This window comes from Burkholderia sp. Se-20373 (genome assembly GCF_017104705.1).
Lineage (GTDB): Bacteria > Pseudomonadota > Gammaproteobacteria > Burkholderiales > Burkholderiaceae > Burkholderia.
In genome coordinates this window covers 55,457-111,438 of the sequence record NZ_JAAGPH010000003.1, presented here as the reverse complement: position 1 = coordinate 111,438, position 55,982 = coordinate 55,457, and the positions used below count along the sequence as shown (strand labels likewise).

Below are 55,982 nucleotides of genomic sequence, written 5' to 3'. Positions count from 1 at the left end.
ACGAACGCGACGAGGCCGAACAGCGCGACGACCAGGAACGTCGCGCGCCAGCCGAAGTGCTGGCCGATGAAGGTGCCGAGCGGAATGCCGGCGACGAACGCGACGGTCATCCCGCTGAACATCGTCGCGATCGCGCTGGCGGCCTTCTCCTTCGGTACGAGCGTGGTCGCGATGATCGAGCCGACCGAGAAGAACACGCCGTGCGCGAGGCCGGTGAGGATGCGCGCGACGATCAGCGATTCGTAGCCGGGCGCCTGCCACGCGACGAGGTTGCCGACGGTGAACAGCGCCATCAGCGCGGCGAGCAGGGTCTTGCGCGGCACGCGGCCGGTGAGCGCGGTGAGGAGCGGCGCGCCGATCGCGACGCTCAGCGCGTAAAGGCTGACGAGCAGGCCGGCGGACGGCAGGCTGACGCCGAGGTCGGCGCCGATCGTCGGGATCAGCCCGACGATCACGAATTCGGTGGTACCGATGGCAAATGCGCTGATGGTCAGCGCAAGCAGGGCGAGTGGCATGACGGGTGCTCCAGGGTCCGGTAAGGATGGAGCGCAGTGTGCCGCCTTTACTTTTGCTGAAAAACAGGTCTATAAACCAAATTGTTTTGATTTGAAATCAAGAATGCGGCGATGAAGATTACGCTCGACGAACTCCAGGCCTTTGCCGCCGTGGTCGACTCCGGTTCGATCACGGCAGCCGCGCAGCAGCTCGACCTCACGGTGTCGGCGACGAGCCGCACGCTCGGGCGGCTCGAGGAGAAGCTGAAGACCACGCTGCTGCGCCGGACCACGCGCCGGCTCGAATTGACCGAGGAAGGGCGCGCGTTCCTGCAGGATGCGCGCGCGATCATCGAATCGGTCGAGACGGCGGAAGAGCAGATGCTCGCGCGGCGTGAGATGCCGTCGGGGCGGCTGCGCGTGGATGCGGCGACGCCGTTCATGCTGCACGTGATCGTGCCGCTCGTGCGTGGCTACCGCGAACGCTTCCCGAAAGTCGAGCTGGAGCTGAACAGCAACGAGGGCATCATCGACCTGCTGGAGCGGCGCACCGACGTCGCGTTCCGGATCGGCCGGCTGAAGGATTCGACGCTGCACAGCCGCCGCATCGGCACCAGCCGGATCCGCATGCTCGCGAGCCCCGCGTACGTGGCGGCGCACGGCCAGCCGCGCAAGGTGGAGGATCTCGACAAGCACACGCTGCTCGGCTTCACGCAGCCCGAATCGCTGAACGTGTGGCCGATCCTCGGCACCGACGGCGAGCCGTGCCGGATCGAGCCGGGCATCCGCTCGTCGAGCGGCGAGACGCTGCGGCAGCTTGCGCTCGACGGCGCGGGCGTCGTCTGCCTGTCGGATTTCATGACCGCGCAGGATCGCGAGGCGGGCCGGCTCGTGCAGGTGCTCGCGCGCCAGACGCTCGAGGTCGAGCAGCCGATCCACGCGGTGTACTACCGCAATACCGCGATCTCGTCGCGGATCGCGTCGTTCGTCGATTACCTGATCGAAGCGCTGGGCGGCAGCGGTAACGATGCGCCGGGGCGGCGCAAGGCGGCGTCGTGGATTGAGCCGCGGTAGGCGGCGGCAGGGACGAAGGGGCGGGTTACGCCCCGTGTGGTTTGACGTGCGATCCGGCGTGCCGTACTCCGGCACGCCGTCGCGCGGCGGTTACGCCTCTTCGGACCACGACATCCCGTCGCGCGCGAGCAGCGCCGACGAAGCCGCGGGCCCGAACGTGCCGGCCGTGTACAGGCGCGGCCGGTCGCCGAGCTGCTTCCAGCCGTCGAGGATCGGCTCGACCCACGACCACGCGGCTTCGAGCTCGTCGCGGCGCATGAAGTGCGTGAGGCGGCCGCGGATCACGTCGATCAGCAGACGCTCGTACGCTTCCGCGCGCCGCTCCGGAATCGCCTGCTGCAGATCGAGGTTCAGGCTCACGGGCACCATGTTCATCCCGCTGCCCGGTTCCTTCGCGAGCATCTGCAGCTGGATCGACTCTTCCGGCTGGAGCTGGATCACGAGACGGTTGCTGTAGTGGCGCGGGCCGGTCGGGATGATCGAGAACGGCATGTCCGCGAACTCGATCACGATTTCCGACTGGCGGCGCTGCAGCCGCTTGCCGGTGCGCAGGAAGAACGGCACGTTGGCCCAGCGCCAGTTGTTGATGTGCGCGCGCAGCGCGACGAAGGTTTCCGCGCGGCTGTCCGCCGGCACGTTGTCTTCCTCGAGATAGCCCTTCACCGGCTGGCCGTCGACCGCACCGGCCGTGTACTGGCCGCGCACCGTGTCGCGCGCGACGTCGGCCACCGCCATCGGCCGCAGCGAGCGCAGCACCTTCAGCTTCTCGTCGCGCACCGCGTCCGGGTCGAGCGACACCGGCGGCTCCATCGCGACGATGCACAGCAGCTGCAGCAGGTGGTTCTGCACCATGTCGCGCAGCGCGCCGGTATGGTCGTAGAAGCCCGCGCGGCTGCCGACACCGACCGTCTCCGCCACCGTGATCTGCACGCTGCGGATGCTCGGCGCCTGCCACAGCGGCCCGAAGATCGGGTTGCCGAAGCGCAGCACCATCAGGTTCTGCACGGTTTCCTTGCCGAGATAGTGGTCGATCCGATAGATCTGCGATTCCTCGAAGTGCCTGCCGACCGCATCGTTGATCGCCTTCGCGGATGCGAGATCGTGGCCGAGCGGTTTTTCGAGGACGACGCGCGAGTGCTTGTCGACGAGATGCGCGGCCGACAGGTTGTCGCAGATGGTGGTGAACAGCTCCGGCGACGTCGACAGGTAGAACACGCGGATCGCGTCGCCGCGCGCCGCTTCCGCGAGCCGCAGGTAGTCGTCCGGCGCGTTCACGTCGATCAGCACGTACTTGAACAGGTCGAGGAAACGGCTCCAGGCCGCGGGATCGAACGCCTTTTCGTCGATGAACGGGCGCGACTGCTCGTCCATGAACTTGCGATAGCCGTCGATGCCCCAGTCGCGGCGGCCGACCGCGATGATGCGCGTCTCGGGCGGAAGGTTGCAGTGCAGGTGCGCCATGTACAGCGCGGGCAACAGCTTGCGGGCGGCCAGGTCGCCGCCGCCGCCGAAGATGATCATGTCGACGGGCCGTTCGGCTCCGGTCTGGGTAGGCTGATTCGTCATGGGAGGTTCGCGGTGTGAAACGGGGAACGTGAAACGAACGTCGGAGGCGTCGGGCGCCGGTACGGCAAAACCCTAATAGTGCACGCTTTTGATGGATTGCGTGTGTGTCCGTTGACTGTCGCGAAGCGGCCGGGCGGCGTATTGCGGTCGAAGGGACAGGAGTGAGCGCTGACATCGGGTTGGCTCGCCGGGGAGAGGCGAGCGGCCCGTCGGCCCCAGCGCGTGAGGGCGGGCGTCGGCCGGCGCCGCCCCACGTGCTGCGACCGACGGGCGCGGCCGTTGTTTCAACCGGCCTGTTCCACCAGCGCCTGTACGTTCTGTCCGGCCTTCGCGATGGCCGCTTGCACTGCCTCGGCACCCAATACGGTGCCTTCCACACGCACTTCGCGGATGTCGGTGATCCCGATGAACCCGAGCAGATGCTTCAGATAGCCGGACTGGTAGTCGAACGGCGCATACGGGCCTTCCGAAAAGATGCCGCCGCTGGCGGTGACCAGATAGACCTGCTTGCCTTCCAGCGTGCCGGCGACGCCGCCTTCGACGTAGCGGAACGTGACCTGCGGCCAGATCACGCGGTCGAACCACGCGCGCAGCTGCGTGGACGGCCCGAAGTTGGTCATCGCGGAGCCGATCACGACGATGTCGGCGGCACGCAGTTCGTCGACCAGCGCTTGCGCCAGCTCGACGGCCTGCGCCTGTTCCGCGTTGCGCGCCTCCGGCGGCAGCATGCGGCCGATGATGTAAGCATCGTCGATATGCGGCAGCGGATCGGTGGAGAGATCGCGCAAGGTCACGGTGCTGTTTGCGTTGCGCGCCGCGAGTTGCCGCGCGAGGTCGTGCGCGAAGCGCGTGGACAGGCTGTCGGTGCTGCGGGGGCTGGAGGTGATCAGCAGGATGCGGCTCATGAGCGTTCCTTTCGGGATAAGATGAGAACCCGGTAACTTTTAATGACTGAGTTACCGAAATGCATGTGGAATGCTAGGGTTCGCGCCCGGGCCCCACAAGAACGCACAGGCTTGTGCCCCAGTCACATCGATGTTCCTGCCACCATGCCCCGACCCAGCGAAGACGGCTGCCAGGCGACCCGCCAGATCCTCGATCGCATCGGCGACAAGTGGAGCCTCTACATCATCGCGACGCTGAACGACGGTTCGCGGCGCTTCAACGAGCTGAAACGCGAGATCGAAGGGATTTCGCAGCGCATGCTGACGCTGTCATTGCGCGGGCTGGAGCGCGACGGGCTGGTCACGCGGACGGTGTTCCCGACGATTCCGCCGCGCGTCGACTATGCGCTCACGCCCCTCGGCGCAACGCTGCTGGAGCCCGTGATGACGCTCGTCAGGTGGGCGGAGCAAAACAAGCAGCCGATCGCGCAAGCGCGCGAGCGTTTCGATGAGGTGGCCGATGCGGCGCCGACGCCGGGCGAGGGCGTCGTTTACCGCAGTCGATAGGGGCGCGGCCGCCGCGTCCCCGAGGGTGGGTGGTATGTGTTCAGCGCCCCAGCGCGTAGAACTCCGCATTCGGCCGCATGTTCGTCACGTTCGCGATGCGGTTGGACATGCCGAAGAACGCCGAGATCGCCATGATGTCCCACACGTCTTCTTCGATGAAACCATGCGACTTGAGCGTGTCGAAGTCCGTTTCTCCAACCAGATGCGCGGCCTGCGACACCTTCATCGCGAAGTCGAGCATCGCCTTCTGCCGGGCGGTGATATCGGCCTTGCGGTAATTGGCGGCGACCTGGTCGGCAATCAGCGGGTCCTTCGCGCGAATCCGCAGGATCGCCCCGTGCGCGATCACGCAGTACTGACACTGGTTCACGGCGCTGGTGGCCACGACGATCATTTCACGTTCGGCCTTGCTGAGATTGCCCGGCTTGTCCATCAGCGCGTCGTGGTACGCCATGAACGCGCGAAACTCGTCCGGGCGATGCGCCAGCGTCAGGAATACGTTCGGGATGAAGCCCGACTTTTCCTGGACGGCCGCGATGCGTTCGCGAATGTCCTCGGGCAAGTCTTCGAGCGCGGGCACGGGAAAGCGGCTGATGGGGGCGGTGTTTGAGGCGGTCATGTGGTCTCCTGGATAACGTGGAACGGGCGCACTCGATGCGCGAGCCGCCGTCCGAATTAAGAAGCGCGGGTGGTCGTCGGCGGCGTCACGCGTTGACGTCGACCACGATACGCCCGCGAACCTTGCCGTTGATCAATTCCCCCGCAAGCGGGATGGCGTCGCCCAGGCCGACCTGATGGCTGATCGCGCCCAGCTTCTCGACGTCGAGGTCGGCCGCGAGCCGGCGCCATGCTTCCAGCCGATCGGCGCGCGGGCACATGACGCTGTCGATCCCGACGAGCGTGACGCCACGCAGGATGAACGGCATGACGGTCGCGGGGAAATCCATGCCGGCAGCGAGGCCGCAGGCCGTCACGACGCCGCGGTACCGCGTGGTCGCACACACGTTGGCGAGCACGTGGCTGCCCGCCACGTCGACCGCGCCGGCCCAGCGTTCCTTGCCCAGCGGCTTGCCGGGCTCGCTGAATTGCGATCGCTCCAGGATCTCCGCCGCGCCGAGCTGCCGCAGGTAGTCGGCATCGGCGGGGCGGCCCGTCACTGCGACCACGCGATATCCCAGCTTGGAGAGGATGGCGGTGGCGACGCTGCCCACCCCGCCTGCCGCGCCGGTCACCACGATCTCGCCGTCGTCCGGGCGCACGCCGTGTCGCTCCAGCGCCATCACGCACAGCATCGCGGTGTAGCCCGCCGTGCCGACGGCCATCGCCTGTTGCGGAGAAAAGGCGGACGGCAGCGGCACCAGCCAGTCGCCGTCGACGCGAGCCTTCTGCGCGAGGCCGCCCCAATGCGTTTCGCCGACGCCCCAGCCGTTGAGCACGACCTGATCGCCGGGGCGGTAATCCGGGTGCGTGCTCGCTTCGACTTCGCCGACCAGATCGATGCCCGGCACCATCGGGAACTTGCGCACGACCGGGCTCTTGCCGGTGATCGCCAGCCCGTCCTTGTAGTTCAGCGTCGAATAGCCCACGCGGATCGTCACGTTGCCGGCGGGCAACTGCGCGTCGTCCAGCGTCTGGAGCCGGGCCTGCTGGCCGGTTTCATGCCTGTCGATCACGATGCCTTGAAACATGTGTCCTCCTTTCTAGACCGATCGTCTAGTTAATGGCAAAAAAATTCAGCGGCGCGGCAGTCCATTGAAGAAAAACTGCGCGAACAGCACGAGCGGCCCGTCGCTGCGCTCCAGCTTCGCGCGCAGCACGGCGCCTTCCCAGCCGATCCAGAAGAATGCGGCCAGCTCGGCGGGATCGGCCGAATCGGCCAGTTCGCCGGCTTGCTGCGCGGCGGTCAGGCATTCGGCGAGGCGGCGTTGCCAGTCTTCGAACGTGGTGCGCAGGCGGGCGCGGAAACTTTCGGGCAGTGCGCCCATTTCCTGCCCGAGGTTGCCGATCAGGCAGCCGCGGCTGTAGGCGTAGCGGGCCATGCCGTCCCGGGCGTCGTCGACGAATGCGCGCACGCGCTGCAGCGGCGAGCGCGCCGGGTCGCTGAAATGACGGTCCAGCTTGCGCGCGAAGAAGTCGGCATAGCGGTCGATCAGTTCGAGGCCGAACGCCTCCTTGCTGTCGAAGTAGTGATAGAAGGAGCCCTTGGGCACGCCGGCGCGCCCGAGGATCTCGTCGAGCCCGGTCGCCGAAAAGCCCTTCTCGGTGAGCACTTCCAGCCCGGAGCGCAGCAGCATGTCCCGCGTGGCGACGAGGTCCTCGTGCTGCTTCGGTGGCCTGCCGCGGCGGCGAGGCGGATCAGTTCGAACGTCCATGTGCGAATAATAGACCGTTCGTCTCAAAAATCAACGGGCCGCGTGGCGATCACGTTCGATGAGGTGGATCCGGCGGGCCATGCCCGTACTAACCCTGATTAAATAATCTTATCACGGTGAAAAATTCCGCATCTTATTGAACCGATATCGGCTCGCTATAGTGGCTCGCTTTCCCGCACGCACCCGTTGCGGGCGTAGACCAAACAGCCGGAGCCCCTTGATGTCCACCGATACCCGATTCACCGAAGTCGAGGATCTGATGCCCGCCGCTGGCGGGTTGCGCGAGATCCGTCACCACATCCATCACCACCCCGAACTCGCGTACGAGGAGCACGACACGGCCGCGCTCGTCGCCGAGAAGCTCGAACAGTGGGGCTGGCAGGTAACGCGCGGGGTCGGCAAGACGGGCGTGGTCGGTACGCTGCGCGTGGGCGACGGCACGCGCAGCATCGGCATTCGCGCCGACATGGATGCGTTGCCGATCATCGAGGCGACGGGGCTGCCCTACGCGAGCGGCACGCACGGCAAGATGCACGCGTGCGGCCACGACGGCCACACGACGATGCTGCTCGGCGCCGCACAGCATCTCGCGAAGACCCGCAATTTCTCCGGCACCGTGCACCTGTATTTCCAGCCGGCGGAAGAGCACGGCGTCGACAGCGGCGCGAAGAAGATGATCGACGATGGCCTGTTCGAGCGCTTCCCGTGCGACGCGGTGTTCGGCATGCACAACCATCCGGGCGCGGCGCCCGGCGTGTTCCTGACGCGGCGCGGCCCGTTCATGTCGGCCGGCGACAAGGCGATCATCACGATCGAAGGCGTCGGCGGCCACGCGGCCCGGCCGCACCTGACGGTCGACCCGGTGGTCGTGGCGGCGAGCATCGTGATGGCGCTGCAGACGATCGTCGCGCGCAACGTCGACCCCGCGCAGCCGGCGGTCGTCACGGTCGGCTCGATGCATGCGGGCACCGCGAACAACGTGATCCCGAACGGCGCGCGTCTCGAACTCAGCGTGCGCTCATTCAGCCCCGACGTGCGCGCGCTGCTCAAGCGCCGCATCACGGAGCTGGCCGAAACGCAGGCCGCGAGCTACGGCGCGAGCGCGAACGTCGAGTACATCGAAGGCTATCCGGTCGTCGTCAATACGGATGCCGAAACGGATTTCGCCGCGCAGGTGGCGCGCGAACTCGTGGGCGACGCGCACGTGGTCGAGCAGACCGACCTGCTGATGGGCAGCGAGGATTTCGCGTTCATGCTGCAGCAGCGGCCGGGTTCGTTCGTGCGGCTCGGCAACGGCGAAGGCGAGGACGGTTGCATGGTGCACAACCCGAAATACGACTTCAACGATCGCAACCTGCCGATCGGTGCGGCGTACTGGACGCGTCTCGTGGAGCGTTACCTGGGGCAGTAATGCCGACGGTGGGGCGAGCGGCCGGCGCTTCCGGCCGCATTCAGAGTAGAGGATAGCGATGCAGAAAGACCATCTCGCGCTGCACCCTGGCCCGGCCGAAGCCACCGTCACCGACACGCGCAGCACGCCTGCCGTCACGCGGCGCGGTGCGATTGCCGCGGCCGTGATCGGCAACTGGCTCGAATTCTTCGATTTCACCGTGTACGGCTTCTTCGCGGTGCTGATCGGCAAGCTGTTCTTCCCGTCGAGCGACCCGACCACGTCGCTGCTGCTGTCGGTCGCGACGTTCGCCGCCGGCTTCTTCACGCGGCCGCTCGGCAGCGTCGTGCTCGGCGTCTATGCGGACCGCAAGGGGCGCAAGGCCGCACTGAACCTGACCATCATGCTGATGGCGCTCGGCACGGGCCTGATCGCGATCGCGCCGACGTATGCGCAGGTCGGCGTGGCCGCGCCGCTGCTGGTCGTGTTCGCGCGGCTGATGCAGGGCTTCTCGCAGGGCGGCGAATTCGGCGCGGCGACATCGACGCTGCTCGAACAGGGCGGCACGTCGCGCCGCGCGTTCCGCGCGAGTTGGCAGCTCGCGACGCAGGGCGGCGCCGCGCTGATGGGCTCGGGCTTCGCGGCGCTGCTGTCGAACACGATGACGAAGGATGCGCTGGAAGGCTGGGGCTGGCGCTTGCCGTTTCTCGTCGGCGTGCTGATCGCGCCGGTCGGGATGTTCTTGCGCCGCCGGCTCGCCGACGATGCGCCCGGCGACAGCCATCACGGCATCGAACGCGGCGTGCTGCACGAGCTGTTCTCGAAGCACACGCGCACGGTGCTGCTGCTGATGCTCACGGTGATGGGCGGTACGGTGTCGACCTACATCCTGACGTTCTACATGCCGACCTACGCGATCCACACGCTCGGCCTGCCGATGAAGCTGTCGATGTTCGTCGGCGTCGCGTCGGGCTGCGTGATGCTGGTCACGTGCCCGCTGTTCGGCTGGCTGTCGGACAGGCTCGGCAGCCGGCGCCTGCCGATCTTCGTCGGCCGCGGCGTGCTGGTCGCCTTGCTGTTCCCCGCGTTCTGGCTGATGAACCATCACCCGACGCTGTCGGTGATCCTGCCGCTGACCGCGCTGATGCTGCTGTTCTATTCGCTCGGCTCGGCGTCGGAAATGGCGCTGATGTGCGAGTCGCTGCCGCGTCACGTGCGCGCGACCGGCATCTCGATCGCGTATGCGCTCGCGGTGACGATCTTCGGCGGCACCGCGCAGCTGATCGCGACCTGGCTCGTGAAGACGACCGGCAGCAAGCTCGCGCCGGCCGGCTACGTGGCCGCCTGCGTGGTGCTGTCGCTGATCGCGGTGGCGATGCTGCGCGAAACGGCGGGGGATTCGATCGACTGACACGCGTCGTAGCACAGCACGACTGGCGGCGAGCGGCAAGCCGCAATCCGCGCTTACCGCCCGCGCACCACCCTCAGGTACGACGCGAGCATCGTCGCGAGTTCCTGCGCGGCGGGCGTCAGCGGCACGGCCGCGCGCTGCAGCAGGCAGATGTCCTGCGATTCGGCCTGCTCGCGCACGGGCACTTTCGCGAGCGCGCCGGCAAACGGCCCGTGCCGCGTCACGGCTTCGGTTTCGAGCGACAGGCAATCGGTCTGCGTGACGAGCTGCAGCGTCTCGAACATCCCTTCGACGGTGGCGAGGATCTTGGGCGGCGGCAGGCCGTGCGCGTCGAAGTACGCGAGCAGCCGGTTGACGACGGGATCCGCGCTCAGGTTCGGCGAGCGTGTCGACACCCATGCGTAATCGGCCAGTTCGGCGAGCGATTGCGCATGCATGGCCGGATGCCCGTTGCGGCACACGACCACCGGCGCGGAAGCACGCAGCGGCGTGACCGCGAGATCGGTCGTGTCGGTCTGCTTCGCGACCAGCGCGATCGCGAAATCGACCGCGCTTTCCCGCAGCCAGCCGATCATCATCCGCGACGTGCCGGTGCGCAGATGCACGTCGACCTTGTCGAAACGCGCACGGAACGCGCTCAGCACCGGCGCGAACGCATCGATCAGCGGCTCGGCCACGAGGCCGAGCGTGACGGTGCCTTCGTACGCGCCACTCAATTGCCGGATTTCCCGCTCGACCTGCTCGCATTCGCCGAGGATCGACCCGGAGCGCGCGAGCAGCCGCTGGCCGACGGCCGTCGGCACGATCCCGCGATTGGTGCGCGTGAACAGCGTCGCGCCGAGCGTCGCCTCGAGGCTCTGCAGCTGCTGCGTGACGCCGCTCTGCGCGAGATCGAGCGCGCGTGCGGCGGCGCGCAGGCTGCCATGCTCGACGACGGCCTGGAAGATGCGGAGCTGGGAGAGCGTGAACGCCATGGGCAAGCGCGGGGCCGGTGATCGGGAAAAGTGATCATGATAAGGCAGCGGGCGATTCCGGCGGCGGCGCGTGCGCACTACGATCGCAGGCAGTCCGGCTCGTGCCGCTTGCCCATCGTCCCGCCCTTCGTCGACCATGAAACGTACTCTCCTTCTGCTCGTTTCCTTGTGCCTTGCGTTCGCGGCCGGCGCCGCGCACGCACTCGATGCGCGCCCCGTGCGCCTCGGTATCGATCCGACCTATCCGCCGATGGATTCGAAGGCGCCTGACGGCAGCCTGAAGGGCTTCGACGTCGATCTCGGCAACGAGATCTGCCGTCGCGCGCAGTTGCGTTGCCAGTGGGTCGAGCTCGAATTCTCCGGGATGATTCCCGCGCTGCAGGCGCGCAAGATCGACGCGATCCTGTCGTCGATGGCGATCACCGAGAAGCGCGAGAAGCAGATCCTGTTCTCGTCGAAGCTGTTCCGCTTCAAGTCGCGGCTCGTCGCGCGGCCCGGCAGCGGCGTCGACAATACGACCGCATCGCTTGCGGGCAAACGCATCGGCGTGCAGTCGGGCACGCAGTTCGAATCGTGGGCGCTCGCGCACTGGGCGCCGGCCGGTGTCGGCGTGATGCCGTACAAGAGCCAGGACGACGTGTTCGCCGATCTCGTCAACGGCCGCCTCGACGCGGCGTTGCTCGGCACCGTGGAAGCCGACTACGGCTTCCTGCGCACGCCGAAGGGCAAGGGCTTCGCGTTCGTCGGCGCACCGCTCGACCTGGGCGATCGCGGCGTCGGCATCGGCCTGCGGCAGTCGGATAAGGCGCTCAAGGCGTCGATCGACGGCGCGATCGCGTCGATGCTGAAGGACGGCACGTACGACCGGATCGCGAAGAAGTATTTCGACTTCAACCCGTACGGCGACTGAGCGCCGCGCCACCTCGACGTTTCACCGGCTTCTTCGTTTTCATTTCGTTCGAGACCATCGATGCAGATTCGCACCACGCCGCTCCTGTCGCCGTCGATCGGCACGCAGCGCACGCTGACGAGCTTTCATTTCGGGCCGGCCGACACCGGCCGCAAGATCTACCTGCAGGCCGCGCTGCACGCGGACGAGACGCCCGCGATGCTTGCGGCGTTCGTGCTGAAGCAGCGTCTCGCGCAGCTCGATGCCGACGGCCGGCTCGCGGCCGAGATCGTGCTCGTGCCGGTCGCGAACCCGGTCGGCCTCAATCATCATCTGCTCGGGCAATTCATCGGCCGCTTCGATCTCGCGAGCGGGCGCAACTTCAATCGCGGCTTCCTGCCGCTCGCGGAAATCGCCGCGCATGCGCGCGACCGGCTCGGTGACGACGGGGAACGCAATCGTGCGATCGTGCGCGAGTGCGTCGGTGCGGCGCTCGACGAGATCGTGCCGCGCACGGAGTTCGATGCGCTGCAGCTCGCGCTGCTGAAGCTGTCGCTCGACGCTGATGTGGTGATCGACCTGCATTGCTCGCTCGAAGCGGTGATGCACGTGTACACGAGCGATACCGCCTGGCCGGAAGTCGAGCCGCTCGCGCGCTATCTCGGCGCGGAGGTGTCGCTGCTTGCCGAGGATTCGGGCGGGCATGCGTTCGACGATGCGCATCACCTGCTGTGGTCGCAATTGCGGCAGCACTTGCCGGCGGGCACGCCGATGGCGGCCGGCACCGTGGCCGTGACGGTCGAGTGCCGCGGCCAGCGCGACGTGACGTACGACTATGCGGAACGCGATGCCGATGCGCTCGTCGACTACCTCGTCTGGCGCGGCGCGGTGCAGGGCGACCGCAAGCCGCTACCGCCGCTCGCCGCGCCGGCCACGCCGCTGGCCGGCAGCGAGCAGTTCCATGCGCCGGTGAGCGGGATACTCGTGCACCGCGCGGCGGTCGGCGCGACGATCCGCGCCGGCGATCCGCTGTTCGACATCGTCGATCCGCTGACGGATGCAGTCACGACGATCTCGAGCGGCACCGACGGCGTGTTCTACATGCGCCGCGCGATTCGGTTCGTCACGGCGGGTGCGCCGCTCGGCCGCGTGACGGGCACGGTGCCGGTGCGCAAGGGTATGTTGCTCGGCGCGTGAGCGGCGCGGTGTCCTACCCGTGTGCGACGCGGTTTCGTTCTTGTCAAATTGACCGCGTGTCGGTGCGTCACTAAATTGTGCGGCGCGGAGTTCGCTCCGTGTTCCGTGAGAAGAACGTTGTAATCAAGTGGAGTTGATACGGGCAGCCCTGGGCTGCCCGTTTTTTTTGCTCGATTGTCGTATCGCTGATACGACAATCGAGCCGGATGCGTCGTTGCCCCGGTTATTCGGGAAGCCGCACGTCATGCCGGCCCGTTGTTCACCCCCGCCGTGCCACCAGCTCCGACACCGTCTGCGCGGCCTGCTGCAGCGGCCCGAGAAACTCCTTCACCATCTGCTTCGCGGTATGCCGCTGCGCGTTGCCGCTGATGTTCATCGCCGCGATGATCTGCCCGCGACGGTTGCGGATCGGCGCGGACAGCGACATCAGGCCCACCTCGAGTTCCTGGTCGACCACGGCCCAGCCCTGCTGGCGCACCTGTGCAATCGCCGCCTTCAGTTCGCCGAGGTCGGTGATCGTGCGCGGCGTATGCGCGCGGATGCCGCTTTGCGCGAGCGTCTCGTCGAGCTCGGCGTCGTCGAGCGCGGACAGCAGCACGCGGCCCATCGACGTGCAGTACGCGGGCAGCCGGCTGCCGATCGACAGGTTGATCGTCATGATCTTGCGGGTCGGCACGCGCAGCACGTAGACGATCTCGGTGCGGTCGAGCACGGCCGCCGAGCAGCTTTCGTGAATCTGCGCGGACAGCTGCTCCATCACGGGATCGGCGAGATTCCAGAACGGCATCGACGTGAGGTACGCGAAGCCGAGCTCGAGGATCTTCGGCGTGAGCCGGAACAGCCGGCCGTCGGCCTCGACGTAGCCGAGCGTCTGCAGCGTGAGCAGGATCCGGCGCGCGCCCGCGCGCGTGAGCCCGGTGGCCGAGGCGACCTCGGTGAGCGTCTGCTCCGGGCGCGCCGCGTCGAATGCGCGGATCACCGCGAGGCCGCGCGCGAACGACTGGACATAAGAGTCGCCGGGTTTCGTCTGAGTGTCTTCGGTTGTCATGAGCGCCTGGAATATCGTGCAGCCGAGAAGATAGCGCATGGGGCCTGACACGCCAACCGCGCGGCGGACCGCGCGCTTGACAGGTCGTCCCCGCACTCCCTATGATGTGTTGAACGTTCGATACACGATCTTATGTTCGTATATAGAACATTTAAGCGCATCCCGACGGGTAATGCAAGGGGCGCGCCCTGTTCATTCCCCCAGCCTGTCCTGGGACCGGAGACACTGATGACCGAAGCTTTTCTGTGTGATGCGATCCGTACGCCGATCGGGCGTTACGGCGGTGCACTGTCCGGCGTGCGCGCCGACGATCTGGGCGCGGTGCCGCTCAAGGCGCTCGTCGAGCGCAACCGCGACGTCGACTGGACGGCGATCGACGACGTGATCTACGGCTGCGCGAACCAGGCCGGCGAGGACAACCGCAACGTCGCGCGCATGTCGGCGCTGCTCGCAGGGCTGCCGCAGGGCGTGCCCGGTTCGACGATCAACCGCCTGTGTGGTTCCGGGATGGATGCGGTCGGCGTGGCCGCCCGTGCGATCAAGTCTGGCGAGGCCGCGCTGATGGTTGCGGGCGGCGTCGAGAGCATGACGCGCGCGCCGTTCGTGATGGGCAAGGCCGCGAGCGCGTTCGCGCGCCAGGCCGATATCTACGATACGACGATCGGCTGGCGCTTCGTCAATCCGCTGATGAAACAGCTGCACGGCGTCGATTCGATGCCCGAGACGGCCGAAAACGTCGCGGTCGACTACGACATCAGCCGTGCCGACCAGGACCTGTTCGCGCTGCGCAGCCAGCAGAAGGCCGCGCGCGCGCAGCAGGACGGCACGCTCGCCGAGGAAATCGTCGCGGTCACGATTGCCCAGAAGAAGGGCGATCCGCTGGTCGTGTCGCGCGACGAGCATCCGCGCGAGACGTCGCTCGAAACGCTGGCGAAGCTGAAGGGCGTCGTGCGCCCCGACGGCTCGGTGACGGCCGGCAATGCGTCGGGCGTCAACGACGGCGCCGCCGCGCTGCTGCTCGCGAACGAGGAAACCGCGAAGCGCTTCGGCCTGACGCCGCGCGCACGCGTGCTCGGGATCGCGACGGCCGGCGTCGCGCCGCGCGTGATGGGCATCGGCCCCGCGCCGGCCACGCAGAAGCTGCTCGCCCGGCTCGGGATGACGATCGACCAGTTCGACGTGATCGAGCTGAACGAGGCATTCGCGTCGCAAGGTCTCGCGGTGCTGCGCATGCTCGGTGTTGCCGACGACGATCCTCGCGTGAACCCGAACGGCGGCGCGATCGCACTGGGCCATCCGCTCGGCGCGTCGGGCGCGCGTCTCGTGACGACCGCGATGTATCAGCTGCATCGCACGAACGGCCGCTTCGCGCTGTGCACGATGTGCATCGGCGTCGGCCAGGGCATCGCGATCGCGATCGAGCGCGTCTGACCTGAGTTACACATGGCGAAGCGGCAGCGCATGCGCCGCTTCGCCCGATCCGAATCGATGCGCGGCACGAGGGTTCTCGTACCGCGCATCGTCGTTAACCGGCCTGCGACAACTGCTTGAGGCGCGCATCGAGCGCGTCGATCTCGGTGTCCGCGAACACTTCGATGCCGTGCTCGCGCAGCAACGCCGCCGTGACACCGGCGCCCGCATGGCGCCGGTTCTCGAAACTCCCGTCATAAATGAACGTGCTGCCGCACGACGGACTGCCGTCCGCGAGGATCGCGAAGCGGCAATCGTGCGCGCGTGCGAGGGCCAGCGCGGTGTGCGCGCCGGACACGAAAGGCGCCGTCACGTCGGTGCCGTTCAAATCGACGATGCGCGCGGCGCCTGCCAGCACCCGCTGCCCCGATTCGCCGCCGGCGATTTCGGCGGGCGGGCGCGGCACGCTGAAGCCGCCGGCCAGTTCGGGGCAGACGGGCACGAGACGCCCTTCGCGCTGCCACCGTTCGAGCGCCTCGTGCGCGGCGGTCCTGGCCGAGCCGTTGTAGCGGACCGGATGACCGACCACGCACAGGCTGACGAGGATCTTCGGCATGGCTTGCGGCTGCGCTTCGTTCTGCAATTTCGCTCTCCGTGATGCGGCGATGGCCGATAGCGGCCGCGGCAAAGCGGGAAATTCCACGCTTCACCCGCGCGCCGGTGCGTCAGGCCGTCGGTCCTTCCAGATGAATGTCTTCCGGCTCGAGCGCGTACAGCGCCGGGTCGGGCGACGTGCTGACCGTGAAGCCGAGCCGCAGGTAGAAGTCGATCGTGTTCTGCGACGGCGTCGCGGACACATACAGGCGCGCAGCGCCCATCGCGCGCGCCTGCTCGCGGGCCGCGCGGTAGAGTTGCTCGCCGAGCCCGCAGCCGCGCCAGTCGTGGCTCACGTGCAGGAACTTCAACTGCAGCATGTCGCCGTGCGGGCCGAGCGGCTGGCTGTCGACGAAGACCGCCGCGACGAGCCGCGCGCCGTCGAACATGCCGACGCACCAGCCGCCGCGATCGTGGCAGTCGAGCAGGATCGGCGTGTAGTGGTCGGCTTCGCCGTCGGGCCAGCCCGCGACGTCATAAAAATCGGGAACCAGATGCAGCGCGCCGTCGCGCAGCACGTACAGGTGTTCGATGATCTCGCGCCGGTCGATGGTCCACACGAGCGGCACGTCGTCGCGCGTGAGCAGGCGGGCGGACAGTGCGTCGCGTTCGGCGGCGGTGCGGCGCGTCATGCGGCCTCCCGATGCGCTGCGATCGCATACATCAGCGGCAGGCGCGGCATGTGATCGGGCGGCACCATCCGGTGGCCGTCCAGTTCGCGCATGCCGTCGAAGCCCTTCCAGCCGTTCGCGTACGGATATTCGGTCAGGCGATCGAGCGCGAGCCCGGCCGATACGAGCGCGTTCACGACTTCGCCGATGCCCCACATGAACTCGTAGCTCGGATGCGGGTTCGCGAAATCGACGACGCCCGGATGGTCGTGCTGCGCGCCGAGCCCCGTGCCGGAGGCGGCCACGTAATCGCCGACGCCTGCCGGCTCCTCGGTCGCATCGCCTTTGAAATAGTCGTAGTGCGGCTTCCAGTGTTCGTCGAAATACAGCGCGAACGGATGGAACTCGACCATCGCGAAACGGCCGCCGGGCGCGAGCAGCGCGGCGATCCCGCGGGCCCACGCGTGCAGGTCGGACAGCCAGCAGATCGCGCCGTACGACGTGAACACGCGATCGAAGCGCTCGCCGCGCGCGGCGGCCTCGGGCATCCAGTCGAGCACGTCGGCGCGCTCGAAGCGTGCGGGCAGGCCCGCATCGGCCGACAGTTGCCGTGCGAAGGCGATCGCTTCGTCGGAGATGTCGACACCCGTCGCGTCCGCGCCGTCGCGCACGAGGCTCAGCGTGTCCTGTCCCGCGTTGCACTGCAGGTGCAGGAGCCGCAGCCCGCTGACGTCGCCGAGCAGTTCGCGTTCTTCCGGAAAGAGCGTCGAGCCGCCCGCGCGGAAAAACGCGGCCTGATCGCCTTTATGACTGTTATGCGCGACTGTCGCCGTATTCCAGGACAGCCGATTCAGTTCGTGCAATGCCTTTTTCATCGAATTCGAATGCCAAGTGAATGGAGCAGGATAGACGGAATCGTTTCGCCGCGTGCAACGGCCGATGGCGTTGGCGTGCCATGCGGCGTGGCTGGGCGGTGCGGCGTGACATGGGGATGAACACGCGCAGCGAATATTGCCGGATTATTTGATCGAAATCATGGCGGCCGCCGAATTGAATATTTTATGCGATCAGAGGGTAAGGTTTTTCCCCAATATGCCGACAGTAAGATGAAGACCGTCGTAAAGCGATAAACCGTTTTTCGGCTACTGAGCGTGAAGTCAGCGCGACGCGGACGTCAGATCCGCTTTTCGGAGCCTTGCATGCGCAATAACCAGCCCGTTACCCAACAGGAATTCGATTTTCCCGACGACGTCACGCTGATGTCGACGACCGACGCAGACAGCATCATCACCTACGCGAACACGACGTTCGCGCAGGTGAGCGGCTTCACGAACGAGGAACTCGTCGGCCAGCCGCACAACGCGGTGCGCCACCCGGACATGCCGCGCGAAGCGTTTGCCGACATGTGGGCGACGCTCAGGCGCGGCGAGCCCTGGACCGCGCTGGTGAAGAACCGCCGCAAGAACGGCGACCACTACTGGGTGCGTGCGAACGCGATTCCGGTGATGCGAAACGGCGAGCCGCAAGGCTACATGTCGGTGCGGACGAAGGCGCCGCACGACGAGTCCGAGGCAGCCGACGCTTTGTATCGCGCGTTCCGCGAAGGCAAGGCCGGCCAGCGCCGGTTCCACAAGGGGCTGGTGATCCGTACGGGGCTGCTGCGCATCGCGTCGCTGTCGCAGACGATGTCGGTGCGCGCGCGCGTGCACTCGGCGCTGTGCGTGCTCGCGCCGGCGGTCGTTGGCGCGGGCTGGGCATGCGGGCTGGCGGGCGGCGGGCTCGCGGCGTTTGCCGGCGTGACGGTCGGCGCGGCGGCGGCGGCCGGCCTGTGGCTCGATGCGCAGATCGTGCGTCCGCTGAAGCGGCTGCACGACCAGGCGCTGAACGTCGCGACCGGCGAAAGCCGGCGCGGCGTCCGGATGAACCGTGTCGACGAGATCGGCATGACGCTGCGCACGATCAACCAGCTCGGGCTGATGTTCCGCTGGCTCGTCGACGACGTCAGCGAGCAGGTGCACAACGTGCAGCGCGCGAGCAACGAGATCGCGCAGGGCAACAACGACCTGAGCGCGCGCACCGAGCAGGCGGCATCGAGCGTGCAGGAGACGGCCGCGTCGATGGCCGAGATGACGGCGACCGTCGACAGCAACGCGGAGACCGCGCTGCAGGCGAACCGGCTCGCGATGTCGGCGAGCGAGGCAGCGGGGCGCGGCGGGCAGGCGGTGGGCGAGGTCGTCACGACGATGAGCGACATCACGGCCAGCTCGCGCAAGATCGCCGACATCATCGGCGTGATCGACGGCATCGCGTTCCAGACCAACATCCTTGCGCTGAACGCGGCCGTGGAAGCGGCACGCGCGGGCGAACAGGGGCGCGGTTTCGCGGTGGTCGCCGGTGAGGTGCGGGCGCTCGCGCAGCGCAGCGCGAATGCGGCGAAGGAGATCAAGACGCTGATCGGCGCGAGCGTCGAGCGCGTCGAATCGGGCGCGCGCCGTGTGGACGAGGCGGGCAAGACGATGGAGGACATCGTCGCACAGGTGAAGCGCGTGTCGGACCTGATCGCGGAGATCAGCTCGTCGACGGCCGAGCAGAGCACGGGCGTGTCGCAGGTGGACCAGGCAGTCGTGCACCTGGACAACATCACGCAGCAGAACGCGGCGCTGGTCGAGCAGAGCGCGGCGGCGTCGGAGAGCCTGAAGCAGCAAGCGACGCGGCTGGTGGATGCGGTGAACGTGTTCCGGTGATCGTCGGGGCGCGCACGTGATGTGCGCGCCCAATCAAACCATCCGGATTGACGCGCGCAATGCGCGTTCAGGTTTTTCGATTCATTGAAAACACGACGAACGAGAAATATTCGTATTCAGGATTTCACGTTTTTGATTTTAATCAATTCGGGCGAATTAGGTTAACTCATCAGACGAATATCAACCAAACCGTTGCCTGTATTGGTGTTTAGTTTCACCCGTAAACAATGTTTTCAGTAAAAACAAGATAATTCATTTCTAATGCATATTTTCCCGAATACACCATAATGTTTTCGTGGAATTTGCCGAAAGCGCAGGGGTAAGACCAACGTGCATGCGGACAGACCGCCATGCGCGGCGTCTCGAATCAATCGACAAGCGGACGCAAGATCCGTTACCCGGAGCTCCACACCATGCGCAACAACCAGCCCGTCACGCAACGCGAATTCGATTTTCCCGATGACGCGACGCTGATGTCGACCACCGACGCGAACAGCTACATCACCTACGCGAACGCGGCGTTCATCCAGGTCAGCGGATTTTCTCCCGAAGAGATCGAAGGCCAGCCGCACAACGTCGTGCGGCATCCGAACATGCCGAAGGAGGCGTTCGCCGACATGTGGGCGACGCTCAAGGGCGGCGAGCCGTGGACCGCGCTCGTGAAGAACCGCCGCAAGAACGGCGATCACTATTGGGTGCGTGCGAATGCGATTCCGGTGATGCGCAACGGCGAGCCGAAGGGCTACATGTCGGTGCGCACGAAGGCGACGCGCGACGAGATCGCGGCTGCGGAGGCGCTCTACAAGGAATTCCGTGAAGGGCACGCCGGCAACCGGCATTTTCACAAGGGGCTGATCGTCCGCAAGGGCGTGGCCGGATTCACGTCGCTGTTCCAGACGATGTCGGTGCGCGCGCGGCTCCACGCGTCGCTGTGCGTGCTCGCGCCGGTCGTGGTGGCCGGCGGCTGGGCGTGCGGGCTGGCCGGCGGCGGGCTCGCGGCATTTGCCGGCGTGACGGCCGGCGCGGCTGCTGCCGCGGGGCTGTGGCTCGATGCACAGATTGCGCGCCCGCTGATGCAGTTGCGCGACGAGGCGCTGCGCGTGGCGACCGGCGAAAGCCGCAGCGGCGTGCGGATGAACCGCGTCGACGAAATCGGGATGACGCTGCGCACGATCAACCAGCTCGGGCTGATGTTCCGCTGGCTCGTCGACGATGTCAGCGAGCAGGTGCTGAACGTGCAGCGCGCGAGCAACGAGATCGCGCAGGGCAACAACGACCTGAGCGCGCGCACCGAGCAGGCGGCATCGAGCGTGCAGCAGACGGCCGCGTCGATGGCCGAGATGACGGCGACCGTGTCGAGCAATGCGGAGACGGCGCTGCAGGCGAACCAGTTGTCGGTATCGGCGAGCGACGCGGCCGGGCGCGGCGGGCAGGCGGTGAGCGAGGTGGTCGCGACGATGAACGACATTACCGCGAGCTCGCGGAAGATCTCGGACATCATCGGCGTGATCGACGGCATCGCGTTCCAGACCAACATCCTTGCGTTGAACGCGGCGGTGGAGGCGGCGCGGGCCGGCGATCAAGGGCGCGGTTTCGCGGTGGTCGCGGGTGAAGTGCGGGCGCTTGCGCAGCGCAGCGCGAATGCGGCGAAGGAGATCAAGACGCTGATCGGCGCGAGTGTCGAGCGGGTCGAATCGGGCGCACGGATCGTCGATGGCGCGGGCAAGACGATGGAGGACATCGTCACGCAGGTGAAGCGCGTGTCGGATTTGATCGCGGAGATCAGCTCGTCGACGGCCGAGCAGAGCACGGGGGTTGCGCAGGTGGACCAGGCGGTCGTGCATCTGGACAACATCACGCAGCAGAACGCGGCGCTGGTCGAGCAGAGCACGGCGGCGTCGGAGAGCCTGAAGCAGCAGGCGACGCGGCTGGTGGAGGCGGTGAACGTGTTTCGGTGAGCGTGGCTTGCCTCGTTGGCCTTCACGCATGTCGACCGGCCTCATGCGTGGATCGCGCCGTTCAGTGGCGAACTGAACGGCGCGATCGGCCAGGCTGGAGTTTTCCTGCCTTTCGGATTAACCGATGCTCACACCGTGGGCTTCTGCGAGCGGCTTCAGGCCACCCGTGAAACCTTGTCCGATTGCCTTGAACTTGAATTCGTCGTTGTGGCGATACAGCTCGCCGAAGATCATGGCGGTTTCGGTCGATGCGTCTTCGGACAGGTCGTAGCGGGCGATTTCCTTGCTGTCGGCCTTGTTGACGACGCGGATATAGGCGTTGCTGACCTGGCCGAATGACTGCTTGCGGGCCTCGGCATCGTGAATCGTGACGGCGAAGACCAGCTTCTTCACGTCGGCCGCCAGACCCGTGAGCTTCACGTTGACCTGCTCGTCGTCGCCATCGCCCTGGCCGGAACGGTTGTCGCCCAGGTGCTCGATGGAACCGTCGGCGGACTTCTTGTTGTTGTAGAAGATGAAGCTGGCGTCGTTCAGCACTTTGCCGTTTTCACCGGTGACGAAGATCGAGGCGTCGAGGTCGAACTCGGTGCCGTCGGTGACGCGCGGGTCCCAGCCCAGGCCGACGACGATATCGCTCAGGCCCGGGGCCTCTTTCGACAGGGAGACGTTACCGCCTTTGGACAGATTGACAGCCATGATGTGATTCCTTGTTCAGGTGAGGAGACCGTTCAGAAGTTCATGCCGTAGCCGTTGGCGAGGGCACGCAGGCCGCCGGCGTAGCCTTGGCCAACGGCGCGGAATTTCCACTCGCTGCTGCTGCGGTACAACTCCGCGAAGATCATCGCGGTTTCGGTGGAGGCGTCTTCCGCCAGGTCGTAGCGAACCACCTCGGCGCCGGAGGTCTCGTTCACGACGCGGATGAACGAATTGCTGACCTGGCCGAAGTTCTGCTTGCGCGCTTCCGCGTCGTGGATGGTGACCGTGAAGGCGATCTTGTCGATGTCGGCCGGAACGCGGCTCAGGTCGACCTTGACGACTTCGTCGTCGCCGTCGCCCGCGCCGGTACGGTTGTCGCCGGTATGCTCGACGGAGCCGTCCTGGCTGCGCAATTGGTTGTAGAAGATGAAGTCGGCTTCACCGCGGACTTTGCCGTTGGCCCCCAGCAGGAACGCGCTGGCGTCCAGATCGAACTCGGCGCCATCGGTCGCGCGCGGGTCCCAGCCGAGGCCAACCAGGATTCGGGTCAGGCTCGGGTCGGCTTTGGACAGGGAGAGGTTGCCGCCTTTTTGAAGAGTCAGTGCCATGAAAACAGCTCCTTTGGGTTGTGACGGGTTACTGATTTTCGGCTCGCGCCTCTTCCTTGTTCGGGAAGACCACGCTGGCCAGGATTCCGATTGCCAGGACCACCATGACGATGAGCAGGCTGGTGTTCGGGGAGATGCTGATGCCGTGGTGGAACAGATGGTCGGTCGCGTTCAAGCCCAGCTTCGCCGCGATGAAGAACAGCAAGACGACCACGGCCTTTTCCAGATGCACCACGTAGCGCTTCAGCGCTTCCAGAACGAAATACAGCGTGCGAAGGCCAAGAATGGCGAACAGCATCGCCGAGTAGACGATCAGCGGTTCGCGGCTGACTGCGATGACCGCCGGGACCGAATCGAACGCGAACAGGACGTCGGACACTTCGATCACGACCAGGCAGAGGAACAGCGGCGTAGCGAACAGGCCGCCCTTGGCCGCCAGGCTCATGTCCCGCTCGGCCGTCCGTGCTTCCGCCTCGAGCTGCTTGCGGCTCACGAAAAATTTGTGGCCGTGCAGCCTGGGCCATACGGGGAAGAGCTTTTTCGCGAAGCGGCAAGCAAGATGCTGCGAGTAATCCTTCGCCTCGTCATCGTCGTCACCGCCCTTGAGCATCATGACGGCGGTCCACGCCACGATCAGCGCGAAGACGATCTCGACCCACGGGCCGAATGCCAGCAGGCCGGTACCGATGACGACGAAGACACCACGGAAGACGATGGCCCCGATAATGCCCCAGTGCAGGATGCGGTGACGCATGCCGTCCGGGACCTTGAACCACGCGAAGATCGCCATGAAGACGAACAGGTTGTCGACCGAGAGAACCTTCTCCAGCGCATAACCGGTCAGGAACAGGCTGGCCACTTCCGCGCCGTGCTGCACGTACAGGAAGCCGGCGAATGCAACGGAGATGGCCACCCAGAATACCGACCAGATGGACGCCCGGGCGAGGGTGATCGGCTTGTCGTCGCGGTGGGTCACCATGTCCAGCACCAGGGCGGCCAGCGCCAGGCCGATGAATACCGCCATGGTCAACGGCGGGAAGCCAATGTGTGTCGTTTCCACGTTTCGGTTTCCTACAGTTCGAAGTCGACCGGGTTCAAGCCGAGTTCCAGGCAAATCAGGCGGCAAGCGGCTTTTTCCTTGTCGTCGAAATGGCCGTCGGATGCGCCAATGGCACAGGCCACGCGCACCAGCAAGCGTGCTTCGCCGTCCTTGCCCTTGATCTTGCCGATCGCCTTCAGCGCCTCGGCCTGGCCGATCTGGAAATCGAATTCGAACTTGCCGCAGGCGTCGTTGAACACCGCGATCACGTCGCTCAGGTTGAAGACCTTCAATTCCGGGGAATTGTTGATGAAGCCGACCATCTTCAGCTTCTCTTCGGACTTGATCTCGCCATCCGCGGCGGCGATCAGCGCGCAAGCATTGGCGGTTGCCTCCATGAACGTCCGGTTCTTGAATTTGGCGACTTCGATGGTCAAGGTTTCGCGGGCTTTGGCCGCGTTGGTTTTCAGCCAGTCGAGCATGTGTTTCCTCTCAGTGAGCGGGGCCGGACGGCCCCGCCGGTCAATGGTTACTTGGAGCCTGCTTTCCAGCGCATTCCCCAGCCGTAGGCACGATCCATTTCCTCGTGTCCGGGATGGAAGTCGACTCGACGAGAGACCTTGACGGCCCCGTTCACGTTTTCAAGCAGGGCAATCGCGCACATGCCGTGGCGGCCTCCCTCCTCGTTCATGCGAACTTCGATGTCGGACTGGCCGGGCACGAAAATGGTTACCACGCCGTCAGTGGCCTTCCAGTTCGGCGCGCCGTCGTAGATGAACGCGAAAATCAGGATGCGTTCGATCTTGTTCCACTGTTGCCCATTGATGCGAAGCCACTCGCCATCGGCCACCGAGCCGGTACGGTCATCTCCCATCAGCTGGATGTACGGTTCCTCCCGCAGATCGCCGAAACGCTTGCCGAGCGCCTGCACGGCCCCTTTGAATCCATCCTGCATTTCGAACAGGCAACCCAGGTCGAGGTCGATGGCGCCGCGTTTTCCCAGGAAGCCGCCGAGCAGGCCGCTCGTACCCTGGTTCCAGTTCAGGTTCACCTTGATTTCACCGAAGCCGGCAGCGGTCTTCTCCAGACTGATGCTGGGGCGTGATTTGTCGAGCGTGACTTTGCTGAGCCGGATCGTGGACGTCGGTGCGCCGGGCGGTACCGGTGCGAGCGCGGGCGTCGGTACGGGCGCCGGGGGCGGCGCGGGAGGGCTCTGCGTCGGGCTACCGGAAGGCGCGGCAACGTCGACGCCGAAGTGCCTGGCCAGCGGCTCCAGGCCGCCGGCAAAGCCTTGTGCGACACAGCGGAACTTCCACGCGTCCTGACGGCGGTAAAACTCCCCGAGGATCAGCGCAGTCTCCTTCATCCCGGCAGTCGGGATCTGCGCCTCGATCCCTCCCGTCACGGCGAGTGCCAGCATCGAAACGCGATCGAAGGTCGCCTTGTTCTCATCGATGGTCGCGGTGAGCGCGACTTTCTCGACGGCAGGGTCGATCCGAGCGAGATCCACGGTGAACGTGGCCCGGCCGGCCGTCGTGGCGGTCAACTGAACCGCGCCGCCCAGGACACTGGTTTGGCCGTAGAAGCACATGTCGCCATCGCCTCGGACTTTCGCGGCAGCGGTGAGCGCGAATGCGGAGATATCGATCTCTGCGCCGGGAATCGGCGCGTAGTGGATGTCCACGCGCAATTGGCCGGTGGCCACCGGCGCATTGCCGCCAGGTACCAGTGTCGTCATGCTCGCACCGCCTGAATCGCCAGATTGACGAGATCGTCCGCGGTGCGGCCGTGGGTGGACTGGCCGATCGCCTTGAATTCCCAGCCGCCGCCGCCGCCGCCGCCGCCACGGCTGAGGCTGGCCATGACGACACCGGTGTGGCGACCTTTCTCCGCCAGGTTGAAGCGCGCCAGTTCCTTGTCTTGGGCGTCGTCGACGATGCGGCAGTAGGCGTTTTCGACTTGGTCGAACGTCTGACCGCGGAAGCTGTTCACGGTGAACACCAGGTGCCGGATGGTGCCCGGCAGGCGCTGCAGGTCGACGTGGATGGTTTCATCGTCGCCATCGCCTTCACCCGTCAGGTTGTCGCCGGAGTGCTCGATGGCGCCGTCCCTGGATGCCAGTTGTCGGAACCAGACCAGGTCGACGGATTTCATGTCGCCGTCCAGCAGGATGCAGGACGCATCGAGGTCGATGTCGTTGCTGCCGCCGCCCAGCATCTTGGAGAAGAAGCCGCCGGGCTTTACCGGGTCCCAACCCAGGCCCAGACTGATCGAGGTCAAGCCACGGCCCGCGGTTTTTTCCAGCGAGATGCTCTGATTCTTGCTCAGGGTGAGTGCCATCTTTACGCTCCTTGTTGATCTTGAATGTTCAGTGTTCGTGCGAGGGATCGGACGGCGCCACGTGCCCGAGTCCCGGCTTGGCCAAACCGAGAGCGGGATGGCCGCCCCACGGGGGACGAGTGGCCACGACTCGTCTTGCGCGGCAGCCGCTCGCTCACGGTCCGGATGCAAGTCGCCGCTGCTGCTCGGCCGACATCGCGTCTGCCGACGGTAGACCGTGCGCCTTTGGAGGCAGCCTCATGCATTTCCGCGTGCATCAGCCGGCCTCCGCCAGTCGGACGCCATGCTCGCCATGACTCGGGGCGGTGGGCTTCACCCCGTGCCACTTGGCGCGTTCGAGGATGTTGACCGCCCACTTGTAGTGGGTTGCCGGCTCGCACATCGCGTCGTTGTGCTTGAAGACGGCAGGGGCCGCATCGTTGACGATCAGCTTGGCGCAGTTGAAGTCATCGAGGCTCACGCGCAGCGCCTCCTGAATGATGCGGATCTGGCTCGGATGAATGGCCGTCTTCCCTACCAGGCCATGAGCGATGTCCAGTTCCAGTTCCTCGTTCAGGAGATGGGGCGTGGCGAGTTGTTCGAAGACGGGCGCGGTCAGGGCGAATCCCTGCGCCCCCATGATTCCGGCAAGCATGGGAATCACGTAGCTGAGGGGCGTGCTGTAGAGCGTGGTGGCCGGATTGCGCCGCAGACCAAGGCAACCCATCAGGTCGTTGCCGCCGATGCGCAGCGCGATGATGCGTCGGTTCAGCTTCGCCTTCAGGGCCGAGCCAAGCTCCACCATTGCGCCCGGGTCGTAAACGTCGGCCGTCTCCAGTGTCGGCATGAGGTACAGGTCAGGACGACTGACCGCGTTCTCCCACGACGAAAGCGACTGCAGCGTCAACTTGGGCACGACGAACCCATCGACGTGCTTCATCAGCGGCCAGTCGTTCAGCACCGCCGCCATCGCGGCATCACGTGGCCGAACGAACAGCAAGGGACCGGATTCGACGCGCCCGCCCCGGGCATCGATATTCGTGAGGAGCGCCCGCAGGTTCGCCAGCGCGCTGTCGACGTCGATTGTCGCCACCGCGTCTTCCAGACAGACCACCAGCGAGCGCAGCTCAGGGAGTCGGGTGCCGGAAACCACGTCCAGAATGTCGCAGCGGGTGGCCGGCATGTACAGCGTCGCGCCGAGGGCGAACGGAGAGAGGGATTTAATCAATTCGCGCTCTGAATGATGGTGACCGCGCAGTACGGCCCCAGAGCGGCGCCAGCTTCCTCTACGGTCACGCCCGCGCGCTCGGTGAGGTGCAGCAGCAGCTGAACGTCGCTGTCATGGCGGTCACGTACCAGCACGCGATCCGGCACACGGCGCAGGACCGCTCGGGTCGCCTCGGCAATACCCGGTTTCACGCGGTTCAGGTTGCCGATGTCGAAGCGGGTTGCCAGCGCGGACACCACGTCGTCCGCGGACGCCTGGAGCGTCCGTCGCTGATCGTTGGTCCATGGAGCGGCAGGTCGGGCGCCTGCCAGCGCCCGACGTTCGGCGTCGATCCTGTCGATGAACTCGCGCGTGACATCGTGCTCGCGCAGGTGTTCGTAGACCACGCAACCATGCAGGCCGCCTCGAGTCGGCCAGATGGAGCGGGACACCAGCCCGGAAACGGTCGCACCGAGAATGCCGGACGGAATCGTCCAGTCTTGCGCGGAGGCAGCCAGCCACGCGCGGCCGCAAGGATCCGCCAGAACCACGAGGCGCGGACCTGCGGGGAAGCGCGGGTCGTCCGCGAGGGTCCGTGCGAGCTCGCCTGAAATGGCACCTTTGCCGGTCCAGCCGTCGACGAAGACGATGTTTTCGGCGCCATGCAGCCGGATGATGGCTTCCAGCGCAACCGTGTCGATCCCGCGATCGCGAATGATGCTGATCCCGTAGTGGCGGGCGTCGCGCCCCATCTCCACGAGTGCCCGGCGCAGCAGCACGCCAAGCGGGAGGCCCGCACGCACAAATGAGACCAGCGCGATGCCCGGCCCGGTGCAAGCGGCATTCAGCGCCAGCGCCAGGGACTGCACCTCCGAAGCCATGCGGGCGCCGTTCTGCACCAGCGCGCGGGCGTAAAGGTGCTGGTGCACGTCGCTGGGCGCCTGCTCGAGGCCGATCATTTCCGAGTAGTGTTTTTGATTCGTCTGGATCAGACGCTCCTTCTCCTCGACGTCGGTGACGCTCATCCGCACGTGTTGCAGAAGGACGTGCACATCGTCGGGCGCATAGCTGCCGCTGCCGACGGTGTTCAGGCCCGCGAGGCGATTACCCATGGATCGTCCCCGTCACCCAATTCGCAAGCTGGCTGCGCGCCGGTGTCGCCCACATGTGGCAGAGGTCCATGTACCCCAGATCGGTGATGCTGTCGCCGAAGCCCAGGACCGGTCGCTCGCCGTGGATCTCGCGGTCGCGGCGCAACCATTCCTGAACGGCTGCACGCTTGGCCAGCCCCGTTGGCAGGAAGGCGAGGTTGTTGCCGTTGGCGTGAACGTGCATGCCGTCCACCATGCGCCGGGACCGCACTCCGGCCAGCACCTCGGCGAGCACCGCGTCGTCGGACGCGTTGTGCTTGACCACCACGTAGTGGCGCAAGCCTTCTTCTTCCACGACCCAGCCGCGGAGTGAATAGCCGAGCTCCGTGCCGATCGCCAGCGTGGCCTCGCACAGTGCCGGCAGTCGCTCCTGAGCGCTCTGGAGAACCTCGACCATTCGCCCGTGCCAGCTTCGGTCGCGTAACCCGTCGGGCTGGAGCATGACGCCGCCATGCGAGCAGATTGCGCCTTCGGTGAAGGGAAGCATGACGCGGCGGTATGCCTCCACGCTGCGCGCGGTGACCGGAACGACGTCGGCGGTGGCGAGCAGCCACGTGATGAACGCGTGCTGGACCGGATCCATGAAGCCGTTTGGCTGACCGTGCACGTCCAGCGTGGCCGCCGTGCGCGGGACGCCTTCCGCCATCTTGCGGGCGGTCTGGAACAGGGTGTCGTCGAGGTCGACGAATGCCAGGGGGCGGTTACCGCTCATCGACAATCACCTCTGCGTTCAGTGCGTCGACGAGTTCCACGGGGAGTGCCTGAGCGGGGGTTTCCGTGCAGATCAGGACCCGGTCGAACTGGCCGGGCCTCACGTTGTAGAGGAAGTTCGGAATACCGAGGCCGTAGTTGTCGGGGAACGACAGTGCGTGCTCGATCGCGTGGCCCAGGGCGATGGGAGACCGCGTGGTCGAGCTGAAGTGGACATCCGCGCCAGATCGCTCCAGGCGTTCCGCCAGCAGAAAAGGACGCCAGACGAACTCGCCGGTACCGACGACAATGACTTGCTCGCCGGGCCGGACCTGAACGTCCGGCGCAAGCGTGTCGTCCACCTCCCGGACGCCCAGACGTCCCCAGTCGTTGCGGGGCGAGAGAGGCCAATCGCCCATGGCGACGGTGCCGACGTTCGGCATATCCGGGAGGGGCGCGGACTGATCCTCGTGGAACAGGTAGGAGCCGGTCAGCAGCGATACCGCGGTGGCCGGTTCCCCGATCGCGTGACGCGCGGCACCGGCAGTCCAGTCCGTCAGGACGCAGGTGACCACTCGCTCGACGTTGCTCAGGCCTGCTGCGACCAGTGCGCGGTGCAGGTTCAGGAAGGTCTTGCCGGTGGAGGCTTCGTCATCCACCAGGATCAGCGATCGCGCCTTCAGCATCAGGTCACGCATCTCGGGATCGACCGGCCAGTGGATCAGATGAGCGCTCGCATGGCTGTGTTCTTCCTCGAATCGAGCAAAGACGCGGGTACCCAGCGGATGGCGGGTACTGGTGAGGTACACGCTGTCAGGGCGGCCCGCACGATAGGCGCGGTGCACGCCGGCACCGAGGCCGACCGCGGTTTCGGCCATGCCGATCACCAGTACCGGCCCGGGCAGGTCCGCCGGAATGCCGGCCGCCAGGCGCTCGAAGCTGGCCGCCATGATCGACGGGCGCACCGGGATGTGACGGCCCAGGACCTTGGACACGAAGAGGAAGGCTCGCTTGGGATTCCGGCGCTCCGCGAAACCGAACAGGTTCGCAGGGGGCAGCGCGGCGGCGTCGACTCGGATCTCGAGCAGCCCCCGCTTGAGTTGGGCGCGCAGGCACGTTGGTCCTACGTGGCTTTCCATGAACAGCATCCTCGTTGAGCGTGGCTCGAAGACTGACGACGACCGCTTGCGCCGGGTGCGCAGTCGGTCGAACCGCGTTTGCGCCGGGCGCCGGCACCGTCGGTCCGGCATCCCGAAACCTTTCAAAATGAAATTGAATCGTATCAAATTTGAAAGGTTGGTGGGTGGAGGCGTGTGCCGATGTCGCGAGGGCTTCTGTTTTTCGGTTTTGTTCGAGAGGACGGGCTTGGCGGGCGTGGCGCGGCCTGATGACGATGGTAAGCCGTTCGACCAAAGCCGATGCGGTGATCGCGGTCCGGTGAAAGCGGCGAGGAGGGGGGGAGGGTGAGGCAGGAGAACGGCGGCCCGCATTGCGCGGGCCGGTGCGGGGTGTCCTGCAAAGTCATTGCGCCTTCGGTATCGGGTTCAAGTTCGGGCAACAATGGTTGGGGCATCCTGGACCGAATGTGATTTCGACACGCCGCCCCGTATCGTCAAACTCGCTCGCGGGAAACGGCAACTTGTAGATTCGGGCGATCATGGAATTTCGTTCGCCTCGAATCGAAAATTGATCTAGTGCGGCTTTAACGGTCGTAGCACGTCGATGCGCGAGAACTGCCGGTTTTCTCTCCGTTGGCTCCGCTAGTCCAACGATCGACACCACGTCGACAGTGGGGAAGCGATTGCGCATATCGTTCGACCATACGGAAAGCTTCGCCAGTTCGGTGGTAGAAATATCGTTTGAATTTTGGCGAATCGAACATCAAAACCCCAACCGGGCATGTTCGATGGACCATCGCATGCGAACGCCGTGTGTGCGCAGGTCAACGCGAGCGCGGCGGCGGCTAGGAGCTTGGCCATCGTTGATATCGCGCCTCGCGACACTGTCGTCATGTTGGAAGGAGAGCATCGCTGACGCGAGTGCTCCGCGATCATCGATCGATGAGTTTGCTGTGCGGCGTCACGCGAGGGTCGTCACACATCCATGCGCAGCTACCTTCACATATCGGCGTAAATTCCACGATGATCTGATTGGTTTTTATTGTGCCGTCCGATCGTCGTGTGATCATTTCATCAGTAAATGTCTTTTTGTCGATCAAAATGTGATCGACGCTGATGCCAAGCAGTTTTAAATACTCCTTTATGCTTTCTCCGCGCAATTCCTTCAGTTTTTCGATGTTCTTCTCGGAAGCGAAGGCGCCCGAAATTATGATCGCTTGAATTTTGACATTCGGCCATTTTTTTGCTTTGATAACGCTATCAGCAATCGTCACTCTGTCTGCATTGGAAAGTGTGGACGTGTTGACTGGAAGTTGCAATTGCGCTTCCTCGCCTATCGTGCATGCCACCGCTAGGTTCGATAGCATTGACGACAGAATGAGCGCACAGGCTGTAGCGCTGGATTTGAGGGAATTGCTGTTCATTACTCGATGGTCTTGTCAAAGGTTGCTATGTATCCAGTAATGCTATCGGCATTATTAATAGCGAGATCCGGGTTGTTCATTGCGAAAATCTTCATCCCGAATTCGGTGTTGCCATACATGGCATCATCTGAATCGAACGTGTCGGTGAAGTGGGTGCATTCGTGAATCAACACCTTTATCTGTGCCTCATGATACAACTCGCCAAACGGGTCGCTGCAAAATGATGAGTAGATGGCGATGACTCGTTTATGGGAGTCGGGTTTGCAAACGGCGGCACGGTTTTGGCCGCTGTCAGGTACGACTGCGCAAGATAAATTCCTGCTGGCTTCGCTGTCCCATCGAACAATTTTTTCTGGCACTAACTCCTGCATCGCGGAGCGCAATCGCGGAAGACGGGTCGATAACGTGTTGCGAATCTGCGCGTTAGCACGTCCAAAATAGGTGGTGACGCGTGCTTGTTCGTTCACGTCCCATCCTGCTAGCGCTGCAATGCGGGCATTAATCAGGCGGACGGCTTCGTCGCGAGCACGCATCACGATTTTTCTGAATTCTTCATTGCTCACGTTCGGGCATATCGGCTTCGTGTTGATATCGACATACACCTTGGAACCCGGCCGTGTGTTCGTCATGGCCGTGTCGTGTACCAGCACATAGTCATCGTCAGGATTCGACATTGCCGTTCCTCGTAATTTCGAACTTGAGTGGTTCCGCATACTCGGATGTGACGCGTTGCGTGTGGCCTGTTGCGTCTGTCACGCCGGTGAATATCTTTCCGGTTAATAGGCGAATCCGATATCGGACATTCGCCAGCGGTCGCCCGCTATCCGCCTCACGTAACACGTATTGTTCGTCATGGATGCCTGATGCCGACTCGTTTCGAGTGGGGGCGAATGCTGAATATCCGATGAACGGGGACGCCGAGCCATGGGCGCCGCCCCCAATGAAAAACGTGCAGTCGCTGCCGGCGACTAAAAGATTTTGCCCGCATGGACAAAGTACCGCGTCGCCCTCCACGGCTACGGCGCGTCCGCCTCCGACAACGGATACCGCGCTTCCTGCTATCGGAAACATTCCCTCGCAGTTTCCGCATGTCGCTTTATCGCCGTCTAAGGCAATGTGCTTGTTGTTCACGAATATGCTTGCAGTGCCCGCGATGACGATTCCACCGGTTGTCGTTGCGTCGCCGTTTCTGATCGCTCGTCGACTCATGGCTATGTCCTCAATTGAAGTGGGTCAATAACCGATCGGCCGACTCCGGGGCATGCATCGCATCTTGGTCGATCGTGGCACCTTCTACGTCGACGGTCGGTGTGTTCCTCTTCTTTCATTGACTTGAAACTCTGGAGCGTGGACGAGCCCTAGACAGTGGCTGGAAGTATTTTCTTTGTATATGGGATGAGTACGATTTTTGGTTCGGATTGCGACTTAAACGTCGTACCATGTGATGGCCGGTGAGGCCGATCAGGCCACCACCTCCGATGATGCCGAGTGCACCGAGGATCGCCAGCGCGTTGCTGAACGCCCCGGCGCTCGGCCCGGCGAACAGGTCGCGGATCTGACTTCGCGAGCGACTGGACGAAGAACCGCGCGGAGTGAAACGAACCGGCCTTGAAGCTGCCATGAGCGCGCTCCCTGATTCGGAGCGGCGATGATGCACCTTGGGAATCGGTGGAGCCTGGGGCGAATGTGACGAAGTGGCCGAGGGGCGCAGTGCGCCGGGCAGGTGTGAACCGGGCAGTCAGGAGAGGTGTTCATGAGCGAGCAAACAGGATCGAGGCGGAACGCTCAATCTAGCGGTTTGCTGGTGAACGAGAAATGAGACTTGAACGAAAACTGGCGGGGTATGCCGTTCGGCAGAGAGTGGCTTCGCTGCCGCTGTCGCTTGCGCGGAGCATGCAGGCTTAGAGCGTACCGACTTAACGCAGAAGATGACGCGGGCACGGCGGAGAGGGGTACCGGCCCGCGTCGGACCGCCCGGTTTCGGCCGGGCGGTCAGGGCCTGTCGCCGAAGCGCCGGGCCCTGAACCGTCAGACGGCGAGGCAGAGGTACTTGATCACGACGTAGTCGTCGATGCCGTAGTGCGAGCCTTCGCGGCCGAGGCCCGACTGCTTCACGCCACCGAACGGCGCGACTTCGTTCGAGATCAGGCCCGTGTTCACGCCGACCATCCCGTATTCGAGCGCTTCCGCCACCTTCCACACGCGGCCGATGTCGCGGCTGTAGAAGTACGCGGCGAGGCCGAACTCGGTGTCGTTCGCGAGGCGGATCACTTCGTCGTCGCTGCCGAACTTGAACAGCGGCGCGAGCGGCCCGAACGTCTCTTCCTTCGCGACCTTCATTGCCGGCGTGACACCCGTCAGCACGGTCGGTTCGAAGAAGCCATGGCCGAGCGCGTGGCGCTTGCCGCCCGTCACGACGGTCGCGCCCTTCGCGAGCGCGTCCTCGATATGCGCCTCGACCTTCAGCACCGCCGCTTCGTTGATCAGCGGACCTTGCGTGACGCCCGGCTCCGTGCCGCGCCCCACCTTCAGCTGGCCGACCGCTGCCGCGAGCTTCTGCGCGAACTGGTCGTACACGGCTTCATGCACGTAGAAGCGGTTCGTGCACACGCAGGTCTGGCCGCTGTTGCGGTACTTCGATGCGATCGCGCCCTGCACGGCCGCGTCGAGATCCGCGTCGTCGAACACGATGAACGGTGCATTGCCGCCAAGCTCCAGCGACACCTTCTTGACCGTCGCCGCGCATTGCGACATCAGCAGGCGGCCCACCGGCGTCGAGCCGGTGAACGACAGCTTGCGCACGATCGGGTTCGACGTCAGCTCGCCGCCGATCGCCTTCGGGTCGCCCGTGACGACGCTGAACACGCCAGCCGGCACGCCCGCGCGCTCGGCCAGCACGGCCATCGCGAGCGCGGAGAACGGCGTCGCCTCGGCCGGCTTCACGACGATCGGGCAGCCTGCGGCAAGCGCCGGGCCGACCTTGCGCGTGATCATCGCCGCCGGGAAGTTCCACGGCGTGATCGCCGCGCACACGCCGATCGCTTCCTTCGTCACGACGATGCGCTTGTCGCTCGCCGGCGTCGGGATCGTGTCGCCGTACACGCGCTTGCCTTCTTCCGCGAACCATTCGAGGAACGAGGCGGCATAGCCGATCTCGCCTTTCGCTTCGGCCAGCGACTTGCCCTGCTCGGTGGTCAGGATCAACGCGAGATCGTCGGCGTTTTCCATCATCAGGTCGTGCCACTTGCGCAGGACGACCGCACGTTCCTTCGCGGTCTTCTTGCGCCACGCCGGCCAGGCGGCGTTCGCGGCTTCGATCGCGTGACGCGTTTCGGCGGTGCCCATCGCCGGCACCGTGCCGAGCAGGCCGCCCGTCGCCGGGTTGCGGACTTCGAACGTCTCGCCGTTCGTCGCACCTTGCCATTCGCCGTTGACGTATGCCTGCTGGCGGAACAGCGACGGGTCTTTCAGTGCCAGGGTTTCCTGAACCGTGCTCATATGAATCACCTGCTTCGAAAAGGACGGATGAAACGGCCGCCGCCGTCATGAAGACGGCGGCGGCGCATTCAGTGGATGAAGTCGACGGACACTCAGGCCGGCACGCCGACCGTTTCCTTCAGCACTTCCTCGAGGATCACGAGCGCTTCGTCGAACACGGCTTGCGGGATCGTCAGCGGGAACAGGAAGCGCACGACGTTCGAGTACACGCCGCACACGAGCAGCAGCAGGCCGCGCTCGAGCGCACGCGTCTGCACGCGCTTCGTGAATTCCGCATCCGGCTCGCCCGAGCCCGGCTTCAGGAACTCGACCGCGATCATCGCGCCCGGGCCGCGCACGTCGGCGATCTGCGGCACGTCGGCCTGAAGCGCGTTCAGCTTGGCCTTCAGCACGTCGCCGAGTTGCGTCGCGCGTTCGCACAACTGCTCTTCGTCGATGATCTCGAGCACCGCGTGCGCCGACGCGACGGCCAGCGGGTTGCCCGCGTACGTGCCGCCGAGGCCGCCGGGCGCTGCCGCGTCCATCACGTCCGCACGGCCGACGACGCCCGACAGCGGCATGCCGCCCGCGAGGCTCTTCGCCATCGTGATCAGGTCGGCCAGCACGTCGTAGTGCTGCATCGCGAACAGCTTGCCGGTACGCGCGAAGCCCGTCTGCACTTCGTCGGCGATCAGCAGGATGCCGTGCTCGTTACAGATCTTGCGCAGCGCGCGTACGAACTCGGCCGGCGCGGGGTTGAAGCCGCCTTCGCCCTGGACCGGTTCGAAGATGATCGCGGCGACGCGCTTCGGATCGATGTCGGCCTTGAACAGCATCTCGATCGCCTTGATCGAGTCGGCGGTCGTCACGCCGTGCACGGCGTTCGGGTACGGCGCGTGGAACACGTCGCCCGGGAACGGGCCGAAGTTCAGCTTGTACGGGGCGACCTTGCCGGTCAGCGCCATGCCCATCATCGTGCGGCCGTGGAAGCCGCCCGAGAACGCGATGACGCCCGGACGGCCGGTCGCTGCGCGCGCGATCTTGATCGCGTTCTCGACGGCTTCCGCGCCGGTCGTGAAGAACGCGGTCTTCTTCGGAAAATCGCCCGGCGCGCGGTCGTTGATCTTTTCAGCCAGCTCGACGTACGACGCGTACGGGACGATCTGGTAAGCGGTGTGCGTGAAGTTGTTCAGCTGATCCGCGATCGCCTTGACGATCTTCGGGTGGCGGTGGCCGGTGTTCAGCACGGCGATGCCGGCGGCGAAATCGATGAAGCGGCGGCCTTCGACATCCCACAGTTCCGCGTTCTCGGCGCGGGCTGCGTAGAAATCGCACATCACGCCAACGCCGCGCGGGGTGGCGGCGTTCTTGCGGGCCTGCAGGTCGGCATTCTTCACGGTCATCTCCTTGATGTTCTGTCCGGTGGGATAAAAAACGGCCGCGTTGGCAGCCCATGGAGGCGACTATAATCACATTTGGCTCTGGCAATCAGAGCCATTTCAATAAATATTCAGGAGCCAATCATGCGCGCGAGCGTGTTGTCGGACTGGCTGGCGCAGCGCCTCGTGCGCGGCGGCGAACAGCCGATCTACCGGCAGCTTCACCGGCTGCTGCAACAGGCGATCCTGTCGCGCGAACTGCCGGCCGGCACGCGCGTGCCGTCGTCGCGGCTCCTGGCCGCCGAGCTCGGGATCGCCCGCAACACGGTCACGCAGGTTTACGAACAGCTTGCGCTCGAAGGCTACGTGAACTCGGCGACCGGCCGCGGCACGTTCGTCGCCGACAGCGCGCCGGACGAGATCGTCGGCGCGCCGCCCGACGCGGCCGCCGCGCGCCCGGCGCTCGTGCAAGCTTCCGCGCGGCGGCTGTCCGCGCGCGGCACGCGGCTCGTCGAAGGCGCCGGCGTGTCGAAGCGGCAGGGCGGCGCGTTCATGCCGGGCGTGCCCGATGTGTCGCGATTTCCGGCGCGGGTGTGGACGCGGCTGCACAACAAGTACTGGCGGCGCCTGCGTCCCGACCTGCTGACCTACGCGCCGGGCGGCGGCCTCGCGCTGTTGCGCGAGGCGCTGGCCGACTACCTGCGCACGTCGCGCTCGGTGCGCTGCACGCCCGAGCAGATCGTGATCACGACCGGCATCCACCAGTCGATCGACCTCGCGGTGCGGCTGCTGACCGACCCGGGCGACGCGATCTGGACCGAGGATCCGTGCTACTGGGGCGTGCGCAGCGTGCTGAACGTGTCGGGGCTGACGACGCGGCCGATCCCGGTCGACGACGAAGGCATCGCGCCATCGGCCGCCGATCTCGCCGAACCGCCGAAGCTGATGCTCGTCACGCCGTCGCACCAGTATCCGCTCGGGATGGTGATGAGCCTCGCGCGGCGGCGGATGCTGCTCGAATACGCGCGCCAGCACGGCTGCTGGATCATCGAGGACGACTACGACAGCGAATTCCGCTACGGCAGCCGGCCGCTCGCGTCGCTGCAGGGTCTCGATACGGCCGGGCAGGTGATCTATGTCGGCAGCTTCGGCAAGACGCTGTTTCCGGGGCTGCGGGTCGGTTATCTGGTTGCACCGGAACCGCTCGCGGAAAGTTTCGCGACCGCCAGCGCCGAGCTGTATCGCGAAGGGCAATTGCTGCAGCAGGCGGTGCTGGCCGAATTCATCGCGGAAGGGCACTTCGTGTCGCATATCCGCAAGATGCGCACGTTATATGGGCAGCGCCGCGAGGTGCTGCTCGACGCGGTCGCGCAGCGCTACGGCACCACGTTGTACGCGCTCGGCAGCGATGCGGGGCTGCATCTGGTCACGCAGTTGCCGGACGGCGTCGACGATCGCGCGGTCGCGCAGGCCGCGCTCGAACGCAATATCGTCGTGCGGCCGTTGTCGGGGTATTACGCGGATCGCGAACGTGCGGCGTCGGGGTTGCTGCTCGGCTATGCATGCGTGCCGGAGGACGAGATCGCGACCGCGTTCGCGACGCTCGCCGAGGCGATCGACGAGCGGGCGTTTGGTGGGGCGGTCGAGGCGGCTTGAACGGCGTATTCGGTGGCGGTATCGCGTGGCGATGCCCGCCGCGGCCATCGATACCGGACGGCGGCGTGCTTTCCGCACCGCGAAGAGCACGCGCGTTGTGCAGACCCTGCCGCGAACCTCAATACCCGATCCACACCGCGAACGTCAGCACGACGCACGACAGCGCGAGCAGCGTCAGGAACAGCGGCAGCACGAAGCGGATCCACGCGCCGAAATCGACGCGCGCGGTGGCCAGATACGCGAGCAGCATTCCGGACGTCGGCGTGACGAGGTTCGTCAGCCCGCCGCCGAGCACGAACGCGAGCACCGACGTCTGGCCGCTCACGCCGGACAGCTGCGCGATCGGCCCGATGATCGGCATGCTGACCGCGGCCTTGCCCGACACCGACGGAATGAACACGTCGAGCACCATCTGCACCCCCATCAGCCCGTTCGCGACCCACACCGGCGACTGCCCGTCCGCGAGCCGCGTGAAGAAATTGATCAGCGTGTCGAGCACGAGGCTGTTCTGCAGCAGCAGTTCGACGGACGCGGCGAGCCCCATCAACAGCGCCGCGAGAATCATGTTCTTCATCCCGTCGACGAACGCGTCCGCCGCGCTGCGCGAATCGAGCCCGCCGATCACGGCCGTCGCGATGCTCACGAACGTATAGAACGCCGCCAGTTCGACGTTGCCCCATTTCAGTTCGCGCGTGCCGTAGATCAGCATCGCGACCGCCGCGGCGAACACGACCAGCGTCGCCTTGTGGCGCAGCGACAGCTTCGCGGTTGTGTGCGCGGCATGGCCGGCGGCGGTCTGCCCGGCGCGATAGCCGGTGCTGCGCACGTAGCGCAGCAGGTACAGGATGCCGATCGTCAGGAAGACGACGAACACGGCCGCGCGCAGCGCGACGCCGCTGAACAGCGGCACGCCGACCAGCGGCTGCGCGACGGCGAGCGCGAGCGGGTTCGTCACCGACGCGATATAGCCGATCTTCGCGGCGAGTGCGACCAGTGCGACCGCGAACAGGTCGGAGAGCCCCAGGCGCCGCGCGATGACGACCACCATCGGAATGATCACGAGGTACTCGGAGATGAAGCCGAGCAGCGTGCTGCCGAGCCCGATCAGGATCATCAGCATCGGTGTCAGCAGGTACGCATTGTTGCCGGTGAGCTGCAGCAGCCGGTCGATGCCCGCGTCGACCACGCCGGTGCGGCGCATCACGCCGAACATCCCGCCGACGAACATCACCATCACGATCAGCGGCGCGTTCTTCAGCAATCCTTCCGGTATCGCGACGAATGCCGAGGCGAGGCTCGCGGGCATCGCATGCGTGGGCGTGCTGTGGCTGACCGCCGGTGCAACGAGCGTCGCGAGCGCGGTGGTCTTCGGCACCACGTGATAGGTGCCCGGCACGACGAGCCGGCCGTTGCGCTCGAAGCGGCCGGAATCGACGATCCACGTGAGCGCGATCGCGACGGCCAGCACCCACAGCATCATCACGACCGGATGCAGCATCTTGCCGTGCGGATGCGGCGCGCGGCCGGCGTGGGCCGATGCGTCGCCGGGCGCATTGCCGGCCGCGTCGTGGGTCGCTGCGTCAGCCGGTGCGGCGAGCGTGGTGGCGTCGGCGGCGCGTGCGCCGGCAGGGTTCGGAGAAGAGGCGGACATCGGATCCTCGTCGGAGAAGGAAGCGGGCCGTCAGGCCGGTTGCAGCGCGGCGCGCGCCGGGACGTAGCCGAGTTCGGCGGAAATCGCGAGGCTGCATGCCTGCAGTCGTTCGAGATAGTCGGGAATGTCGGCGTGGCTCACGCGCGCCTCGGGCCCCGTCACGCTGACCGATGCGACCGTCGCGCCCGTCAGGTCGCGCACCGGCACCGCGATCCCGACCGCGCCGGGCGTCACCTCGCCGCTGCTCACCGCGTAGCCCTTGCGCGCGACCGCGTCGAGTTCGCCGGCGAGCTTCGCCGGATCGTCGGCGTGCCCGTTTCGGCGCAGTTGCGCGAGATAGTCGTCGCGCACCGCGTCGGGCGCGAACGCGAGCAGCACCTTGCCCGATGCGCCGAAATTGATCGGCCGGCGGTTGCCGACCGCGCCGACGGTGCGCACCGTGTGCGTCGTTTCGCAGCGCGCGACGCACACCGATTCGAGCCCTTCGCGCACGCGCAGCACGATGGTCTCGTTGATCGCCTGGTTGAGCGCGAGCATGTGCCGGTGCGCGGCGCGCACGAGCGCGTTCTGTTGCGACGCGGCCACGCCGATCACGAACGCCTGCGGGCCGAGCGCATAGGTGGACGTACGCGGGTCCTGCACGACGAAGCGGTGCAGTTCGAGCGTGCACAGCATCCGGTACGTGCGCGACTTGTTGATGCCGAGCTGCGACGCGAGTTCGGTCACGCCGAGGTTCGGATGCTCGGCCACGTAGGTCAGCAGCTTCAGTGCGCTGTCGACGGCGTCGACGATATAGGTCGTCATGCGGTGTCTCCTTGCGGCGCGATGCGCGTGCGGACGTAATCGGCGAGTGCGTCGAGATACGCATCGACCGAGCGCTTCAGCGTGGCGAAGCCCGCGTGTTTCGCGAACGCGGCCTCATCCATGTACAGCGCGCGGTTGAATTCGATCTGGATGCTGTGGCGCTGCCGCGCGGGATCGGCGAGCGCGGTCAGCAGGTCGCCGCCCTGGTACGGGTCGTTGACCTGCACGCGATAGCCGGCGTCGGCGAACCACTGCGCGGTCCACGCGGTGAAGGCCGGGTCGGCGGTCGTGCCGCGCCGGTCGCTGACGACGACGTCCGGCCGCCATGCGCCCGCGTCGACGTTCATCGCGTTGCCGCGCGACTTCATCGAATGGCAGTCGATATGCCACAGCGCGCCGTGCGCGGCGTGCAGCGGCTCGGCGATGCCGGCGAGCGCGCGGCGGTACGGCAGGTAGTACGCGTCGATCCGGTGGCGTACTGCTTCGAGCGACAGCTTGCGGTCGTACAGCGGCACGCCGGGCAGCGCGTCGCGCCGGATCAGCCCCATCCCGCGCTGCGTGTACGGCTGCGGCGATAGCGGCTCGGGCCACGGCTCGGCGAGCAGCGTTGCGTCGATGTCCGTTTCCGCGCGGTTCGGATCGATGTACGCGCGCGGAAACGTCGCGCCGAGCAGCGTACCGCCGCGCGCCGGCGTGCCGGCCCACAGTTCGTCGACGTACGCGTCCCACGTCGTGCGGATCGCGTCATCGGGCGCGACGGTGGCGAAGTCCGGCGGATACGCGATGCCGCTGTGCGGTGAGTCGACGACGATCGGCAGGGCCGGCACCGTCGGCGTCGCGACGAAATACGCAGGCGACGCGCCGGCAGTCGCGTTGTTGCAATTAAACGTCAGCATGGGGATCGGGTTCTTTACCTAGTTTATCGAGGCGTCTCGTGCGTTTGTTTTAATCATTAAAACAGCGTATCAATATTTCACAACGACTGAAAATCGCGGTCAAGGGCTTTTTGCGATACCGGGATTGCACGTCGCGATCGGGCTGGAATGCCCGTGTTTATTGGGCTTGTTTCATTCTTTGAAACGCCTGGCGATTCAGGGGTATTCCACTCCCATGTACGATTTTTGGCATCGCTTGACGCTTCAAATCGCCGAATTCGACAATGAATAAGACGATGTTTTATTCAATAAAACACGTGTCGAGCGAGATAAATCGCTCCCCATATTCAATCGACAAAAGGGGTCGGAGATGAAGCGAAAAGGAATGGCGGTCGCGCTGGCGGGACTCGCATCGGCGGCGGGTGCGATGCACGCGCATGCGCAGTCGAGCGTGACGCTGTACGGCGTGGTCGATTCGGGGATCACGTACACGAACAACCAGAACGGGCATGCCGCGTGGCAGGCGACCGGCGGCAATGAGCAGGGCACGCGCTTCGGGCTGCTCGGCAAGGAAGACCTCGGCGGCGGCACGCGCGCGGTGTTCCGGCTCGAGAACGGCTTCAACATCGAGAGCGGCGCCGCGAGCCAGGGCGGCCGGCTGTTCGGGCGCCGCGCGTACGTCGGGCTGGAAAACGACCGCTGGGGCACGCTGACGATGGGTCGCCAGTACAACGCGGCGCAGGAAGTGCTGGAGCCGCTGCAGATCGGCGCGACCACCGCGCTCACGCAGTACGCGCTGCACCCGTTCGACACCGACGACCTGAACAACACGTTCCGCACCAACAATTCGGTGCAGTACCAGACGCCCACCTGGTACGGCTTGCGCGCGGTCGGCCTGTACGGCTTCTCGAATTCGACGTCGTTCGCGCAAAACCGCGTGTGGAGCATCGGCACGAGCTACGAGAACGGGCCGCTGCAACTCGGCGCGGCCTACGTGCGTGTCGATCATCCGGCGCTCGACACCACCGGCGCGGCGGCATCCGACAACTACTACACGTTCGTCAAGGGCGTGACGCGCCAGCAGATCTGGGGCGCGGGCGGTGCGTATGCGTGGGGCGCCGCGACGTTCGGGCTGCTGTACACGAGCTCGCTGTTCAACCTGCAGACCGGCGGCGCGATGCGCTTCAACAACTACGAGGGCAGCGTGCGCTACCTGATGACGCCCGCGCTGCAGTTCGCGCTCGGCGAAACCTATACGCAGGTGCTCGCGTCGCAAGGGCCGAAGCCGAGTTCGCACTACCTGCAGACGAGCGTCGGTGCGCAGTATTTCCTGTCGAAGCGCACCGATGTCTACGTGAACGCGTTCTACCAGCGTGCGTCGTCGAACGCGGTGGCCGCGATCGAAGGGATCTCGAATCCGTCGAGCACGCGCACGCAGATCGTCGCGGTGACGGGCATCCGCCACAAGTTCTGACGCGGCGGCAGGCCGCGGGCGTGCGCTCTTTCTGCTTACAGCCGGATCAGCGCCGCGCCCGCGACCACCAGCGCGCATGCGGCGAGTCGCTGCGCGCCGGGCCGCTCGCGCATCACGAGCCAGCCGATCGCGACCGCGAAGATCGAGCTCGTTTCGCGCAGCGCCGACACCGTTCCCACCGGCAAGTACCGGTACGCGAGGATCACGATCCCGTACGCCGCGAGCGAGATCGTGCCGGCAATCGCGCCCTGCGTGAGCGCGGTGCGCGAGCCGAGCACCGCGCGCGGGCCGCCTCGCACCGCACACACGAGCACGAACTGCGGCACGCTCCACAGCACGTACACCCACGCGATGTAGCCGAGCGCGCTGCCGGATACGCGCGAGCCGATGCCGTCGCAGATCGAATAGGCGGCGATGAACACGCCCGTGAGCAGCGCAAACGGCACGCCTTCGCCGGAGAACCGGAAGCCGCGCCGCAGTGCGAGCGACATGATGCCGAACGACACGAGCGCGATGCCCGCGAAGCCGAACGGCGTCGGCCGCTCATGCAGCATCGCGAGCGCGAGTACCGACACGAGCAGCGGAGAAATCCCGCGTGCGATCGGGTAGATCTGTCCGAATTCACCGCTGCGATATGCGCGCGCCAGCGTGAAGCAGTACGCGACCTCGAGCACGGCCGACCCGGCGATATACGGCCACGCGGCGGGCGCCGGCGCGGGCAGTAGCGCGGCGCCGGCGACGCCGAACACGAAATACGGCAGCGACATCGTGCCGAGCTGGACGAGCCGGTCTTCGCTCACGTGGAGGAAGGCATTCCAGATCGCGTGCAGCAACGCGGAGCACAGCACGAGGCCGATGAAGAGGTGGTCCATGGACGATGCGGCGGACAGGGGCTGGAGCGGAGGCGGCGCCGTCATTATGTGGGTATCGGGCGCACTCGCACGGAATTGTCGATAATGGCGTGTTGTTATTCACCGGATGCCGACCATGACCGAAGCCACTCAAGCCCAGCCTGCCGTTCCGCGCCTCACGAGCCTGTCACATGGCGGCGGCTGCGGCTGCAAGATCGCGCCGGGCGTGCTGTCCGAGCTGCTGAAGCGCGCGACGCCGCCCGCGCTATTCCCGGATCTGCTGGTCGGCACCGAGACGTCCGACGACGCGGCCGTCTATCGCCTCAACGACGAACAGGCGATCGTCGCGACCACCGACTTCTTCATGCCGATCGTCGACGATCCGTTCGACTTCGGCCGTATCGCCGCGACCAACGCGCTGTCCGACGTCTATGCGATGGGCGGCAAGCCGATCCTCGCGCTCGCGCTGGTCGGCATGCCGATCAACGTGCTGCCGCACGAAACGATCGCGGCCGTGCTGCGCGGCGGCGAATCTGTGTGCGCGGACGCCGGCATCCCGGTCGCGGGCGGCCATTCGATCGATTCGGTCGAGCCGATCTACGGGCTCGCGGCAATCGGCGTCGTGCATCCGTCGCGCGTGAAGCGCAATGCGGCCGCGCGCGCGGGCGACGTGCTCGTGCTCGGCAAGCCGCTCGGCGTCGGCGTGTTGTCCGCCGCGCTGAAGAAGAACCAGCTCGATGCCGATGGCTATGCGCAGATGGTCGCGACGACCACCAAGCTGAACCGCCCGGGTGCCGAGCTCGCCGCGCTTCCGGGCGTGCATGCGCTGACCGACGTCACCGGCTTCGGGCTGCTCGGCCACACGCTCGAGCTGGCACGTGGTGCGCACCTCACCGCGCGCGTGCACTATGCGTCGCTGCCGTGGCTCGCGGGCGTCGAGGCGTTCGTCGCCGACGGCGTGTTCACCGGCGCATCGGGCCGCAACTGGGCCGCGTACGGCGCGGACGTGCAGCTGGCGGCCACGCTGCCGCCCGTCGCGCAGGCGCTGCTGACCGATCCGCAGACGTCGGGCGGCTTGCTGGTCGCGTGCGCCCCCGAGGCCGTCGACGACGTGCTCGCATGCTTCCGTGCCGACGGCTTCGACCGCGCGGGCGTGATCGGCGAGATGGTGGACGGGCCTGCGCACGTCGACGTCGCGTGATGCTCACGCGGCACGCGGGATTTTTTTGCGGTCGCTAGAATCGATGCCTTCCATCGAAGGCATCGACGACCGATGAACGACTTCCTGTTCGGGCTGATGATCGCGCTGTCGGTCGGGCCCGTCGCGCTGATGATCGCGAACTACGGGATGCGCGCCGGCACCGCAAGCGGCGTGCGCGCGGCGGTGGGTGTCGCGACGGCCGACGGCTGCTATGCGGTCGTCGCATTCACGCTCGGCGCGATGCTCGCGAGCACGCTCGCCGCCCATCTGTTGCTGTTTCGCCTGGTCGGCGCGCTCGTGCTGCTCGCGATGGGCGCGCGGATGCTGTGGCAGGCGCTGCGGGATCGCCGCCGCACGCTCGACGGTGATGCACGGCCGCCAGGCAGCCGCCCGTTTTCATCGATGTTTTTCGTCACGCTGGCGAATCCGCTCACGATCCTGTTGTTCTACGGCTATGCAACGGCTGCCGCCGGTGCGCATCGGCACTGGCTGCTGGGTGCCGCTTGCGTGTTTGCCGGCAGCCTCGCGGGGCAGCTCGTGTTCGCATTCGGCGGCAGCGTGATCGGCCGGATCGTCAAGTCGCCGGCGCTGCTCGCGGCGAGCCATGTGGTCGCGGCGCTTGTCGTGCTGGCTTACGGGGTGGCGGGGCTGGCGCGGTTGTAGCGGCTGCCGGGTTACACGCGCACGTGCGATCGACGTGCCGGCGTCGAGCAACCGGATAGTATTCCTGATGGTGTGTCGACGCGCGGAGACCATTTCCTCCGTCATTCCCGCGCATACCCGACCCGCACCGACGCACCGTCGCCGTTTCGTAGTCGGGTTCCGCATCGGGCACGCGCGTTCTATACTCCGACGCGCAGTCTACGAGAGCCGTTCTCACCCAACATCATCGAAACAAGGAACGCCGATGCTGACTCGCTCCATTCTTTCCGCCGCTGCATTCTCGCTCGCAGCCTGTGCGACCGCGCCGTCGATCGCGCAGGACAACCAGGGCAACAACGCGGGCAACAATGCATTCGCCGAGACCGGTGCACAGGGCCGCCCGGTCAAGGTCATGATCATCACGATGTTCGGTCCGGAGGGCCAGGCCTGGCTCGACCGGATCGGCCCGTGGCGCGACATCGCCGTGCCCGGCCTGTCGCCCGATTACCCGAACGTGCATTGCAACAAGCAGGACGTGTGCGTGGTCACGACCGGCATGGGCTATGCGAACGCGTCGGCGACGATCATGGCGCTCACGTTCTCGCAACGCTTCGACCTGCGCCGCACGTACTTCCTGATCTCCGGCATCGCGGGCGTCGACCCCGCGCAAGGCACGGTCGGTTCGGCCGCGTGGTCGAAATACCTCGTCGATTTCAGCCTGCAGTGGGAGCTCGACGCACGCGAGATTCCGGCCGGCTGGAATACCGGCTTCCTCGGCATCAACACGAAGAGCCCGAACGACAAGCCGCCGCTCGACTATCGCACCGAGGTGTTCCAGCTCAACCCGCAGCTGACCGACGCCGCGGTCGCGCTGTCGCGCAACGTCGTGCTCGCCGACAGCGCGCAGGCGCAGGCCGCACGCGCGAAGTTCAACTACGCGCCGGCGAACCGGCCGCCGACGGTGATCCAGTGCGACACGTCATCGGGCAACACGTGGTTCTCGGGCACGCTGATCGGCGAGCGCGCGCGCCAGTGGACGAAGATCCTGACCGACGGCAAGGGCACGTACTGCATGACCGCGCAGGAAGACAACGCGACGTACGAAGCGCTCAAGCGCGCGGCGAGCGTGAAGCGGGTCGACCTGTCGCGCGTCGCGGTGCTGCGCACGGGGTCGGATTTCGACCGGCCGTATGCGGGACAGACGAGTGCCGACAACCTGCTGAACTACGCGGACCAGGGCGGCTTCGCCCCGGCGACCGAAAACCTGTATCGCGCGGGCAATCCGCTCGTTCAGGACATCGTGACGCACTGGGGCGAATGGCGCGACGGGGTGCCGCGCCGGTAAGTGCCGGACGACGACTCAGCCGCGATCAATGCGCGTGCGGGGCCGAACGAAACGGCGTCCATACCGGCGTGGTGTCGTCCCAGTGATCGAGCGGCGAAGGGAGTTGATCGTTCATCATGTGCTCCTGCAACTAACTAACTATCTAGCTGACTGACTCGGCGAGTCGTCGATGGTGGGTTCGAAACGCCGCGCGCGGGGCAACCCGTTGCGCGGCGTTGCGCGTTTACCGGCCCCCGCCGGCGAGCTGGTTGCTCTCCGGCAACGAGCGATACGGGCCTTGCGCCAGTTCGAGACCTTGCGGATACGAATTGGCCTTGCGCAGGTACGCGAGCGTGCCGTCCTTGCGTGCCTGCTCGACTTCCGCGCTCACTTCGGCGCGCGTACGCGGGCCGTTGTGTTGCGAGTACCACGACGTGTTGCCGTAGTCGCCGGCGTGCGGTGTGCCGGAATCGGCGAAGGCCGGGGCGGACACCGCGAGCGTGAGGGCGAGGGCGGAGAGAAGATGGCGGCGGTTCATGGCGTAACTCCTGTCTGTCGGAGCTGGCGCTGGAGCGCTTACTCCGGTCCCATCAAGCGGGATCTGTTCGATGCGCAACGAGGTGCGCGACAGGGTTTACTCTAGGTATCTGTTCCGTCGCGATAAATGCGGCAGACGCGAATTGAATTGTCGTGTCAGTGGAACAATCGCCATCCGTACACCCGGCAGGGTTATGCGGAAATCGCTCGAACCCGCTTGCAGCGGGCCTCGCACGGGCGCGACGACGACGCGCGACGACACAGGCGGACGATTGCGTCGCCTGGCACAAAGGTTTGCTGCGGATTCGGGAAGGATCGGGTGCGCCGGGCGGGAAATGGGGTGCGGAGGCGGGACGACACGCGGGCCTGGCAGCCCGCGTGTGCGGTTCAGTTGCTCGGTTCAGGCGCTTACGCGACCCACTCGTTGATGACCGGCGTGTCGAGCGCCGGCGCGCGTTCGGCTTCCTCGAACGTGCGCTTGCTGCACGTCGCGTCGAGGCTGCCCTTGCCGCTCAGCAGCGGGCAGCGGTCGAACACTTCGGCGATCCAGTCGACGAACACGCGCACCTTCGGCGACAGATGGCGGCTGTGCGGATACACGACCGAGATCGGCATCGGCAGCGGCTTGACGCCCGGCAGCACTTCCTTGAGCCGGCCTTCGCGCAGATGCGGCAGCACCATGAAGAGCGGCGGCTGGATCAGCCCGAAGCCTTCGATCCCGCAGGTCACGTACGCATCCGCGTCGTTCACCGACACGATGCCTTCCATCTTCATCTCGACTTCCTTGCCGTCGGTCAGGAACGTCCAGTCGATCGTGCGGCCGGTGCGGCTCGAGAAATAGTTGACGGCCTTGTGCTGGCTCAGGTCGTCGATCGTCTGCGGCTCGCCGTGGCGCTCGAGGTAGTCGGGCGATGCGACCGTCACGCATTCGAACAGGCCGACCCGGCGCGCGACGAGCGACGAGTCCTGCAGCGCACCGACGCGGATCACGCAATCGACCCCTTCCTGCAGCAGGTCGACCGGCCGGTCGGACAGGCCGAGTTGCAGGTCGATGTCCGGATAGCGCGTATGGAATTCGCACAGCGACGGAATCACGAGCAGCCGCCCGATCGAACCCGGCATGTCGATACGCAACTTTCCGTGCGGCTTCCGGTTGTTCGCCTGGAAGCTCGCCTCGGTTTCCTCGACGTCCGCGAGGATCCGCACGCATCGTTCGTAGTACGCGGCGCCGTCCGGCGTGAGCGATAGCCGGCGCGTGGTCCGGTGCATCAGCCGCACACCGAGGAATGCTTCGAGATTCTGGATGATCGTCGTGACGGACGCTCGCGGCAAGCTGAGCGTTTCTGCTGCCTTGGTGAAGCTGCTTGTATCGACGACGCGAGTAAACACCTGCATGGCCTGAAGCCGGTCCATCACAACCTCCGCAATCTAATGAGCCTCCGGAACAAGAAGGCTGCGCTACCTCGTGGGTAAACGCAGCCTCGGATTGTTCGGGGGCGTTGAATTGTGTTGCCGGATTATAGGCATTTATCCCAATGTCTGCCGGACCCAGAATTCGTTCCATCTCGAAATGGATGCTGCATCGTCATGGACGCTTCTGAATTCAGCAAATTCCTGAAGGCCGCGTTGCCCGTGCAAGCCACGGCAGGCGCGGCGCTGACGGTCGCCGAAGTCGAAATTCCCGGCTACGCGCAGGACATCGTGCTGCGCCTCTACCGCCGCCCGGACAAGACCGGGTTGCCAGTAGTGCTTTATTTCCACGGCGGCGGCTTCGTGCGCGGTTCGCTCGAAGACGCGGATTTCGCCGCGCGGTTTTTAGCAGAACGCTTACCAGCGCTCGTAGTGTCGGTCGACTATTCGCTCGCGCCGGCCTTCCCTTTTCCGGCCGCGCCGGAGGATGCGTATCGCGCCGCCGTATGGGCCGCGACGCGTGCCCGCGCGTTCGGCGGCAACCCGAAGAAGATCGGTGTCGCGGGCCACGACGCGGGCGGCCAGCTCGCGAACTGCCTTGCGTTCATCGCGCGCGATCGCGGCGAGGTGCAGATCGTCGCGCAGGCGCTGTTCGGGCCGATGCTCGACCCGAGCATGACGCGCATCGGCGACGCCGATCGCCTTGCCTCCGACATCACCCCGCGCGAATGCGCGGCCTGTTATCGCGCGTATCTGCCGCAGGCCGCGCAACGCATGCACCCGTACGCGGCGCCGCTCGAATCGGTGCGCCTCGCGGGGTTGCCGCCGACACTCGTCGTCACCGCGCAGAACGACGTGCTGCACGTCGAGGCGGAGAAATATGCGGGCTGCCTGATCTCGTCGGGCGTGCTCACGCAGGTGATCCGCTATCCGGACATCACGCACGCCGCGCTCGCGACGCACGAAGCCGCCTTCGAGGAAGCCGTGCGCTTCTTCCAGTGCCGCTTCCAGGCGCGCCAGCCGAACCGTCCCGAATAACCAAAACCAATCCACGTTTACTGGAGATCCACATGGCCATCCTACGCACCTCCCGTTCCCGAATCGCGACAGCGGCGATCGTGACGCTCGCCGTCGTCGGCCTCGGAACGTTCGGCGCAATGCGCGTGAACGCAAACGCACCGGAGAAAGCGGCAGCACCGCTGCCCGAAGTCGACGTCGCGACCGTCGTGCCGCAGACCGTGACCGACTGGCAGAGTTATTCGGGCCGCCTCGAAGCGGTCGAGAAAGTCGACGTGCGCCCGCAGGTGTCGGGCACGATCGTCGCGGTGAACTTCAAGGACGGCGCGCTCGTGAAGAAGGGCGACGTGCTGTTCGTGATCGACCCGCGCCCGTACCAGGCCGAAACCGATCGCGCGGCCGCGCAGCTCGCGGCCGCGCAGGCACGCAACGGCTACGCGCAGACCGACTGGCAGCGCGCGCAGCGGCTGATCGGCGACAACGCGATCGCGAAGCGCGACTACGACGAGAAGCAGAATGCGGCCCGCGAGGCGACGGCGAACCTGAAGGCCGCCGAAGCCGCGCTCGAAACGGCGCGCATCAACCTCGGCTATACGCGGATCACGGCGCCGGTGTCGGGCCGCGTGTCGCGTGCGGAAATCACGCTCGGCAACGTCGTGTCGGCCGGCGCAGCGGCCGCGCCGCTGACGACGCTGGTGTCGGTGTCGCCGATCTACGCATCGTTCGACGCGGACGAGCAGACCTACCTGCAATACATCAACGGCGCGCGCAGCGGCCGCAAGGTGCCGGTCGAGCTCGGCCTCGCGAACGAAACCGGCTACTCGCGCAGCGGCGAGATCGACTCGGTCGACAACCGGCTCGACACGTCGTCCGGCACGATCCGCGTGCGCGCGCGCTTCGACAACGCCGACGGCGCGCTCGTCCCGGGCCTCTACGCACGCGTGAAGGTGGGCGGCAGCGCGCCGCACGAGGCACTGCTCGTCGACGACGCGGCGATCAACACCGACCAGGACAAGAAGTTCGTGTTCGTCGTCGACCAGCAGGGCCGCGTGTCGTACCGCGAAGTGCAGCAGGGGATGCAGCACGGCAACCGGCGCGTGATCGTGAGCGGGCTCTCCGCCGGCGATCGCGTGATCGTGAACGGCACGCAGCGCGTGCGCCCCGGCGAACAGGTGAAGCCGCACATGGTCCCGATGACGGGCGGTGACGCGCCGTCCGCGCCTTTGGCGGGCAACGCGAAGCCGGCCGCCCCGGCGAAGGCGGATTCGTAAGCGGCTTGCCGCTTCGCATCCGCGTTCAACCAGACAGAGCAACCCATGAACATTTCAAAATTCTTTATCGACCGGCCGATCTTCGCAGGAGTCCTATCGGTGATCATCCTGCTCGGCGGGGTGATCGCGATGTTCCTGCTGCCGATCTCCGAATATCCGGAAGTCGTGCCGCCTTCCGTGATCGTCAAGGCGCAGTACCCGGGTGCGAACCCGAAAGTGATCGCCGAGACGGTCGCGTCGCCGCTCGAAGAGCAGATCAACGGCGTCGAGGACATGCTCTACATGCAGTCGCAGGCGAACAGCGACGGCAACATGACGATCACCGTCACGTTCAAGCTCGGCACCGATCCGGACAAGGCCACGCAGCTCGTGCAGAACCGCGTGAACCAGGCGCTGCCGCGCCTGCCGGAAGACGTGCAGCGGCTCGGCATCACGACGGTGAAGAGCTCGCCGACGCTGACGATGGTGGTCCACCTGATCTCGCCGGACAACCGTTATGACATGACCTACCTGCGCAACTACGCGCTGATCAACGTGAAGGATCGCCTGTCGCGGATCCAGGGCGTCGGCCAGGTGCAGCTGTGGGGTTCGGGCGACTACGCGATGCGCGTGTGGCTCGATCCGCAGAAGGTCGCGCAGCGCGGGCTGTCGGCCGAGGACGTCGTGCAGGCGATCCGCGAGCAGAACGTGCAGGTCGCGGCCGGCGTGATCGGCGCGTCGCCGTCGCTGCCGGGCACGCCGCTGCAGTTGTCGGTGAACGCGCGCGGCCGCCTGCAGACGGAAGACGAGTTCGGCGACATCGTCGTGAAGACGACGCCGGACGGCGGCGTCACGCACCTGCGCGACATCGCGCGGATCCAGCTCGACGCATCCGAATACGGGCTGCGCTCGCTGCTCGACAACAAGCCGGCCGTCGCGATGGCGATCAACCAGTCGCCGGGCGCGAACTCGCTGCAGATCTCGGACGAAGTGCGCAAGACGATGGCCGAGCTGAAGCAGGACATGCCGGCGGGCGTCGACTACAAGATCGTCTATGACCCGACGCAGTTCGTGCGTTCGTCGATCAAGGCCGTCGTGCACACGCTGCTCGAAGCGATCGCGCTGGTCGTGATCGTCGTGATCGTGTTCCTGCAGACCTGGCGCGCGTCGCTGATTCCGCTGATCGCGGTGCCGGTGTCGATCATCGGTACGTTCTCGCTGCTGCTTGCATTCGGGTATTCGATCAACGCGTTGTCATTGTTCGGGATGGTGCTCGCGATCGGGATCGTGGTCGACGATGCGATCGTGGTGGTCGAGAACGTCGAGCGGAACATCGAGAGCGGGATGAACGCACGGGCGGCGACCTACAAGGCGATGCAGGAAGTGAGCGGGCCGATCATCGCGATCGCGCTGACGCTCGTCGCCGTGTTCGTGCCGCTCGCGTTCATGTCGGGCCTGACCGGCCAGTTCTACAAGCAGTTCGCGATGACCATCGCGATCTCGACGGTGATCTCGGCGTTCAACTCGCTGACGCTGTCGCCGGCGCTGTCCGCGATCCTGCTGAAGGGTCACGGCGACAAGGAAGACTGGCTCACTCGCGTGATGAACCGCGTGCTCGGCGGCTTCTTCCGCGGCTTCAACAAGGTGTTCCATCGCGGCGCGGAGAACTACGGCCGCGGCGTGCGCGGCGTGCTGTCGCGCAAGACGCTGATGCTCGGCGTGTACCTCGTGCTGGTGGGCGCTACCGTGCTCGTGTCGAAGGTCGTGCCGGGCGGCTTCGTGCCCGCGCAGGACAAGGAATACCTGATCGCGTTCGCGCAGCTGCCGAACGGCGCGTCGCTCGACCGCACCGAGAAGGTGATCCGCGACATGGGGTCGATCGCGCTGAAGCAGCCGGGCGTCGAGAGCGCGGTCGCGTTCCCGGGGCTGTCGGTGAACGGCTTCACGAACAGCTCGAGCGCAGGCATCGTGTTCGTCACGCTGAAGCCGTTCTCGGAACGGCACGGCAAGGCGCTGTCGGCCGGCGCGATCGCGGGGGCGCTGAACCAGAAGTACGGCGCGATGAAGGACTCGTTCGTCGCGGTGTTCCCGCCGCCGCCGGTGCTCGGCCTCGGTACGCTGGGCGGGTTCAAGATGCAGGTGGAGGATCGCGGCGCGGTCGGCTATGCGCGGCTCGCGGATGCGACCAACGACTTCATCAAGCGCGCGCAGCAGGCGCCTGAGCTTGGCCCGTTGTTCACGAGCTATCAGATCAACGTGCCGCAGCTCAACGTCGATCTCGATCGCGTGAAGGCGAAGCAGTTGGGCGTGCCGGTGACCGACGTGTTCAACACGATGCAGGTGTATCTCGGCTCGCTGTACGTGAACGACTTCAACCGCTTCGGCCGTGTGTACCAGGTGCGCGTGCAGGCCGATGCGCCGTTCCGCCAGCGCGCGGACGACATCCTGCAGTTGAAGACCCGCAACGACCGTGGCGAGATGGTGCCGCTGTCGTCGCTCGTCACGGTGACGCCGACGTTCGGCCCGGAAATGGTCGTGCGCTACAACGGCTACACGGCGGCCGACATCAACGGCGGCCCGGCGCCGGGCTTCTCGTCGGGGCAGGCGCAGGCCGCGGTCGAGCGCATCGCGCATGAAACGCTGCCGCGCGGCGTGCGGTTCGAATGGACCGACCTCACGTACCAGCAGATTCTTGCCGGCGATTCGGCGATGTATGTGTTCCCGATCAGCGTGCTGCTCGTGTTCCTCGTGCTCGCGGCGTTGTATGAAAGCCTGACGCTGCCGCTCGCGGTGATCCTGATCGTGCCGATGAGCATTCTGTCGGCGCTGACGGGCGTGTGGCTCACGCAGGGCGACAACAACATCTTCACGCAGATCGGCTTGATGGTGCTGGTGGGGCTGTCGGCGAAGAACGCGATCCTGATCGTCGAATTCGCGCGTGAACTCGAACACGACGGCAGGACGCCGCTCGAGGCCGCGATCGAGGCGAGCCGGTTGCGGCTGCGCCCGATCCTGATGACGTCGATCGCCTTCATCATGGGGGTGGTGCCGCTCGTCACGTCGACGGGTGCCGGTTCGGAAATGCGCCATGCGATGGGTGTCGCGGTGTTCTTCGGGATGCTCGGCGTGACACTGTTCGGGCTGATGCTGACGCCGGTGTTCTATGTCGTGCTGCGCACGCTCGCGGGCGGCAAGATCCACGTCGCCGGGAAGGACTCGGCGGGGTACGGCGTGCCGCCGTCGGGTGCGTCGGCTTCGGATGCTTGAGGGAAACAAGATGGATAACATGCACAACACGAACGGCCTGATGCGCTTCGCGAAGGTGGCGGCCGCGAGCACCCTGCTCGCGACGCTGCTCGCCGCGTGCGCGGTGGGGCCCGACTACAAGCGCCCGGATGCGCCGACGCCCGCCGCATTCAAGGAAGCGCCGACGCTTGCCGCCGGCGAACAGGCCGGCACGTGGAAGACGGCCGAGCCGGCGGACGGCGCGCATCGCGGCGAATGGTGGAAGGTGTTCGGCGACCCGGTGCTCGATTCGCTCGAAGCGCAGGCGCTCGCCGCGAACCAGAACCTGAAGGCCGCGGCCGCGCGGGTCGAGGAAGCGCGTGCGGCGACCCGTACCGCGCGCTCGCAATGGTTCCCGCAGGTCGGTGCCGGCTTCGGGCCGACGCGTGAGGGGCTGTCGTCGGCGTCGCAGTTCCAGCCGCAGGGCACGGGCCCGACCAATGCGACGCTGTGGCGCGCGCAGGGCACGGTGTCGTATGAAGCCGACCTGTTCGGCCGCGTCGGCCGCAACGTCGAGGCGTCGCGTGCCGACCAGGCGCAGAGCGAAGCGCTGTTCCGTTCGGTGCAGCTCGCGCTGCAGGCGGACGTCGCGCAGAACTACTTCGAACTGCGTCAGCTCGATTCCGACCAGGACCTGTACCGCCGCACGGTGGAGCTGCGCGAGCAGGCACTGAAGCTCGTGCAGCGCCGCTTCAACGAAGGCGACATCAGCGAGCTCGACGTATCGCGCGCGAAGAACGAGCTGGCCACCGCGCAGGCCGATGCGGTCGGCGTCGCGCGGCGGCGCGCGGCGTCCGAGCATGCGCTCGCGATCCTGCTCGGCAAGGCGCCCGCGGATTTCGCGTTCAAGGAAACGCCGATCGTGCCGGTCGCGGTGAAGGTGCCGCCGGGCCTGCCGTCCGCGCTGCTCGAACGGCGCCCGGACGTGTCGGCGGCAGAGCGTGCGATGGCGGCCGCGAACGCGCGGATCGGCCTCGCGAAGTCGGCGTACTTCCCGAAGCTCGATATCACCGGGGCGTTCGGGTATGAGGCGTCGACGCTCGGCAACCTGTTCCTGTGGTCGAGCCGCACGTTCCTGCTCGGGCCGTTCGCCGGCACCGCGCTGACGCTGCCGCTGTTCGACGGCGGCCGTCGTGCGGCCGGCGTGCAGCAGGCACGCGCGCAGTACGACGAGCAGGTCGCGAACTACCGGCAGCAGGTGCTCGTCGCGTTCCGCGAGGTCGAGGACAATCTCGCCGACTTGCGCCTGCTCGACGACCAGATCCGCGCGCAGGATGCGGCCGTCAACGCGTCGCGCCGCGCGGCGACGTTGTCGCGCACGCAGTATCAGGAAGGCGAGGTCGCGTATCTCGACGTGATCGACAGCGAGCGCTCGGTGCTGCAGTCGCAACTGCAGTCGAACCAGTTGACCGGCGCGCAGGCCGTGTCGACCGTGAACCTGATCCGCGCGCTGGGCGGCGGATGGGGGCCGGCACCGACGGCGGTGGGCGATGCGGCGTCCGTCAAGGAGGCGGTGGCGGCGCGGTGACGCACCGGCCCGAGACGGGCCGACTTAACGGGTAGTCGATCGAAGCACCCCGATCCGTGGCGACGCGGATCGGGTTTTTTTATGGGCGGGCGGTCAGGGCAGTCAGGCCGGTTGCTCCGGCTTCAC

At 66.0% G+C, this 55,982-nt stretch carries 51 protein-coding genes (2 of these 51 running past the window's edge); 18 read left to right on the top strand and 33 right to left on the bottom strand.

The window, feature by feature from the left end; translation table 11 throughout:
* Positions 1–515: the 5' portion of an MFS transporter gene (locus G3N96_RS01890; protein WP_206136040.1), read on the bottom strand. The gene continues 688 nt to the left of window position 1, outside the view; 515 of the gene's 1,203 nt are visible here — the first part of the coding sequence; its start codon is at positions 513–515; the stop codon falls past the left edge of the window.
* Between the two features lie 111 nt (positions 516–626).
* On the opposite strand from G3N96_RS01890, the gene G3N96_RS01885 reads away from it, so the two are divergent.
* Positions 627–1,568 carry a LysR family transcriptional regulator gene (locus tag G3N96_RS01885; RefSeq protein ID WP_206136039.1) on the top strand — a complete coding sequence of 314 codons (942 nt, stop codon included), beginning with the start codon at positions 627–629 and terminating at the stop codon, positions 1,566–1,568.
* A 90-nt stretch (positions 1,569–1,658) separates the two neighbouring features.
* On the opposite strand, the gene zwf is transcribed toward G3N96_RS01885, so the two are convergent.
* Together zwf and G3N96_RS01875 are read right to left on the bottom strand one after the other, a co-directional pair.
* Entirely contained in the window at positions 1,659–3,134 is a 1,476-nt protein-coding gene (gene zwf / locus G3N96_RS01880; protein ID WP_206136038.1) for a glucose-6-phosphate dehydrogenase, read from the bottom strand.
* Positions 3,135–3,418: 284 nt separating this feature from the next.
* Positions 3,419–4,039: an NAD(P)H-dependent oxidoreductase gene (locus tag G3N96_RS01875; RefSeq protein ID WP_206136037.1), complete on the bottom strand. Its 621-nt coding sequence runs from the start codon at positions 4,037–4,039 to the stop codon at positions 3,419–3,421.
* Positions 4,040–4,183: 144 nt separating this feature from the next.
* Here G3N96_RS01875 and G3N96_RS01870 point away from each other — a divergent pair, with 144 nt between their 5' ends.
* Positions 4,184–4,585, top strand: a complete 402-nt coding sequence (locus G3N96_RS01870) for a helix-turn-helix domain-containing protein (RefSeq protein WP_241022417.1) — start codon at positions 4,184–4,186, stop codon at positions 4,583–4,585.
* A 40-nt stretch (positions 4,586–4,625) separates the two neighbouring features.
* Here the strand turns inward: G3N96_RS01870 and G3N96_RS01865 are convergent, their stop codons facing one another.
* From G3N96_RS01865 to G3N96_RS01855, 3 genes are all read right to left on the bottom strand, one after another.
* Entirely contained in the window at positions 4,626–5,204 is a 579-nt protein-coding gene (locus G3N96_RS01865; protein WP_206136036.1) for a peroxidase-related enzyme, read from the bottom strand.
* Between the two features lie 85 nt (positions 5,205–5,289).
* Positions 5,290–6,273 (bottom strand): MDR family oxidoreductase, encoded by a 984-nt coding sequence (locus tag G3N96_RS01860; protein WP_206136035.1) that lies wholly within the window; start codon positions 6,271–6,273, stop codon positions 5,290–5,292.
* 45 nt (positions 6,274–6,318) lie between these two features.
* Entirely contained in the window at positions 6,319–6,957 is a 639-nt protein-coding gene (locus G3N96_RS01855) for a TetR/AcrR family transcriptional regulator (RefSeq protein ID WP_206136034.1), read from the bottom strand.
* Between the two features lie 220 nt (positions 6,958–7,177).
* Here G3N96_RS01855 and G3N96_RS01850 point away from each other — a divergent pair, with 220 nt between their 5' ends.
* Together G3N96_RS01850 and G3N96_RS01845 are read left to right on the top strand one after the other, a co-directional pair.
* Positions 7,178–8,368, top strand: a complete 1,191-nt coding sequence (locus tag G3N96_RS01850) for a M20 aminoacylase family protein (protein WP_046546200.1) — start codon at positions 7,178–7,180, stop codon at positions 8,366–8,368.
* A 58-nt stretch (positions 8,369–8,426) separates the two neighbouring features.
* Positions 8,427–9,758, top strand: coding sequence for an MFS transporter (locus tag G3N96_RS01845; RefSeq protein ID WP_206136033.1), 1,332 nt, complete (start codon positions 8,427–8,429; stop codon positions 9,756–9,758).
* Between the two features lie 53 nt (positions 9,759–9,811).
* On the opposite strand, the gene G3N96_RS01840 is transcribed toward G3N96_RS01845, so the two are convergent.
* Positions 9,812–10,732, bottom strand: coding sequence for a LysR substrate-binding domain-containing protein (locus tag G3N96_RS01840; protein WP_206136032.1), 921 nt, complete (start codon positions 10,730–10,732; stop codon positions 9,812–9,814).
* 136 nt (positions 10,733–10,868) lie between these two features.
* Here G3N96_RS01840 and G3N96_RS01835 point away from each other — a divergent pair, with 136 nt between their 5' ends.
* Both G3N96_RS01835 and G3N96_RS01830 read left to right on the top strand, forming a co-directional pair.
* Positions 10,869–11,642 carry a transporter substrate-binding domain-containing protein gene (locus G3N96_RS01835; protein WP_206136031.1) on the top strand — a complete coding sequence of 258 codons (774 nt, stop codon included), beginning with the start codon at positions 10,869–10,871 and terminating at the stop codon, positions 11,640–11,642.
* 60 nt (positions 11,643–11,702) lie between these two features.
* Complete coding sequence (locus G3N96_RS01830; protein WP_206136030.1) at positions 11,703–12,818, top strand: succinylglutamate desuccinylase/aspartoacylase family protein; 1,116 nt, start codon at positions 11,703–11,705, stop codon at positions 12,816–12,818.
* A 259-nt stretch (positions 12,819–13,077) separates the two neighbouring features.
* On the opposite strand, the gene G3N96_RS01825 is transcribed toward G3N96_RS01830, so the two are convergent.
* Complete coding sequence (locus G3N96_RS01825) at positions 13,078–13,866, bottom strand: IclR family transcriptional regulator (RefSeq protein WP_039367952.1); 789 nt, start codon at positions 13,864–13,866, stop codon at positions 13,078–13,080.
* Positions 13,867–14,094: 228 nt separating this feature from the next.
* Here G3N96_RS01825 and pcaF point away from each other — a divergent pair, with 228 nt between their 5' ends.
* Positions 14,095–15,297 (top strand): 3-oxoadipyl-CoA thiolase, encoded by a 1,203-nt coding sequence (pcaF, locus tag G3N96_RS01820; protein WP_089441529.1) that lies wholly within the window; start codon positions 14,095–14,097, stop codon positions 15,295–15,297.
* A 94-nt stretch (positions 15,298–15,391) separates the two neighbouring features.
* Here the strand turns inward: pcaF and G3N96_RS01815 are convergent, their stop codons facing one another.
* From G3N96_RS01815 to G3N96_RS01805, 3 genes are all read right to left on the bottom strand, one after another.
* A complete protein-coding gene (locus G3N96_RS01815; RefSeq protein WP_206136029.1) occupies positions 15,392–15,919 on the bottom strand; it encodes a DUF523 domain-containing protein in 528 nt (175 codons plus the stop codon).
* 82 nt (positions 15,920–16,001) lie between these two features.
* The gene (locus G3N96_RS01810; RefSeq protein ID WP_206136028.1) at positions 16,002–16,562 is read right to left on the bottom strand and encodes an N-acetyltransferase; all 561 of its coding nucleotides are present in this window, start codon (positions 16,560–16,562) and stop codon (positions 16,002–16,004) included.
* Positions 16,559–17,416 (bottom strand): class I SAM-dependent methyltransferase, encoded by an 858-nt coding sequence (locus G3N96_RS01805; RefSeq protein WP_206136027.1) that lies wholly within the window; start codon positions 17,414–17,416, stop codon positions 16,559–16,561. Before G3N96_RS01805 ends, G3N96_RS01810 begins: the two co-directional genes overlap by 4 nt.
* Positions 17,417–17,740: 324 nt before the next feature.
* Here G3N96_RS01805 and G3N96_RS01800 point away from each other — a divergent pair, with 324 nt between their 5' ends.
* Complete coding sequence (locus tag G3N96_RS01800; RefSeq protein ID WP_206136026.1) at positions 17,741–19,285, top strand: PAS domain-containing methyl-accepting chemotaxis protein; 1,545 nt, start codon at positions 17,741–17,743, stop codon at positions 19,283–19,285.
* Between the two features lie 413 nt (positions 19,286–19,698).
* Complete coding sequence (locus G3N96_RS01795) at positions 19,699–21,243, top strand: PAS domain-containing methyl-accepting chemotaxis protein (RefSeq protein ID WP_206136025.1); 1,545 nt, start codon at positions 19,699–19,701, stop codon at positions 21,241–21,243.
* A gap of 117 nt (positions 21,244–21,360) precedes the next feature.
* On the opposite strand, the gene G3N96_RS01790 is transcribed toward G3N96_RS01795, so the two are convergent.
* From G3N96_RS01790 to G3N96_RS01720, 15 genes are all read right to left on the bottom strand, one after another.
* Entirely contained in the window at positions 21,361–21,939 is a 579-nt protein-coding gene (locus G3N96_RS01790) for a TerD family protein (protein ID WP_124584841.1), read from the bottom strand.
* 32 nt (positions 21,940–21,971) lie between these two features.
* Entirely contained in the window at positions 21,972–22,547 is a 576-nt protein-coding gene (locus tag G3N96_RS01785) for a TerD family protein (protein ID WP_206136024.1), read from the bottom strand.
* Positions 22,548–22,575: 28 nt separating this feature from the next.
* Positions 22,576–23,607, bottom strand: coding sequence for a TerC/Alx family metal homeostasis membrane protein (locus G3N96_RS01780; RefSeq protein ID WP_206136023.1), 1,032 nt, complete (start codon positions 23,605–23,607; stop codon positions 22,576–22,578).
* Positions 23,608–23,618: 11 nt separating this feature from the next.
* The gene (locus G3N96_RS01775; protein ID WP_206136022.1) at positions 23,619–24,068 is read right to left on the bottom strand and encodes a tellurite resistance TerB family protein; all 450 of its coding nucleotides are present in this window, start codon (positions 24,066–24,068) and stop codon (positions 23,619–23,621) included.
* A 47-nt stretch (positions 24,069–24,115) separates the two neighbouring features.
* Positions 24,116–25,324 carry a TerD family protein gene (locus G3N96_RS01770; protein ID WP_206136021.1) on the bottom strand — a complete coding sequence of 403 codons (1,209 nt, stop codon included), beginning with the start codon at positions 25,322–25,324 and terminating at the stop codon, positions 24,116–24,118.
* On the bottom strand, positions 25,321–25,926 hold the full coding sequence (locus tag G3N96_RS01765; protein ID WP_206136020.1) for a TerD family protein: 606 nt from the start codon (positions 25,924–25,926) through the stop codon (positions 25,321–25,323). Before G3N96_RS01765 ends, G3N96_RS01770 begins: the two co-directional genes overlap by 4 nt.
* 256 nt (positions 25,927–26,182) lie before the next feature.
* The gene (locus tag G3N96_RS01760; protein ID WP_241022416.1) at positions 26,183–27,133 is read right to left on the bottom strand and encodes an HpcH/HpaI aldolase/citrate lyase family protein; all 951 of its coding nucleotides are present in this window, start codon (positions 27,131–27,133) and stop codon (positions 26,183–26,185) included.
* Positions 27,130–28,224 (bottom strand): cysteine protease StiP domain-containing protein, encoded by a 1,095-nt coding sequence (locus tag G3N96_RS01755; protein WP_206136019.1) that lies wholly within the window; start codon positions 28,222–28,224, stop codon positions 27,130–27,132. The genes G3N96_RS01760 and G3N96_RS01755 overlap by 4 nt, the downstream gene beginning before the upstream one ends.
* A complete protein-coding gene (locus G3N96_RS01750) occupies positions 28,217–28,975 on the bottom strand; it encodes a trehalose phosphatase (protein ID WP_206136018.1) in 759 nt (252 codons plus the stop codon). The genes G3N96_RS01755 and G3N96_RS01750 overlap by 8 nt, the downstream gene beginning before the upstream one ends.
* On the bottom strand, positions 28,965–30,092 hold the full coding sequence (locus G3N96_RS01745; RefSeq protein WP_206136017.1) for a phosphoribosyltransferase domain-containing protein: 1,128 nt from the start codon (positions 30,090–30,092) through the stop codon (positions 28,965–28,967). The genes G3N96_RS01750 and G3N96_RS01745 overlap by 11 nt, the downstream gene beginning before the upstream one ends.
* A 911-nt stretch (positions 30,093–31,003) precedes the next feature.
* On the bottom strand, positions 31,004–31,495 hold the full coding sequence (locus tag G3N96_RS01740; RefSeq protein ID WP_206136016.1) for a hypothetical protein: 492 nt from the start codon (positions 31,493–31,495) through the stop codon (positions 31,004–31,006).
* Positions 31,495–32,169, bottom strand: a complete 675-nt coding sequence (locus G3N96_RS01735; protein ID WP_206136015.1) for a M35 family metallo-endopeptidase — start codon at positions 32,167–32,169, stop codon at positions 31,495–31,497. Before G3N96_RS01735 ends, G3N96_RS01740 begins: the two co-directional genes overlap by 1 nt.
* Positions 32,156–32,704: a PAAR domain-containing protein gene (locus G3N96_RS01730; RefSeq protein ID WP_206136014.1), complete on the bottom strand. Its 549-nt coding sequence runs from the start codon at positions 32,702–32,704 to the stop codon at positions 32,156–32,158. Before G3N96_RS01730 ends, G3N96_RS01735 begins: the two co-directional genes overlap by 14 nt.
* Before the next feature lie 819 nt (positions 32,705–33,523).
* Complete coding sequence (gene gabD / locus G3N96_RS01725) at positions 33,524–34,993, bottom strand: NADP-dependent succinate-semialdehyde dehydrogenase (RefSeq protein WP_021156413.1); 1,470 nt, start codon at positions 34,991–34,993, stop codon at positions 33,524–33,526.
* A gap of 92 nt (positions 34,994–35,085) precedes the next feature.
* Positions 35,086–36,369 (bottom strand): 4-aminobutyrate--2-oxoglutarate transaminase, encoded by a 1,284-nt coding sequence (locus tag G3N96_RS01720; protein ID WP_124584821.1) that lies wholly within the window; start codon positions 36,367–36,369, stop codon positions 35,086–35,088.
* Positions 36,370–36,495: 126 nt separating this feature from the next.
* On the opposite strand from G3N96_RS01720, the gene G3N96_RS01715 reads away from it, so the two are divergent.
* Positions 36,496–38,007: a PLP-dependent aminotransferase family protein gene (locus G3N96_RS01715; protein ID WP_206136013.1), complete on the top strand. Its 1,512-nt coding sequence runs from the start codon at positions 36,496–36,498 to the stop codon at positions 38,005–38,007.
* Positions 38,008–38,125: 118 nt separating this feature from the next.
* On the opposite strand, the gene G3N96_RS01710 is transcribed toward G3N96_RS01715, so the two are convergent.
* The 3 genes from G3N96_RS01710 to G3N96_RS01700 are packed head-to-tail and all read right to left on the bottom strand — an operon-like array spanning position 38,126 to position 41,358.
* Complete coding sequence (locus tag G3N96_RS01710; protein ID WP_206136012.1) at positions 38,126–39,658, bottom strand: YfcC family protein; 1,533 nt, start codon at positions 39,656–39,658, stop codon at positions 38,126–38,128.
* 30 nt (positions 39,659–39,688) lie between these two features.
* A complete protein-coding gene (locus G3N96_RS01705) occupies positions 39,689–40,462 on the bottom strand; it encodes an IclR family transcriptional regulator (protein ID WP_089459079.1) in 774 nt (257 codons plus the stop codon).
* Positions 40,459–41,358 carry an N-formylglutamate amidohydrolase gene (locus G3N96_RS01700; RefSeq protein ID WP_206136011.1) on the bottom strand — a complete coding sequence of 300 codons (900 nt, stop codon included), beginning with the start codon at positions 41,356–41,358 and terminating at the stop codon, positions 40,459–40,461. The genes G3N96_RS01705 and G3N96_RS01700 overlap by 4 nt, the downstream gene beginning before the upstream one ends.
* A gap of 349 nt (positions 41,359–41,707) precedes the next feature.
* On the opposite strand from G3N96_RS01700, the gene G3N96_RS01695 reads away from it, so the two are divergent.
* The gene (locus G3N96_RS01695; protein ID WP_206136010.1) at positions 41,708–42,811 is read left to right on the top strand and encodes a porin; all 1,104 of its coding nucleotides are present in this window, start codon (positions 41,708–41,710) and stop codon (positions 42,809–42,811) included.
* A gap of 35 nt (positions 42,812–42,846) precedes the next feature.
* Here the strand turns inward: G3N96_RS01695 and G3N96_RS01690 are convergent, their stop codons facing one another.
* On the bottom strand, positions 42,847–43,683 hold the full coding sequence (locus G3N96_RS01690; protein WP_089462000.1) for a DMT family transporter: 837 nt from the start codon (positions 43,681–43,683) through the stop codon (positions 42,847–42,849).
* 115 nt (positions 43,684–43,798) lie between these two features.
* Between G3N96_RS01690 and selD the strand changes: the two genes are divergently transcribed.
* The 3 genes from selD to G3N96_RS01675 all read left to right on the top strand — a co-directional run bounded on the left by selD (position 43,799) and on the right by G3N96_RS01675 (position 46,850).
* On the top strand, positions 43,799–44,863 hold the full coding sequence (selD, locus tag G3N96_RS01685) for a selenide, water dikinase SelD (RefSeq protein WP_206136009.1): 1,065 nt from the start codon (positions 43,799–43,801) through the stop codon (positions 44,861–44,863).
* Between the two features lie 72 nt (positions 44,864–44,935).
* Complete coding sequence (locus G3N96_RS01680; protein ID WP_206136008.1) at positions 44,936–45,526, top strand: LysE family transporter; 591 nt, start codon at positions 44,936–44,938, stop codon at positions 45,524–45,526.
* A gap of 244 nt (positions 45,527–45,770) precedes the next feature.
* A complete protein-coding gene (locus G3N96_RS01675; RefSeq protein WP_011353903.1) occupies positions 45,771–46,850 on the top strand; it encodes a purine nucleoside permease in 1,080 nt (359 codons plus the stop codon).
* A gap of 223 nt (positions 46,851–47,073) precedes the next feature.
* Here the strand turns inward: G3N96_RS01675 and G3N96_RS01670 are convergent, their stop codons facing one another.
* A complete protein-coding gene (locus G3N96_RS01670) occupies positions 47,074–47,367 on the bottom strand; it encodes a DUF4148 domain-containing protein (RefSeq protein ID WP_042972716.1) in 294 nt (97 codons plus the stop codon).
* 407 nt (positions 47,368–47,774) lie between these two features.
* Positions 47,775–48,779, bottom strand: coding sequence for a putative multidrug efflux transcriptional regulator CeoR (gene ceoR, locus G3N96_RS01665; protein ID WP_089441543.1), 1,005 nt, complete (start codon positions 48,777–48,779; stop codon positions 47,775–47,777).
* 174 nt (positions 48,780–48,953) lie between these two features.
* On the opposite strand from ceoR, the gene G3N96_RS01660 reads away from it, so the two are divergent.
* Genes G3N96_RS01660 through opcM form a run of 4 tightly spaced genes read left to right on the top strand, consistent with a single transcriptional unit; the run spans position 48,954 to position 55,856 of the window.
* Complete coding sequence (locus tag G3N96_RS01660; protein ID WP_089496127.1) at positions 48,954–49,814, top strand: alpha/beta hydrolase; 861 nt, start codon at positions 48,954–48,956, stop codon at positions 49,812–49,814.
* A gap of 32 nt (positions 49,815–49,846) precedes the next feature.
* A complete protein-coding gene (ceoA, locus tag G3N96_RS01655) occupies positions 49,847–51,064 on the top strand; it encodes a multidrug efflux RND transporter periplasmic adaptor subunit CeoA (protein ID WP_069252569.1) in 1,218 nt (405 codons plus the stop codon).
* Positions 51,065–51,109: 45 nt separating this feature from the next.
* Positions 51,110–54,310, top strand: coding sequence for a multidrug efflux RND transporter permease subunit CeoB (gene ceoB / locus G3N96_RS01650; RefSeq protein WP_206136007.1), 3,201 nt, complete (start codon positions 51,110–51,112; stop codon positions 54,308–54,310).
* 10 nt (positions 54,311–54,320) lie between these two features.
* A complete protein-coding gene (gene opcM / locus G3N96_RS01645) occupies positions 54,321–55,856 on the top strand; it encodes a multidrug efflux transporter outer membrane subunit OpcM (protein ID WP_206136006.1) in 1,536 nt (511 codons plus the stop codon).
* Positions 55,857–55,958: 102 nt separating this feature from the next.
* Here opcM and G3N96_RS01640 read toward each other — a convergent pair whose 3' ends face one another.
* Positions 55,959–55,982: the end of a TetR/AcrR family transcriptional regulator gene (locus tag G3N96_RS01640; RefSeq protein WP_124584797.1), read on the bottom strand. It continues 573 nt past the right edge of the window; only the last 24 of its 597 coding nucleotides appear in the window; its start codon lies beyond the right edge, outside the window; it ends in the stop codon at positions 55,959–55,961.

What these genes read in the sequence shown, in the direction of transcription:
- G3N96_RS01885 (WP_206136039.1), top strand. Translation starts at nt 627, where the DNA reads ATGAAGATTACGCTCGACGAACTCCAGGCCTTTGCCGCCGTGGTCGAC.
- zwf (WP_206136038.1), bottom strand. Translation starts at nt 3,134, where the DNA reads ATGACGAATCAGCCTACCCAGACCGGAGCCGAACGGCCCGTCGACATG.
- G3N96_RS01875 (WP_206136037.1), bottom strand. Translation starts at nt 4,039, where the DNA reads ATGAGCCGCATCCTGCTGATCACCTCCAGCCCCCGCAGCACCGACAGC.
- G3N96_RS01870 (WP_241022417.1), top strand. Translation starts at nt 4,184, where the DNA reads ATGCCCCGACCCAGCGAAGACGGCTGCCAGGCGACCCGCCAGATCCTC.
- G3N96_RS01865 (WP_206136036.1), bottom strand. Translation starts at nt 5,204, where the DNA reads ATGACCGCCTCAAACACCGCCCCCATCAGCCGCTTTCCCGTGCCCGCG.
- G3N96_RS01860 (WP_206136035.1), bottom strand. Translation starts at nt 6,273, where the DNA reads ATGTTTCAAGGCATCGTGATCGACAGGCATGAAACCGGCCAGCAGGCC.
- G3N96_RS01855 (WP_206136034.1), bottom strand. Translation starts at nt 6,957, where the DNA reads ATGGACGTTCGAACTGATCCGCCTCGCCGCCGCGGCAGGCCACCGAAG.
- G3N96_RS01850 (WP_046546200.1), top strand. Translation starts at nt 7,178, where the DNA reads ATGTCCACCGATACCCGATTCACCGAAGTCGAGGATCTGATGCCCGCC.
- G3N96_RS01845 (WP_206136033.1), top strand. Translation starts at nt 8,427, where the DNA reads ATGCAGAAAGACCATCTCGCGCTGCACCCTGGCCCGGCCGAAGCCACC.
- G3N96_RS01840 (WP_206136032.1), bottom strand. Translation starts at nt 10,732, where the DNA reads ATGGCGTTCACGCTCTCCCAGCTCCGCATCTTCCAGGCCGTCGTCGAG.
- G3N96_RS01835 (WP_206136031.1), top strand. Translation starts at nt 10,869, where the DNA reads ATGAAACGTACTCTCCTTCTGCTCGTTTCCTTGTGCCTTGCGTTCGCG.
- G3N96_RS01830 (WP_206136030.1), top strand. Translation starts at nt 11,703, where the DNA reads ATGCAGATTCGCACCACGCCGCTCCTGTCGCCGTCGATCGGCACGCAG.
- G3N96_RS01825 (WP_039367952.1), bottom strand. Translation starts at nt 13,866, where the DNA reads ATGACAACCGAAGACACTCAGACGAAACCCGGCGACTCTTATGTCCAG.
- pcaF (WP_089441529.1), top strand. Translation starts at nt 14,095, where the DNA reads ATGACCGAAGCTTTTCTGTGTGATGCGATCCGTACGCCGATCGGGCGT.
- G3N96_RS01810 (WP_206136028.1), bottom strand. Translation starts at nt 16,562, where the DNA reads ATGACGCGCCGCACCGCCGCCGAACGCGACGCACTGTCCGCCCGCCTG.
- G3N96_RS01805 (WP_206136027.1), bottom strand. Translation starts at nt 17,416, where the DNA reads ATGAAAAAGGCATTGCACGAACTGAATCGGCTGTCCTGGAATACGGCG.
- G3N96_RS01800 (WP_206136026.1), top strand. Translation starts at nt 17,741, where the DNA reads ATGCGCAATAACCAGCCCGTTACCCAACAGGAATTCGATTTTCCCGAC.
- G3N96_RS01795 (WP_206136025.1), top strand. Translation starts at nt 19,699, where the DNA reads ATGCGCAACAACCAGCCCGTCACGCAACGCGAATTCGATTTTCCCGAT.
- G3N96_RS01790 (WP_124584841.1), bottom strand. Translation starts at nt 21,939, where the DNA reads ATGGCTGTCAATCTGTCCAAAGGCGGTAACGTCTCCCTGTCGAAAGAG.
- G3N96_RS01785 (WP_206136024.1), bottom strand. Translation starts at nt 22,547, where the DNA reads ATGGCACTGACTCTTCAAAAAGGCGGCAACCTCTCCCTGTCCAAAGCC.
- G3N96_RS01775 (WP_206136022.1), bottom strand. Translation starts at nt 24,068, where the DNA reads ATGCTCGACTGGCTGAAAACCAACGCGGCCAAAGCCCGCGAAACCTTG.
- G3N96_RS01770 (WP_206136021.1), bottom strand. Translation starts at nt 25,324, where the DNA reads ATGACGACACTGGTACCTGGCGGCAATGCGCCGGTGGCCACCGGCCAA.
- G3N96_RS01765 (WP_206136020.1), bottom strand. Translation starts at nt 25,926, where the DNA reads ATGGCACTCACCCTGAGCAAGAATCAGAGCATCTCGCTGGAAAAAACC.
- G3N96_RS01755 (WP_206136019.1), bottom strand. Translation starts at nt 28,224, where the DNA reads ATGGGTAATCGCCTCGCGGGCCTGAACACCGTCGGCAGCGGCAGCTAT.
- G3N96_RS01750 (WP_206136018.1), bottom strand. Translation starts at nt 28,975, where the DNA reads ATGAGCGGTAACCGCCCCCTGGCATTCGTCGACCTCGACGACACCCTG.
- G3N96_RS01745 (WP_206136017.1), bottom strand. Translation starts at nt 30,092, where the DNA reads ATGGAAAGCCACGTAGGACCAACGTGCCTGCGCGCCCAACTCAAGCGG.
- G3N96_RS01740 (WP_206136016.1), bottom strand. Translation starts at nt 31,495, where the DNA reads ATGAACAGCAATTCCCTCAAATCCAGCGCTACAGCCTGTGCGCTCATT.
- G3N96_RS01735 (WP_206136015.1), bottom strand. Translation starts at nt 32,169, where the DNA reads ATGTCGAATCCTGACGATGACTATGTGCTGGTACACGACACGGCCATG.
- G3N96_RS01730 (WP_206136014.1), bottom strand. Translation starts at nt 32,704, where the DNA reads ATGAGTCGACGAGCGATCAGAAACGGCGACGCAACGACAACCGGTGGA.
- gabD (WP_021156413.1), bottom strand. Translation starts at nt 34,993, where the DNA reads ATGAGCACGGTTCAGGAAACCCTGGCACTGAAAGACCCGTCGCTGTTC.
- G3N96_RS01715 (WP_206136013.1), top strand. Translation starts at nt 36,496, where the DNA reads ATGCGCGCGAGCGTGTTGTCGGACTGGCTGGCGCAGCGCCTCGTGCGC.
- G3N96_RS01710 (WP_206136012.1), bottom strand. Translation starts at nt 39,658, where the DNA reads ATGTCCGCCTCTTCTCCGAACCCTGCCGGCGCACGCGCCGCCGACGCC.
- G3N96_RS01705 (WP_089459079.1), bottom strand. Translation starts at nt 40,462, where the DNA reads ATGACGACCTATATCGTCGACGCCGTCGACAGCGCACTGAAGCTGCTG.
- G3N96_RS01700 (WP_206136011.1), bottom strand. Translation starts at nt 41,358, where the DNA reads ATGCTGACGTTTAATTGCAACAACGCGACTGCCGGCGCGTCGCCTGCG.
- G3N96_RS01695 (WP_206136010.1), top strand. Translation starts at nt 41,708, where the DNA reads ATGAAGCGAAAAGGAATGGCGGTCGCGCTGGCGGGACTCGCATCGGCG.
- G3N96_RS01690 (WP_089462000.1), bottom strand. Translation starts at nt 43,683, where the DNA reads ATGGACCACCTCTTCATCGGCCTCGTGCTGTGCTCCGCGTTGCTGCAC.
- selD (WP_206136009.1), top strand. Translation starts at nt 43,799, where the DNA reads ATGACCGAAGCCACTCAAGCCCAGCCTGCCGTTCCGCGCCTCACGAGC.
- G3N96_RS01680 (WP_206136008.1), top strand. Translation starts at nt 44,936, where the DNA reads ATGAACGACTTCCTGTTCGGGCTGATGATCGCGCTGTCGGTCGGGCCC.
- G3N96_RS01675 (WP_011353903.1), top strand. Translation starts at nt 45,771, where the DNA reads ATGCTGACTCGCTCCATTCTTTCCGCCGCTGCATTCTCGCTCGCAGCC.
- G3N96_RS01670 (WP_042972716.1), bottom strand. Translation starts at nt 47,367, where the DNA reads ATGAACCGCCGCCATCTTCTCTCCGCCCTCGCCCTCACGCTCGCGGTG.
- ceoR (WP_089441543.1), bottom strand. Translation starts at nt 48,779, where the DNA reads ATGGACCGGCTTCAGGCCATGCAGGTGTTTACTCGCGTCGTCGATACA.
- G3N96_RS01660 (WP_089496127.1), top strand. Translation starts at nt 48,954, where the DNA reads ATGGACGCTTCTGAATTCAGCAAATTCCTGAAGGCCGCGTTGCCCGTG.
- ceoA (WP_069252569.1), top strand. Translation starts at nt 49,847, where the DNA reads ATGGCCATCCTACGCACCTCCCGTTCCCGAATCGCGACAGCGGCGATC.
- ceoB (WP_206136007.1), top strand. Translation starts at nt 51,110, where the DNA reads ATGAACATTTCAAAATTCTTTATCGACCGGCCGATCTTCGCAGGAGTC.
- opcM (WP_206136006.1), top strand. Translation starts at nt 54,321, where the DNA reads ATGGATAACATGCACAACACGAACGGCCTGATGCGCTTCGCGAAGGTG.